This window comes from Nonomuraea sp. NPDC050022 (genome assembly GCF_044460705.1).
Lineage (GTDB): Bacteria > Actinomycetota > Actinomycetes > Streptosporangiales > Streptosporangiaceae > Nonomuraea.
The window spans coordinates 56609-112910 of the sequence record NZ_JBITKE010000005.1; the positions used below are offsets into that span (position 1 = coordinate 56609).

Genomic DNA, 56302 nt, shown 5'->3' on the forward strand with positions numbered 1-56302 from the left:
GGGCCCGGCGGTCACGCGGCCGCGCAACTCCTTGAGCTTGCCGTCGACACCGCTGTCGACCACGGCCACGGTGACGCCCTTGCCTTTGGTGACCGTCCACGCCTGCTCGACGTTGAGCGCGTCGAGCACCCACTGCTGCTGGTCCCGGACGGGGGCGGCCGCCGGGGCGTGCAGCATGACCAGGGCGGCGGTCAGCGCGCGTACGACGGTCAGCACACGTTCCCCTGAGTGCAGGGCGGAACCTTCGGCGGGTCCGCCAGGAAGTAGGCGATCTGGTTGCCGATCGACTTGCCCGCCGGCCACAGCTCACTGTGGAGGATCTCCTCGGGCGGGATGGCCGCCCGGGTCCTGCCGTCGGTGTAGCCCGCCGTCGAGAACACGATGTACGGACCGGCGCCCACCCAGCCCGTACGCTGGCGCTGGTCGGCCCCGAACCGCTCGGTCACCGTGCCGGGGAAGGCCACGGGCAGCACGCCGACCCGGTCGTCCTGGGTGAGCTGCTCGGTCGCCGAGAGCCTGGAGTCCTCGTCCTTGAGTACGGCCACGCCGACCGTGAAGACGAACATGGCCGTCTGATCCACGTAGGTGGCGCGGAGCATGGTCACGCATCCGTTGTCGTCGAGGACGCCCGCCACGGACGGGTCGACGCCCTTGCCGCACTCGGTCTCGGGGGCGATGCCGACGCGCCGGGCGTACTGCTGGGCCTTGTCGAGCCCGACGTACTTGACCTCTTCGGGGAAGACGTCGGTGGCGGGCCACGCCTGCCAGCGCCTGGCGATCTCCTCTTGTTTGTACTGGTTCTGCTCGGCGGCGGTCAGCGGGCGGGACCGGGTCTCCTCGAGCAGCCCGATCGTGCCGAGCAGCACGAGGACGGCAGAGGCGACCACGATGGTGCCGACCAGCGTCACGAACAGGCGGCGGAAGCGCACACCCTGCCGGAGCACGGCCTGCTCCACCCGCTCCTTGCTCGCCAGCCTGTCGCGGCCGGTGGCGGCCGGCCAGGAGCGCACGCGAGAGCGGCGGCCGGCTGGAGCACCGAGCGGGTTCCTTCGTCCCGATGTGGCTCCCCCGGCGCGCGGCAACCCTGAGGTGGACCTACGTGCCTTCACCACCGCCTCGTTCCCAGGCTCGGTTCGTGTCTATTTCGTCCCCCTTAGCGGGCGGATCATGCGTCTTGCCCATTCTGAGCGCGACGCACGCGTCTGACCAGGGCGAATATCGCCCACATGGAGGAGAGCGCGCCGAGGGCGGCCGCCAAGGCGATCGCCCCATAGACCTTTACGCGCGCTTGGTCCCTGTTGACGACCTCGATCCGGCCCGCCGATCCGCCGGCGAGCGGCCGGGCGGGGTCCTGCGCCTGCGCCCCCGCGGCCGTCTCGGTGTGCTTGGCGAGCCGGGCCGCCTCGGCGAGCGCCTTGGCGGCGTTGACCACGCCGAAGCCGGTGCCGGTGTCGTAGCCGCCCGGTGGCCGGTCGGTCGCGCTCGCTGTCATGGCCTGCGCGACCAGCGGCGGCGACATCGCCGGATATTTGGCCTTGATGAGGGCGGCCACCCCGGACACCAGCGCGGTGGCCTGCGAGGTGCCCCTGCCGACCCAGTACTCGTCGTCGGGGCCCGCTCCCATGATGTCGACGCCGGGCGCGGCCACCAGCACCGATGAGTTCCAGTTGGAGAATGTCGCCCGCCGCAGCCGCCGGTCCGTGGCGCCCACGGAGACGACGCCGGGGAAGGCGGCCGGATAGGAGAAGGGGGCGAATCCCGTCTCATCGGGCTTGCCCGCGCCGTCATTGCCCGCGGCGGCCACCAGCACGACGCCCTTGGAGATCGCGTAACGCACGGCCGCCCGCTCCTCCTCGGTCGCCAGATCCTTGGAGATCGACATGTTGATCACGCGCGCCCCCCGATCGACCGCGTAGCGAATGCCTCTGGCCACCACGTTCTCGAAGCGCACGGCGGTGTTGAACTCCCTGAACCCCGGCTCCTCGTCTTCCAGTATCACCCGGACCGACAGCAGCCGCGCCTTCGGAGCCACGCCGATCACGCCGAGCCTGCCCTCGTGTCCGTGGCCATGTCCGGCGATCAGCGAGGCCATGTACGTGCCGTGCAGGCGACGCGGCGGCACGTCCGGCGGGTTGGCGCCCTCGGTGAAGTCCTTGCCCACGGTCACGGAGCCGACTAGGTCGCGGTGGCCGGGATCGACGCCCGAGTCGAGCACGGCCACGGTGACGCCCGCGCCCTTGCTGATCCGCCACGCCTTCTTCAGCTCCAGCGTGCTGATCACCTGCTGCTGACCGCCGCGCACGTCGTCCGCCAGCGCGGGCGCGGCGTTGAAGAGCCCCGGCGTGGGCCCGGCGCTCAAGGCCCCCAGCGCGGACCCGGCGCTGAAAAGGAGCGTCGCCGTGATGAGCACGGCCGCGCGGGTCAGCACCGCCACTCCTGGGAGGCGCAGTCGGGCATCCGCGGCGTGCTCAGGTCGGCCAGGATCCGCTCGGAGATCTCGCCGGCGAAGGCGAAGATGGCCGGCCGCTGCTCACCGACCGTGCGCGCCGGCCGGCCGTCGACCTGGCCCGCCGTGGTCAGCACGAGGTACGGGCCGGCCTGGCGTACCGAGCCGGCCTGACGTACGGAAGGGGTGAAACGGTCGGAGACCGTGCCCTGGAAGGCCACGGGCCGCAGGCCGGGCACGGGAGCGCCGGCGGCGGGGAAGGCGGACTTGGCGCGTGCGGCCTTGGGCTCGTCGGGCAGGGCCACGACGCCGACGGTGACGAGCACGCCCCGCAGGGCGTCGATGTAGGTGGCGCGCAGCACCCCCAGGCAGCCCGCCTTGCGCAGCGCCTTGGCGGCTTTGGCGTCGACGGAGTCGGCGCAGGTGACGGCCGGTGAGATGCCGATCCGGCTGGCACGTTCGCGGCCGCCCTGCTCGGCGGAGTAGGGCAGGCTGGCGGGGAAGATGCGCCCGCTCGCCCAGGTGCGCCACCGCTCGGCGACCTCCCGCCTGGCCGCCGAGTGGAGTTCGGCCGGGCTCGGGCCGCGGGACAGCTCCGCGCCCGCCGCACTGGCCGCGACCCCGGCGGCGACCGCGCAGACCATGGTCAGCACGGAGGCCGCCACGAGAGCGGGCCAGGGGCGGGCGTCGTCCACGGCATCGACCTTAATGCGGGCGACCGGGCGCCATCCGCAGAAAGGCGACGCCGGTGGACGGACTCACGAAATGAGTATCAGTAGGAGGGCAGGCTGGGGTCGACCGTAGCGACCCAGCTGAGCACCCCACCGCCGACGTGCACCGCGTCGGAGAACCCGGCGTTCTTGACGATCGCCAGCGCCTCCGCCGAGCGCGCGCCCGACTTGCAGTGGAGCACGATGCGCTTGTCCTGCGGCAGCTTCTCCAGGGCCGAGCCGTTGAGGAACTCGCCCTTGGGGATCAGCGTGGCGCCGGGGATGGAGACGATCTCGTACTCGTTGATCTCGCGGACGTCGACGAGGAAGATGTCGTCGCCGTTGTCCTGCATGGCCTTGAGCTCGCGGGCGGTGATCGTCGAGCCCGTCGCGGCCTCGGCGGCCTCGTCGGAGATCGCGCCGCAGAACGCCTCGTAGTCGTCGAGCAGCTCGGTGACCGTCGGGTTCTTGCCGCACAGCACGCACTCGGGGTCCTTGCGGACCTTGACGTCGCGGTACTTCATCTCCAGGGCGTCATAGATCATCAGCCGCCCGACCAGCGGGTCGCCGATGCCGGTGAGCAGCTTGATGGCCTCGTTGACCTGGATGGAGCCGATCGAGGCGCACAGCACGCCCAGCACGCCGCCCTCGGCACACGAGGGCACCATGCCGGGAGGCGGGGGCTCGGGGTAGAGGCAGCGGTAGCAGGGGCCGTGCTCGGCCCAGAACACGCTGGCCTGGCCGTCGAAGCGGTAGATCGAGCCCCAGACGTACGGCTTGCCGAGCAGCACAGCGGCGTCGTTCACCATGTAGCGCGTGGCGAAGTTGTCGGTGCCGTCGACGATGAGGTCGTAGCCGGAGAAGATCTCCATCACGTTGTCGTTGGTCAGCGCCGTGTTGTGGACGACGACGTTGACCAGCGGGTTGATCTCGCGGACCGTGGCCGCGGCGCTCTCGGCCTTCGGCCGGCCCACGTCGGACTGACCGTGGATGATCTGGCGCTGCAGGTTGGACTCGTCGACGACGTCGAAGTCGATGACCCCCAACGTGCCCACACCCGCCGCCGCCAGATACATCAGCGCGGGCGAGCCCAGGCCACCGGCGCCCACACAGAGCACCTTGGCGTTCTTCAGCCGCTTCTGCCCGGCCATCCCCACGTCGGGAATGATCAGGTGGCGCGAGTAGCGGCGCACTTCGTCGACGGTCAGCTCTGCGGCCGGCTCGACCAGCGGTGGCAACGACACTTTCTACGCTCCCGTTCGAGGGGGACTATCCCATCCACCTGTGAAACCTAGTTGGCGAGTGGGGCATTCCCCAAGCGTGTCTCACCGATCAGACTGCGGGCCTCCGCGGCGACCACGCGGGGCGTCTCCATCATCGCCACGTGCCCGGCGCGCGGCAGGAGGACCAGTCTGACCTGCCGGAACGTACGGGCCGCCTTGGCGGCCATGGCGGGGCGCACCAGGCGGTCGTGTCTGCCGTGGATGATCAGGGTGGGCGCCTCGATCAGGGCGGCCTGGCGCCACAGGTTCGCCTCGCCGCGGCGGAAGTACTCGGCCACGATGCCCCTGGCCGAGCCGATCATGGCGGCGGCGGCGTGGGGCAGCCCGTCGCGCCTGCGCTGCTCCTCGATCGCGTCGCGCAGCCGTAGCGGATGGACCGCGGCGACGTCCGCCCAGACCATGGCGAAGGAGGACCTGATCCGCTGCTCGGCGGGGATCAGCTGGAGCTTGCCCGCCACCCACTCGCCCAGCCGGGGCAGTGCCGCGGCGGCGATGCGCATCGGGCCGTACCTGGGCAGCAGGTCGGGCAGCGCCGGCGAGATGAGGACGAGCGAGCGCACCAGGTCGGGGCGGGTGGCGGCCACCCTGACGGCGACCGCGCCACCCATCGAGTTGCCGAACAGGTGGGCGGGACCGGTCTCCTCCAGCAGGCCGATCACCGCGCGGGCGTGCGCGGCGATGGTGTAGTCGCCGTTCGTGGGTTCGGGCGAGAATCCCGCGCCGGGCAGGTCGATGGCGTAGCCGGTGACGAGGTCTTTCAGCTCGTCCATCAGGTCGGTCCAATTGGTGGCCGCGCCGGCCAGGCCGTGCACGAAGACCGCCTTCTCTGGGGCGCCTTCGGGGGTCTTCCTCACGTGCACCGACCCGAACATCCGTCCTGGCCAGTGCGGGATCGGTGCTGCTGTCATGCGTCCTCCTCGCCTCCTCCAACGATAACCGCCCTCGCCCTCCAGCCTACATTTCGGATAAATGCTCCTTTATTGGCATTTATCGGTACGCGATTCGCGGCCTTTAGCCGGATTTCTCGGCGGCGCCTCGCTTCCAGACCATCGCCGCGAGCCGGAGTCGGGGCGGCCGCATCGCGGACCACCCGCCCCCATAAAACGGACAAATCATTTCATTTCATTTCATAAATGCTTAATGAGAGCAATGAGAGAGTTAGCGTATAGCAAAACACAACTACGGCCGTTTATCCCGCCGGAACGTCGGAAATAAATCAGCACGGATGACGCATTCAATGTCATCCCAGATATTTACCATTCACTCCGGCAAATATCTGGAACAGGGCAACCGATCCTTTAGGGGGGAATTCAATGCCCAAGTTCAAGAGTGTCATCGCAGGGCTTGTGATCAGCACGGGTATGTCCGGCGGCCTCATCAGCCTCGGCGCCCTGACCACCGCCACCTCCGCCAGCGCTACGACCGCCTCCGCGAGCACCAGCGCCTCCACCTTCTCGTGGGGCTGTGGCCGTCGCTGCGGCGGCTGGGGCGGCTGGGGCGGCTGGGGCCGTCGCCACCACGGCCGCAGTGGCCGGGTCAAGGTCCACATCCACCTGCACAACAACAACCAGAACACCGTGCGCACGGACTCTGACGCCGACGCCAACGCTCGCTCGTTCAACTTCGAGCGTGAGGAAGAGGAGCGCGCTCGTCGCGAGGCTCTTCAGTAACAACTCGGAGACGGCCGATCCGGTCGTCGAGGAGATAGCCATGCAACCCGTTACGCGGTTGAGGTGAGCTCCGGACGCACCACCGGGTGCCTGTGTTCTCGACAAAGGACACAGGCACTCGGGAAAAGTCGCCACGCCAACGCGTCCGGGCTCGGCGAGAATTGATTCCCATGGCATTTCAGGGGAGCAGTGAAGCGGAATTCCTCCGGCTAAGCCTCCCCCTCCGATAAATGCGGGGCGCCTTCGGCATTTGATGCCGAAGGCGCCTTTGCATTTTGTGCGCACCGCTCGGTATTTGTGCCCACCGCCGGGTGTTTGTGCGCACTTCCCGAACAGCCCGCGTGCGTACGCCGCCGGAGTGCGGTGTCGGTGGAGTGCGGTGTCGGTGGAGTGCGGTGTCGGTGGAGTGCGGTGTCGGATCAGGCGGACTTGCGGGCCTTGCGCTTGGGAGCGGCCTTCTCCCCCGTGTCCTTGTCTCCCGCGTCCTTCGACGCCTTGGTGGCCCGTTTGGGCTTGGCGGCCTCGCCGGAACGCTCGCGCTTGGCCGCGTCGACGCTGGCCCGCAGCGCGGCCATGAGGTCGACGGCGGGACCCGCCTCCTCCTCGCCCTCCGGCGGCGCGATGACCTCCTTGCCCTCCACCTTGGCCTCGATCACCTGCTGCAGGGCCTCGCGGTAGGCGTCGTGGTGCTCGGTCGCGTCGAAGTCCGCCTTCATCGTGGTGATGAGCGACTCGGCCATCTTGAGCTCCTGGGCCCGTACCTCGATGTCCTCTTCGAGGAACCCGAAGTCGGGCACCCGGATCTCGTCCGGCCAGTACATGGTCTCCAGCACGAACACCCCGTCGCGCACCCTGAGCGTGGCCAGCGACTCCCGCTGCCGCAGCGCCACCTTGACGACGGCGACCTGCCCCGAGCTCTCCAGGGCGTTGCGCAGCAGCACGTACGGCTTGTCGCCCTGGCCGTCCGGTTCCAGGTAGTACGACTTGGCGAAGTAGATCGGGTCGATCTGGTCGGCCGGCGTGAACTGGAGGACGTCGATCCTGCGTGAGGTGCTGAGCGGCAGATCCTCGAAGTCCTCGTCCGTCAGCACCACGATCTCTCCGGTGGCCAGCTCGTAGCCCTTGGCGATGTCGGAGTAGGGGACCTCTTCGCCGTCGACCGTGCACACGCGCTTGTAGCGGATCCTGCCGCCGTCCTCGCGGTGTACCTGGTGGAAGGTCACGTCCTTCTGCTCGGTCGCGGAGTAGAGCTTCACCGGGATCGTGACGAGGCCGAAGGAGATCGCCCCTTTCCAGATGCTGCGCATGGGCACTCCTCAGCTCTAGCGGGCTCGCCCTATGGGCACATACCCGTCATGGTGCAACCAATGCCATACCCCATCGAACCAATGCTCGCCGTACCCGGACGACTACCGGAAGATCGCGAGCGGTATGGCTTGGAGGTCAAGTGGGATGGCATCCGCGCCATCCTCCACCTGGACCGTGAACTGAAGGTGACGGGAAGGCACGGAGTCGAGTACACCCGCCGGTATCCCGAAATTTCGAGGTTCGGGGTGAAGAATGCGGTGATCGATGGCGAGGTGGTCGCGCTCGATCCGCGCGGGCGGCCCAGTTTCGTCCGGCTGCAGCACCGCATGCACCTCACCGACCCGGAGGAGGTGATGCTGGAGCTGTACCCGGTCACGTACCTTCCGTTCGACCTGCTCTACCTCGACGGCACAACGCTGCTGGACCTGCCGTACCGCGACCGGCGCAGCCTCCTCGACGAGCTGGACATCGGCGCCCCGCCGTACTTCCCGGGAGATTCCGACCTGCTCGCCGCCACCCAGGAGCAGGGCCTGGAAGGCGTCGTCGCCAAGCGGCTCGACTCGCCGTACCGGCCGGGCACGCGCTCGCCGTCGTGGATCAAGGTGAAGCACCTCAGCACGAGGGACGTCGTGATCGGCGGCTGGAAGCCCGGCAAAGGCCGCAGGTCGGGCGGGATCGGCTCGCTGATCATGGGCGTGTTCACCGAGCAGGGCCTGACGTACGTCGGTCACGTCGGCACCGGCTTCACCGAGGCCGTGCTCGACCAGCTCTACGCGTTCCTGAGCCCGCTGGAGATCCCCCGCAGCCCCTTCCAGAACGTCGTCCCGTGGCGCAACCGCTGGGTTAGACCCGAGCTCGTCGGGGAGGTGGCCTACACGATGTGGACCGACGATCTGCGGCTGCGCCACCCGGTGTGGCGCGGCCTGCGCCCGGACAAGCTCCCTTCGGAGGTGACGCTGTGAGCCCAGCGAAGGTCCCGGTGCGGGTCGACGGGCGGCAGCTGGTGCTGACCAACCTGGACAAGGTGCTCTATCCCGAGGTCGGCTTCACCAAGGCCGAGGTGATCGACTACTACAGCCGCGTCGCCCCCGCGCTCCTGCCGCACCTGGAGGGCCGGCCGCTCACCGTCAAGCGCTACCCGAACGGCGTGACCGGCCAGTCCTTCTTCGAGAAGAACGCCCCCGACCACACCCCGGACTGGGTCAGGAGGGCCACCCTGCCGGTGCCGGGCAGCACCAAGAACCGCGACGAGATCGACTTCGCCGTGATCGACGGCCTGCCGTCGCTCGTCTACTACGCCAACCTGGCGGCCCTGGAACTGCACGTGCCCCAGTGGCGGGTGTCCGACGACGGCGCGGCGCTGCCGCCCGACACGCTCGTGTTCGACCTCGACCCCGGGGCTCCGGCGACCATCGTCGAGTGCTGCCGGGTGGCCCTCATGCTGCGCGAGGTGCTGCGCGCCGACGGCCTCACCGCCCGCCCGAAGACGAGCGGGAACAAGGGCATGCAGCTGTACGCGGAGTGGGACGGCCGCGAGGAGCCCTCGGCGTACGCCAAGAGGCTGGCCCAGGTGCTGGAGAAGGCCCACCGCGACCAGGTGGTCAGCGTGATGGCCAAGAAGGCGCGCCCCGGCAAGGTGTTCATCGACTGGAGCCAGAACAACCCGGCCAAGACCACCGTGGCCCCCTATTCACTGCGCGCCGGGCCACAGCCCACGGTCTCGACGCCGCTGCTGTGGAAGGAGGTCGAGGGCTGTGAGCACCCGGAGGAACTGGTGTTCACGACACACGCCGTACTGGCCAGAGTCGAGGAGCACGGCGACCTTTTCGGTCAGGCGTAGTCTGGTTCCGTCCGCACCTAGAAGGGGACTGCAATGTCGGAGATGGACGTACGTGGGGACGACCTCCCCTTCGACGAAATGGAAGAGCTGTCGATCGAGGCCCCCGAGGCCGACGCCGCCGAGCAGCACCGTGACGTGCGCGACGCGGAGGGTGAGACCCCGCTGGAGGTCGATCCGGCCGACGCCGCCGAGCAGTATCGCGAGGTGGACCTCGATGACGACGACTATCGCTGATGACGACTATCGCTGATGAGTCGTTGAGTCGCACGTAGGATGTCCGAACAGCCGACTCGGAGCCCCATGGAGACCAGCGTGACCGCAACCCCGGACGCCAAGCCCCGGGGCACTCGGCTGCCCCGACTAGCCCGCCGCCGGCAGCTGCTCAGCGCCGCGCAGGAAGTGTTCGTGGAGAACGGCTACCACGCGGCCGCCATGGACGAGATCGCCGATCGGGCCGGAGTCAGCAAACCCGTCCTGTACCAGCACTTCCCCGGCAAGCTGGAGCTCTACCTGGCGCTGCTCGACCTGCACGTGGACGACATGGTCAACCGCTGCCGTGAGGCGCTGGCCTCCACGCACGAGAACAAACTCCGTGTCCAGGCCACGTTCAGCGCGTTCTACTCCTTCGTCTCCACCCAGGGCGAGGCGTTCCGGCTCGTCTTCGAGTCCGACCTGCGCAACGTGGCGCCGGTGCGCCAGCGGGTGGAGCGCTCCCTGCGCGAATGCGCCGAGATGGTCAGCGCGGTGATCCAGGAGGACACCGGCTGCACCAGCGACGAGGCCCACCTGCTCGGCGTCGGACTGGTCGGCATGGCCGAGGTGAGCGCCCGCTACTGGGTGACCACGCAGGGCTCCATCCCGAAGGACGCCGCCGAGCAGCTCATGGCCCGGCTGGCCTGGCGCGGCATCAGCGGTTTTCCGCGTACGGCTTAAACCCGTTCGCTGGGCGCGATCATCGGCGTTTCCTGGCCCACCAGCGGCGACGATGGGAGGAGCCAGCCCCGTCGAAAGGGAGCATGATGGAAGTCAAGATCGGCGTACGCTCCGTACACCGCGAACTCGTTGTCGAGACCGAGCTGTCCTCCGAGCAGGTCGAAGAGGAGATCAGAAAGGCGCTGGCCGCCGATCGCGGCGTCTTCTCCATCACCGACGCGAAGGGGCGGCGCGTGATCGTGCCGGTCGCGTCGATCGGCTTCATCGAGATCGGCGAGGACGAGTCGAGGCCGGTCGGCTTCGGCGGCACTCTCTAACGGCTCATATGGGGTGCGGCGACGCCCTCCAGCGGCTTGAGCGAGGGTGCGGCGGCACACGCCGTACCCTCGCTGGAGCGACGCGCAGGGCGCGGGGGCGGTTCAGAGGCCGAGGGCGGCCATCCGCTTGCCGTGCTCCTCGGTCAGCTTGGCGAACAGGCGGGAGATCTGCGTAGGGTCGTCGGCCGCCGGGCCGACCACCAGCAGCGCCAGTTCCGGCCGGGCCGCCGCGACCTGCTGCCCCTGGCTGAGCGCCTCGCCGACGAGCCGGCGCGCCCACAGCGCCAGGCGGCCGCTCACCGCCGGGTCGGCGGCGACCCCGGCCCTGACCCGCTCCACCGCGAACTCCGAGCGGCCCTCGTCCACGAGCACCTCGTCGACCAGCTTCGCGATCGACGGTTCGAGGTGCCTGGCCGCCTCCCGGTAGAAGTCGAGCGCGATCCCCACGCCCACGTACGCCTTGACCAACGCCTGCAACCAGTCGGCCGGGGCCGTCTGGGTGTGCCAGGCGTCCAGCGCCTCGACGAACGGCGACATCGACTGCTCGGGATCGGCGCCGAGTTCCGTCAGCCTGTCGTGCAGGAGACGAAAGTGGGCATATTCGGCTACGGCCAGCTCGCTGAGCGCGGCCTGATCGGCCAAGGAGGGGGCCAGGGAGGCCGCGTCCTCGGTCATCCGCGCGAAGGCGCTGAGCTCGGCATAGGCCAGCACACCGAGCAGATCGACGACTCCTGGAGACTCGTTCATGGAAGGCAGCGTACTTCGGGAACATTCGGAAACTCGGCCAACGTTGTGGTATCGAGTACACTGCTCTGTGAAAGTGCGACCGCACTGTGTTAATTCGGGGGATTTCCCCGTTAACCCCCCGCTTCCGGGTCTGCGGTCGCGATGACGCGAGAGGGCTGGCTCTACCGCGAGGACCCAGGCACGGGGTTTGTTTTCCGCCCGTCGGTCCCGGCAGGCCCGCCTTCATTTGAGACTGAGGCAGGCCACGCTGACGACTTTCCGAGACCTCGGAGTCACACCAGAGATCGCTGATGCCCTCGAGACCGAGGGCATCACCACACCGTTCCCCATCCAAGAGATGGCACTCCCGCTCGCGCTGAGCGGCCAGGACCTGATCGGTCAGGCACGCACAGGCACGGGAAAGACCTACGCGTTCGGCATCGCGATGCTCCAGGGCATCGGCAAACCGCGTAAGAACCGTAAGAAGCCACGCGGGCTGGTCGTCGTGCCCACCCGCGAGCTGGCCGTACAGGTCAGCGAAGACCTGGTCACCGCGGCCGGCAAGCTCGGCTCGCGGGTCCTGACCGTCTACGGCGGCCGGGCGTACGAGCCGCAGGTCGAAGCGCTCAAGGCCGGCGTCGACGTCATCGTCGGCACCCCCGGCCGCCTGCTCGACCTGGTCAAGCAGAAGCACCTCGACCTCAGCCAGATCACCTCGCTGGTGCTCGACGAGGCCGACCGCATGCTCGACCTGGGCTTCCTGCCCGACATCGAGCGGATCTTCAAGCTGATCCCCGAAGAGCGGCAGACCATGCTGTTCTCGGCGACCATGCCCGGTGAGATCGTCGCGCTGTCCCGCAAATACCTCAACCGGCCCACGCACGTACGGGCCGAGCACGAGAACGGCGAGGGCGGCGAGGGCATCCCGCACCCGCAGGTACGCCAGATCGTCTGGCGCGTCCACCGCATGGACAAGATCGAGATCGTCGCCCGGCTGCTCCAGGCCGAGGGCCGCGGGCTCACCATGGTCTTCTGTGAGACCAAGCGGGCCTGCGACATGGTCGCGGAGCAGCTCGAGACGCGCGGCTTCGCGGTCGCGGCCGTCCACGGCGACCTCGGCCAGGGCCAGCGCGAGCAGGCCCTGCGGGCGTTCCGCAGTGGCAAGATCGACGTGCTGGTCGCCACCGACGTGGCGGCGCGCGGCATCGACATCGACGACGTCACCCACGTGGTCAACTACGACTGCCCCACCGAGGACAAGACGTACGTGCACCGCACCGGCCGCACCGGCCGGGCCGGGCGCACGGGCATCGCGGTCACGTTCGTGGAGTGGGAGGAGCTGACCCGCTGGAAGATGATCAACCAGATGCTCGGGCTCGACTTCGCCGAACCCGAGGAGACCTACTCCACCTCGCCGCACGTCTTCACCGAGCTCAACATCCCTGAGGGCACCAAGGGCGTCCTGCCGCACGCCAGCCGTTCGCGGGCGGGACTGTCGGCGGAGCGCATCGAGGACCTCGGCGAGACCGGCAGGACCCGCACGCGCAACGGCGGCCGTCGCCGTGACGAGCGGGAGGGTCGCCGTGACGAGCGGGAGGAGCGTCCGGCGCGCGCGCCGCGCCAGCGCCGCCGCACCCGCGGCGGCATGCCCACGGAAGAGGGCACCGCACCCGTCGAGACGCCGGAGGTCGAGCCTGTGCCCAGTCGCTCCAGCAAGGCGAGCGCCCGAAAGACGGAGGAGACACCCGCCATCATCTCAGCGGACGAGATCGAGGCGGCCGCCGAGCCGCGGCGCGGTCGCACTCGCAGGGGGGCCGCGTCGGCCGCCATCGAGAACGCCCTCGCCGACGCCCCGGAGGCCCCGCTCACCGAGCGCGAGCCGGTCACCGAGCAGAAGCCGGCCCGCAGGTCGGCCCGTACCTCGACCCGTGAACCGGTCGCCGAGCAGGCCGCTGAGCAGGTTCAGGTCAGCGAGCGCAGGCCGGCCCGTACGCGCAAGCCCGCCGCCGAGCGCGGTCAGGTCGTTGAGCAGGCTCCCATCGTGGAGCGGATTGTGGAGGAGCAGATCGCGAAGGAGCAGGTCGTGGAGGAGCGGGTCATGGAGCGTGCACCGATCGCCGAGCCGAGCTTCCTGTCCACGCCGCAGCCCGCGGCGCGCCAGGAGCCGGAGCGGATCGTGCCGGCCAGCCCGTTCATGGTGATCTTCCAGTCACCCGACCTGGCCACGGACGACGACGACATCGCCCCGTCCGCGGCCACCGAGCGCAAGCAGCAGCGCCGCCAGCCGCGTGGCGGCGGCAACAACGGCGGCGGTGGCAACCGCCGCCGCGCCGGCTAGACCGCTCGGCCTCTGGCCGACGCAAGCACGTCGGCCAGACTCCTGGCAGACGCAGGCACCTGATAGACGCAGGCGCGCACCGCATCCCGCGGTGCGCGCCTGCGCCGTTTCGCACCAGCGTGGGGAGTATGCCGGTGTCGAGGCGCTGACCTCTGGGTATTGTTGCCTCACGTGAGTACGCCGCGCTTCCTCGACCTGCCTCCTGGCGTTGCACCACAAAAGATAGAAACGTCCCAGGGCACCTTCGCGGCCCTTGAGGCGCTTCCGGTCAGTGGTGTGGTGGAGCGCTGGCCCGCGCTCCTCGTTCCCGGTCTGACCGGCAGCAAGGAAGACTTCATCGCGATCCTGCAGACCCTGGCCCAGTCGGGCCGCCGGGTGGTGGCCGTCGACCTGCGCGGGCAGTATGAGACGCCCGGTCCCGACGACCCCGCCGCCTACTCCTTCGCCGCGCTCGGCGCCGACGTCGACCTGCTGGCCCAGACGCTCAGCGGCGACGAGCCGATGCACCTGGTCGGGCACTCCTTCGGCGGCCTGGTCGCACGCGAGGCGGTCATCGACGGCCGGACGAAGTTCGCCTCGTTCACGCTGATGAGCTCAGGGCCCTCCGGCATCGTGGGTGAGCGGGCGCGCAGCGGCAAGACGATCATGAAGGAGCTCCCCACCCTGGGGCTCGAACACCTCTGGTCCACCAGGTTCGAGCCCGAGGCGCTGGCCAACGGCGTGCCCGACGAGATCATCGCCTTCCTGCACAAGCGCCTGCTGGCCAACTCCCCCACCGCGCTGTCGCGCATGGCCGAGCAGGTGCTGGCCGCGCCGGACCGTACCGACGAGCTCAGGCAGATCGAGGTGCCCACTCTGGTCCTCTACGGCGAGCGCGACGACGGCTGGCCGGCCGAGCTGCAGTCGGAGATGGCGGCCCGGCTGGAGGCGGAGTGCGTGGTGCTGCCCGGCGCGGCCCACTCACCGGCCGTGGAGGCTCCGGAGACCACGGCCACGGCGCTGGTCCGGTTCTGGAACGCCGCAGAGCATCAGCAATTGGACATTCGATCCAATGATCTGTAACCATGTACTTACTATGACGAGCATCGAAGAGATCGTCGTCCAGCCGCCGCACAGCGCGACCTGGCTGGTGCACCTCGACCGCGCCATGTGGGTCGGCGGCGTGCGCGGCCTGATGCTCCAGGCGCTGCATCCCCTCGCTATGCGCGGCGTCTGGCAGAACTCCAACTTCCAGGAGGACCCGTTCGGCCGCCTGCGCCGCACCGCCGACTTCGTGGGGCGCGTGACGTTCGGCAGTCCGGCCGAGGCCGACGAGATCGGCCGGCGGGTGCGCGGCATCCACAAGAGCCTGCGCATCAGCGACCCCGACACCGGCCGGACGCACCGGGTGGACGAGCCCGAGCTGCTGCTCTGGGTGCACTGCGCGGAGGTCTCGTCGTACCTGGAGGTGGCCAGGCGCGGCGGGCTGGGGCTCACCGAGCGCCAGGCCGACGCCTACCTGCGGGAGCAGCGAAAGAGCGCCTCCTACGTCGGCCTGCACCCCGAGGACGTGCCCGGCTCGTGCGCGGAGATGGACGCCTACTTCAAGCGGGTACGTCCCGCGCTGCGCGTCACCGAGGAGGCCGCCGCGACCGTGCGGTTCCTGCTGTGGCCGAGGCTGCCGCAGGAGTTGCGGGCGCTCACACCGGGCAAACCCGCCTATTTCCCGTTCGGCGCGCTGTGCTACTACTCGCTGCCGGAATGGGCCAGGCGGATGTACGGGGTGCTGCCGGCGGTGCCGCGGGCCACGGTGACGGCCGGGCTGAGAGCGTTCCGGCTGGCCATGAACTCGTTGCCCGAGCCGCTGCACGACCACGCGTTCATGCCGGCGACCAGGGAGATGCTGCGGGCCGCCCGCGAGCGACTCGCAGCCGCCGGCTACGACACCGGCAAGGGGCTCAGGGGGTTGACCGATCCGCGCCGCCACCCGAAGGCGCTGGCCGCCTGAAGGTCCAGGTGCCGCCGCTCGCCAGGTCGTCGAGGAGATGGTGGTCGGGTGACAGGCGGCATGCCGGGTCGGTGCGGCCGGCGTCGCCGGTGAGCGCGTACGCCTGGCAGCGGCAGCCGCCGAAGTCGAGCTCCTTGCGCGGGCAGCTCGCGCAGGGCTCGCCCATCCAGTCGGTGCCCCGGTAGGCGTTGAAGGCGGGCGAGTGCTCCCAGATCCAGCCGATCGAGTGGTCACGGGCGTTCGGCGGCTCCAGGGGCAGAGCGTAGGCCGCCGGGCACGGCAGCACCCGGCCGTCGGGCGCGACGGTGATCGAGATCGCGCCCCAGCCGCCCATGCAGGGCTTCGGCACGCCGTCGAAGTAATCGGGGACCACCCAGATCAGCTCAACATCCGTCTTTTCCCGATATTTCGTGACTGTAGCCTCGGCGCGGGCGAGTTGCTCCCTGGTGGGCAGCAGCGCGGTCCTGTTGAGCAGCCCCCACCCGTAGAACTGGGTGTTGGCCAGCTCGATGCGCTCCACGCCCCACGACAGCCCGAGCTCGATGATCTCGCCGACGGCGTCGAGATTCTCCCGGTGCAGCACCACGTTGAGCCCGAACGGCAGCCCGCTCGCCGCCACGGCGTCGGCGGCCCGCTCCTTCCACGCGAACGAGGCGACTCCGGCGATCCGGTCCGACTCCGCGCTCGTCGCCGACTGGACCGAGAGCTGCACGCTGCGCAGTCCCGCCGCGGCGAGTTCGCCGAGCCGTCGTTCCGTGAGCCCGACGCCGCTGGTGACGAGCTGGGTGTAGACGCCCTCCCCCGCGGCCGCCGCCACGATCGCCGCCAGATCCGGCCTGAGCAGCGGCTCGCCACCGGACAGATGGGCGTGCACGACGCCGAGCGCCGCCGACTCGGCGAACACCCGCTGCCACTCGCCGGTGCTCAGTTCACTCGACCTGGCCGCCAGCTCGGTCGGGTTGGAGCAGTACGGGCAGCGCAACGGGCACGCGTGCGTGAGCTCGGCCAGCATGGCCCAAGGAGCGCTCATCGCACCCAACCCTCGGCGCGCACCCGGTCGAGGAACTCCACCACGTCGGCCTCCGCGCCCTCGGGAAGCTCGGCAACGATGTCGGCCACGGTCCGCTCGCCGTCGCAGAGGCCGACGATGGCCGCCGCCTCCTCGTTCAGCACGACGATCCGCTCGGGCACGATCAGCAGGTCGGCCTGCCGTACCGGATCGTGGCGGAGCATGGCCGCGCGGGACAGCACGGGGCGCCAGGTGGTCGCCCCTGTCGTCGGCTCGGCCGTCGAGCCCGTCGTCGGCCCGGTCGTCGGCTCGGTCATCGGTACGCCCCGTCCACCGCGTCGAGCAGCGCCCACAGCACGTCGCACTTGTAGCCGAGCGCCGCAATGGCCCTCTCCTGGTCCGTACGGGACCGGGCCCACTCCATGACCAGGGCCAGTGCTTCGCCGCTGTCCTGGCGGCCCTGAGAGACGCGTACGCGGAAGTAGCGCAGCCCCTCGGGGTCGATCCACGGGTAGTGCCGCTCGAAGGCGGCGATCCGGGTGCGCATCAGGTCCGGCGCGAACAGCTCCGTCAGCGAGGCGGCCACGGCTTCGAGCACGGAGCCGTGGCGGCACAGGTTCACGTAGCCGTCGACGGCCAGCCGCACGCCCGGCAGCACGCCCTCGCCCGACAGCAGCAGGGCCCGGTCCAGTCCGGCCGCCTCGCCGAGCCGCAGCCACCGCTCGATGCCGCCCTCGCCCGGCGCGGTGCCGTCGTGGTCCTGGATCCGGCGCAGCCACGTTCTGCGCAGGTCGGGCGTGGCCAGCTTGGCGAGGATGAACGCGTCCTTGATCGGGATGTGCCGCTGGTAGTGGAAGCGGTTGAGTATCCAGCCCCGCAGCTCGTCACGGGTCAGCTCACCGGCGTGCATGCGCTGGTTGAAGGGGTGCAGGTGGTGGTAGCGCTTCTCCGGTACGGCACGCAGCTCGGCCTCGAAGCCGTTCACAGGTCGATCACCATCCCGTCGGCGGCCACCTCGATGCCCAGCTCGGCGAGCACCTTGTGCTGCTCGGCCGCCGGGTCCACGAGGGGGTTGGTGTTGTTGAGGTGGGTGTACAGGCGACGGCCCGGTAAGCGGGACAGGCGCTCCATGGTCGCCTCTATCGGGAGGTGGCCCATCTGGGTGGCGGTCTTCGCCGAGATCCCGGTGCGGCGGGGCTCCTCGTCGTCCCAGAACGTGCCGTCGATGATGACGCACTCGGCCTCGTCCAGCGCTGCGGGCCACACGCCCATGGCGGGCGCGTACACCACGGCTCCTCCCATCAGGCGCAGCGCGGAGACCCAGTCCGTAGCCTCCGGGGAGTCGGCGTACCGGGGTCGCTTCGCCGATATCGGGATGAGGTCGGCGTCGGCCCAGGAGATCCGCACGTACGGGCGGAGGATGTCGGCGAAGGAGCGCAGCGCCTGCCGTACCACTGGGGTACAGCGGACCTCCAGATCGTCTGCCTCCCTGAGCCTGAGCAGGCCGATCGTGTGGTCCAGCTCGGCGTCTGTGAGGATCACGCCCTTCAGCGGCGACTCGCGCGGCCCCGGCCCCGGCCGCAGCCACGCGCACGCCTCGATCTGCTCGGCGATGTCGGGCGTGGCGTTGACGACGTAACACCCGTCGTCCTGTTGTACGGCCAGGCTGGCGTGGCGTCTGCGGCGGCCCGGATGAGCGCGTGCCCCGGAGCAGCCAGGGCACGCGCAGTTCCACTGGGGCACGCCGCCACCGGCCGCGGTGCCGAGCACCTGCAGTCGCATGGCGGTGCCCAGTTACCTGGTGGCCAGGAAGTACGCGGTCATTTCCATCGACGCCTCGACGACCTGGTAGTCGGGCTTGTGCCAGGTCATCTCCTCGCCGCGGGCCCTGACCTTCTTCTCATGGATCCTGCGTGGTTGCTTCTTGCCCTGTTCCTTCGGCTGGGACATGCGCACCTGCCTTCCATAGGGGTTACACCAGATATGACCGCTCTGGAAGCTTGGCGTCAATGGCTGAGATCGGAGCTATGCCCTGAGATTTCTCCCTATTGCTGGTTTTTAGCTCTTTTGACGAGATTCTTCATCCGATGTCTCGACGGGGATGATAAATCCGGCGAGCAGGATGAGCGTCGAGGCCGTGACCATGACCCAGCCGCTGGGGGCCATGGTCTCGGGGGCGTACAGCACGCCCGTGATCGAGGCGGCGGTGGCGGCTCCGATGTACCGCGACGCCTGGAAGAGGCCCACGGCCAAGCCGGTCTCGTTCCGGTCGGCGTGTACGAACACCAGCGAGTTCAACCCGAACTGGCTGAACGCGGACGCCAGGCCGATCAGCGACGTGATCACCAGCACCACCCCGACGGGCCCGACAAAGAACATGACACAGGACCCCGCCAGCAGCAGCCCCGCGCTCACCAGCAGCACGGCCCGCATCCCCACACGCGCGGCCACCGCCACCGCCACCGGCGTCATGAGGAGAGCCGACACGGCCATGGGCAGGACCAGCAGCCCCGCGAGGTGCGGCGGCAGCCCGGCCGAGCGCTGCGCCCAGAGCGGCACCATGATGAACGCCAGATAGAACACCACGTTGACCATCGCGAACACCCCGTAGGTGGCCATCAACGCCGGCTTCGGCCTGGGCAGCCACGCCTGCCGCCGCCGTACGGGGGCCACCTTGGGTAGCCAGTGCAGCGCCGGTACGAGCGCCACCGCCGCGAGCGGGACGTTGACCAGGAAGATCGCCCGCCACCCCCACAGGCTGACCAGGAACCCCGCCAGCACCGGCCCGGCGGCGGCGCTGGCCGTCAGCACCATCGAGATCAGCGCGATGACGCGAGGCGCCGGCCGCCCCTTCTCCGCAGTCGCCGTGATGATCGCCATCCCGGCCGGGAGCGTCGCGCAACTCCCGAACGCCTGCAGCAGCCGGGCCACCACCAGAACGGGATAGGAGGGGGCCAAGGCGGCCAGGGCGCCGGTCAGGCCAACCATCACCAGCCCGCCGCAGAACACCCGCCTGGGACCGAACCGATCGGCCATCGCGCCCATCAGGGGTGGCACGGCGACGGCGGTCAGGTAGAAGCCCGCGGCCAGCCAGGTGACGGCGACGACGCCGACGCGGAACTCCGTCTCGATGCGGGCCAGGGCTATGGCGATCATGGAGGAGTTCAGCGGGTTGAACAGGGCACCGAGCGCCACCGCCACCGGCAAACGCCCCACCCGACCCACTATCCGACCATAACCGGATGTCTCACCATGGTCACCTGACCACCCGGCCGGAGGCGTCGTACGACCTCCGACCGGGTGTCAGGTGTAGGTGTTATTCGGCCAGGCCGTCCCAGGGGCGGTGCTCGGGTGCGGCGGCCAACCCTTCGGGGCAGTGGCGCCGGAAGTCGCACCAGCCGCAGATCGGGCCGGGGCTGGGGGCGAACATCGTGTCCAGCTCGGACGACACCGCCGGAGGCCCGACGTGCGGCCGCTCCCTGGAACCGCTCGCCGCCTCCGGGACGGTCCCGCCGCTCTTGCCATCGGCCGTCTCAGCGGACGCGGCACGGGAGGAGCGGGCGCGTACGGGGCCCGGTGCGCCCATCACCTCGCGGTAGCGTTCGTCGGCGGTGGCGGCCTCGACCGCGACCTCCTCCGCCCGCCCCAGGTGACGGCCGAGGGACTCGTCCGTGTGGCGCCATTCGACGATCTCGCCGGTCGGCAGGTGGTGCAGCTCGACCGAGTGGCACGGCGTGCGCATCATTCTGGAGGCCGCGATCGCGTAGATGGCCAGCGCGAGCGAGGACCGCGCGTCGTCCTGGGTGAGGGGCCGCCGCCCGGTCTTGTAGTCGACCACGACCAGCTCGTCGCCCCGCCGGTCGAGCCGGTCGATGCGGCCGGACACGGCGATGACCTTGGTGCGCGTGGCCACCGTACGCTCGACGCCGACCGGATCATCCGACGGATCCAGTGTGCCGACATATCCGGATACGAGGTCGCGGGCGCGCCCGAGCCACTGCGCCGACTGGTCGGCGTCCCTGAACCCCTCGGTGATCCACCCGTTGCTCAGCAGGATGGCCGCCGTCAGCGGCGTCCGCCGCTCATAGGGCTCGCGCCACCAGGCCGCCAGCGCGTTGTGCACGCTGGCTCCGACGCTGTTGTGCGCCCACCCCGGCCCCTTGGACGGCTGCGGCCGGTCGAGGTAGGTGAACCGGTAGCGGCGGCGGCAGTCGAGCCAGGCGTTCAGCCGCGACGGCGTACACGAATAGAGCCGTCGCGGCATCCCTTCCAGCGGCAGCTGGTCATACACCCCGGTCGTCATCCGGATCGAGCCTGATCCCGGCGGCCTTCGTGCCGTCCGTCAGCGGGCCCTCGTCCGCGTCGTCCGACTCGCTGATGCGCCACTCGCCGAAGTGCGGCTCCAGGTCGCCGACCGTCACCTCGTCGCCGTGCGCGGCCAGCACCCGCGTCTCGGGAGGCAGCGTGAACAGCCGCGCCCCGATCGCGTTGAGCTGGAAGTTGAGGTCGGGGTATTCGCCGCCGATCTTGCCGGGCCCGTCGGCCTGCAGCGTCTCACCGCTGAACACCACCCCGAGCGCCTCGCAGTAGAGCGAGACCCCGCCGGGCGTGACGCCTGGCGTATCCATGACGTCGAGCCGGACGTCGGCCACCTCGAAGATGCCGTCGTCCTCCATGTCGATGTCGGGCCAGGTCTGCGACCAGGTCTCCCGCCAGAGCGGCTTGTCCTTGGGGTGGAGGGCGATCACCGCCTCGTCCCTGCTGGCCACCTCGATGGCCGCGCCGACGTGGTCAGGCAGACCGTGGGTGCAGATCACGGCGAGCACCTCTCGCTCGCCGACCTTCTCCAGGATCTTGTCGGCGTCACGCGCCGGGTCGATCACGATCACCTCTTCGTCGTCGCCGACGATCCAGATGTTGTTCTCGACCTTGTGCTCGGTGCCGTCGACGTCGACGACACCCTCGCTCACCACTCGCTCGATACGCGCTGTCACGCCTCCGCACTCTAGTCCGTCTGAGTGACAGAGCGAATCGCGTTGACCGTGCCGCGGTCGAGAGGCGTCCGTACGGACTACTCCAACCTCGGCGAGAAAGCGCCGAAAGGCAGGTCCAGCTCAAGGTCACGCAGGTCGTGCAGGCTCAGCTCGGCCAGCGCGATGAGGCACCCGGCCTCGGCGGGCCAGGCGATCGTCCACAGCCAGTTTCCCATCGCCTCGCCGGCGTAGACGGCCCGATCGGCGCCCGCGCCCACGCACCACAGCGCGGTCGGATGCCCGAGCACCACGATCTTCGCGTTCGGCGGCCCGGAGTCGAACCCCTCACCGGGATCGGGCCCGTCCAGCCCCGCGAACGCGGCCCCCAGCCCGACACCGGGCTCCTCCGCGATGACCAGCAGGTCGGCGGGCCCCCGCGTCAGCGAAGGGCCGCACAGCGCGACCACGCTGGCCCGGCCCCCCGTACGCTCGTCGCCCGCCTCCGCGAACCCGGTGACGAGCCAGCCGGGCGGCAAGGGCCATGGCAGCCAGACGGGCACCATCGAGCTCTTCCGCATCGTCTCGACCGCCCTGGCGGTCGGGGGCCAAGGTGGCTGGTAGGGCAGGACATCACCGTGCGCGTCACATCGCCAGGCGCTCGACCACGCACTTGGCCCGTGAAGTGAACCAAAACACCGTGGGCAGGTTGGAACCGCTCTCACAGCTACTCACGCTGCGTCCTCGGGCACCACCCCGTCAAGGCCGCATGCTGTTGTCCAGCCGTAATCTTGACCATGTGCGCGTAAATTGCGTGGGCGCCATCATCGGCGACGCCTCGGGCCGGCTCCTGCTGATCAAGCGCGGTCACCCGCCGGGCGCGGGCCTGTGGTCGATCCCGGGCGGGCGGGTGGAGGCCGCCGAGACGGACGCCGCCGCCCTGCGCCGCGAGGTCCTGGAGGAGACCGGTCTGGTCGTCACGGTCGGCCCTCTCGTGGGCACCGTGGACCGTCCGGGGCCGGGCGGCGTGACGTACGAGATCCGCGACTACCGCGCCACGGTCACGGACGGCACGCTCGCGGCGGGCGACGACGCCGCCGACGCCCGCTGGTGCTCACGGGAGGACCTGGTACGGCTACCGCTCACGGACGGTCTGCTGGAGGCGCTGACGTCCTGGGACGCGCTGCCGGGACAGGCGTCCAGAGCCGATCCATCGGCATGACGTAGAGCCGGTCGTCGTGGCGGAACGACTGCTGGCCGAGATTGAGCAGCACTCCCGCGACGAAGCTCGACCCGAGCCGCTCCCTGAGCAGTCGCAACCCCTGGAAATCCTTCTCCTCGATCGACGACTTGGCCTTCACCTCCACGCCGACGACTGATCCCTCCTGCGACTCGATGACGAGATCGACCTCCCGCTGATCCCGCGTGCGGAAGTGGCTGAACTCGACCAGTTCCTCCGACCAGCCCGCCTGCTTCATCAACTCGTTCACGGCGAAGGTCTCCACGACTCGGCCGAACTCAGTGAGGGTGGCAGGATCGCGCCGGTCCAGCTTCCTGCGCGTGATGCCCAGGAGGTGCGCGGCCAAGCCGCTGTCGATCAGGTGGATCTTCGGTGACCGGGCGACCTTGCTGGCGAGCGTACGGCCGAACGCCTCCAGTCGGTGGGTGAGGAAGACCGCTTCGAGCAGGGCGACATAGTCACCCACGAGCCGTTGTTCAAGCCCGACGGCTGCAGCGATGTCTGCCATGTTCACGGTGCTGGAGGTACGGGCGGCCAACTGGCGCAGGATGACGGGCAGCACGTGGCGCTGCCGTACCTTGCGGATCTCCAGCACGTCCCGCTCGATCACCATCGAGAGGAAGTCGCGGAACCAGGATCCGCGTTCGCTTTCCGGCATACCCAAGGCGACCGGGAAACCACCGGCGAGCATCGCGGCCTCGTACTCGGCGCGCGACGTACGCGACGGCACAGACGTCAGGAGGCTCTCCGGATCGGTGAGCACGGCATCCAAGAAGGTCTCCCGATGACCGCTGAGCTCGCCTTGGGACAGCGGCCAGATGGTCATGACATGCGCGCGACCCGTCAACGCCTGCCCGAGACGGGGTAGCGCGCTATAGCGCGTGGAGCCCGTGAGGATGAACCGGCCCGGTCGCAAGTCGCGGTTGAGCTCAGCCTTGATCGCCGAAAGGATCTCGGGCACATGCTGGAACTCGTCGATGCATACCGGTTCGAGCGGGATGGTCGCGAAATGACCTGGGTCGGCGTCCGCGGCACGCCTGACCGAGACGTCGTCGAGATCGATGACCGGGACGTCTTGCAGGCGCGCGCAGGCGATCAGCAGCGTGCTCTTTCCGACGGTGCGCGGCCCTGTCAGTACGACGACGGGCCGACTGGCAAGCCGCCGACAGATCACCTCCTTCAGATGTCTTTCTACGAGGGCGTCCGGATCCATCGATCTACCCTCCCGACCTGGTACAACTCTGGATTGTCCCTTGTTTTATATCAGGATCGTCCCCACTTTTATGCGCGATCTGTCCCCGGTTTTATGCGGGATCTGTCCCCTGCCCCGTCAGCCGCGCAGTTCCTCTCGGTGGTCGTTCCCGCGCAGACTGGCCAGTGCCACGGCGCTGACGACGCAGGCCGCCACAACGTAGTAGGCCGGGATGTCGACGTCCTTGGTCGTCTTGATCAGCTCGGTGATGATCAGCCCCGCCGACCCGGAGAAGACCGCGTTCGACAGCGAATACGCCAGCCCCAACCCCGTGTAGCGGACCGTGGTCGGGAACATCTCCGCCAGCATCGCGGGCCCCGGCCCCGCCATCAGGCCGACCGCCACCCCGGCCACCAGGACGGCCAGCCCCTTGGCCCAGCTGGGAGCACCGGGGTCCTGGAGCAGGTTCAGCAGGGGGAAGGCGAGCACGATGACCGAGATCGCCCCCGCCAGCATGACCGGCCGTCTGCCGACCCGGTCGCTCAGCATGCCCGCCGGGATGATCGCCAGCGCGAAGCCCAGGTTGGCCAGCACCGTGGCGATCAGCGCCTGCTGGAAGGTGGCGTTCAGCGTGGTCTGAAGGTAGGAGGGCATGACGACCAGGAACGTGTACCCGGCGGCCGACCAGCCCATGAGCCGCCCGATACCCAGCACGATCGCCTTGGTCACCTCACCGGCCCTCGGCTTCGTGAGCGGTCCCGCGGTACGCGCCCGCTCGAACGACGGCGTCTCCTCAAGCCGCAGCCGCAGCCAGAGCGCCACGAGACCGAGCGGGAGGGCCAGCAGGAACGGCACCCGCCATCCCCAGTCCGCCAAGTCGTGCTCCGATAGCGCGGTCGCGAGCACGGCCGCCGCGCCTGCTCCCCCGAGCAGCCCCAGCGCCACGGTGAACGACTGCCACGACCCGTACAGCCCACGCCTGCCACGCGGCGCGAATTCCGTCATGACCGAAACCGCGCCCCCGAACTCCCCGCCGGCCGACAGCCCTTGCACGATCCGGACGAGCGTCAGCAGCCACGGGGCCGCCGCGCCGATCGTGGCGTAAGTCGGGAGTACGCCGATGAGCGTCGTGGCGCCAGACATGAGCAGGACGACCAGGATGAGCAGGGGTTTACGGCCGATCCGGTCACCGAGCCGGCCGAAGAGCGCGGCGCCGAGCGGGCGGAAGAAGAACGCCAGGGCGAAGGAGGCGTACGTCTTGACCAGCGCTTCCATGTCGCTCGCGCCGTCGGGGGTGAAGAAGTTGGCGGCGATGATGGTGGCGAAATAGCCGTAGACGCCGAACTCATACCACTCGATGAAGTTGCCGACCGAGCCGGCGATCAGGGCCCGGCGGGAGCGGGCGGGGTCTGTGTGCTGGGGGTCGGGGGCCGTCGCCGTCATGTGGTGCCCTTTCGGCTGTCCGGTATGACGACAAGCTTCATAGATGCCCACGAGTGTGTCAATTACCTTCAGGAGGCCGCCTAAGCGGTTGCGATCAGGACGTTCGGGGCGACAGGCTGCCCGGATGATCGAATTGCAGGAGCTGTCGGCCGATGACTGGGCCCTCTGGCGAGAGCTCAGGCTCGTCGCGCTGGAGGAGGCGCCGTACGCGTTCGGAGTCCCGCTCTCGGACTGGCAGGGCGACGGCGACCGGGAGGAGCGGTGGCGGGACCGCCTGGGCATTCCCGGCTCGCGGAACCTGATCGCCCTGCTCGACGGCAAGCCCGCGGGGATGGCCAGCGGTATCCCGGGCGAGCGGGACGGCGTGACCGAACTGATCTCGATGTGGGTCGTTCCGGAGGCGCGGGGGCGTGGGGTCGGCGATCACCTGATACGCGCCGTGGCGGCGTGGGCCGTGGAGGTGGGGGCCGAGGTGCTGGAGCTGGCGGTCGCGCCGGGCAACGAGAAGGCGATCGCACTATATCGGCGGCACGGGTTCGAGGACACTTCGCAGCTCGGTGACGAGCTGCCGAACGGGCTGCGGGAGCTGGTTATGGCGAAGAAGCTGGCCGTCTGAGGCGGCGCTGACGACTGAACAGCTCCAGCCCCTCTCCACGCCGAGTGCCGAAAGCGCGCTCGCTTCGACACTCGGCGCGGAGACTGTTACCGCTGCGGTAGGTCCGCCGTCATAGCGCGGTATCGGGCTGTCTCCGGCTCAGTGCTCCACCGCTCGAAACCGGCCTTTTCCAGCACTCGGATCGAGGGCGGGTTCGACAGCTCCACATTGGCGTACACGGTGTGCACACCTGGTGCGGTGAGGGCGTGCGCCGTCATGGCCCGGGTGGCCTCGGGGGCGTAGCCGCGGCCGCGCCGGGAGGCCACGATGCCGTACCCGAGCTCAAGGGTGCCGTCGCTGGGCGGCCAGAACAGGCCGATCGAGCCGACCACAAGGCCGCTTTCGCGCTCGATGACCTGCCGGTGGCCGTACTCGCCCAGCCACGCGGGATGCTCGGCGAAGAGGCCGACGATGACGCCGTCGCCCTCGGCGGGGAAGTCCTCGGCCCAGTGCGCCTGCCGGGTGCCGTCAAGGACGGCGGCGGCCTCGCCGTCGGTCCATGCCCGCAGGATGAGGCGGGCAGTGGTCAGATCGGGGTGGGTCGGTGAAGGGGAAGATGACACGTGTGACTCCTGGTCGTTTTCGTACGACCCGGACCGCGCTAGCTTCGCGCGGGCCGGACAAGGGCATGCTGATGAGAGCTGTTCGCAGCCATATTCATCAACCTCCCTCGTCACACGGCGATCACGCGCCTCTCGCGCTGGCGTGATGCTATCGACGGGTCGACGGGCCGGGCAAATCGTTGTTTCGCCAGAATTCGTCCGCTCACGATGTCGAACCGGGTCGCTCGGCCTCGACGTCCCTGACATATGGAGGCCGTGATGAGCTTTCGCTCTCCATATGTGCTCCTCGTCCTCATAGACGTCGCGAAGGGAGACTTCGATGTCTGAACTGCGTACCTGGCTCACCGGCCTCGGACTGCTGGAGGCGCCGCGTTGGCACGACGGCCGCCTGTACTTCTCCGACTGGACCGCGCACGAGGTGATCGCGCTGGACCTCGACGGCAAGCATGAGGTCGTGGCCCGGGTGGAGTCGATACCCCTCTGCACGGCCTGGCAGCCTGACGGGCGGCTGGTGATCGTCGACTCGGCGCGGGCCCTGCTGCTGCGCATGGAACCCGACGGTTCACTGGTGACCCACGCCGACCTGAGCGGCATCGGGCAGGGCTGGAACGACATCGTCATCGACGGCCGCGGCAACATCTACGTCGACCGCGCGGGCTTCGACATGCTCAGCGGTGCACAGTTCGCTCCCGGGGCGGTCACACACGTCGGTCCCGACGGCTTGGCACGTGACGTGGCCGACGGCATCTCCTTCCCCAATGGGCTGGCCGTGACGCCGGACAACTCAACGCTGATCGTCGCCGACTCGTACGGCAAAAGGCTCATGGGGTACGACATCGGACCCGACGGCAGCCTCGCGAACGGCCGGGTGTGGGCCGACCTCGGAGACGGCGTCCCCGACGGGATCTGCGTCGACGCCGAGCACGCCGTCTGGTACGCCGACGTGCCCAACCGGCAGTGCGTACGCGTCCGCGAAGGCGGAGAGAAGGTGCGGACCATCCAGCTCGACCGCGGCGCCTTCGCCTGCGAACTCGGCGGCGCGAACCGCTCGACGCTCTTCATCGTGGCCGCGGAGTGGCGCGGCATGCCCGAGATGGTGCCGCCCGGAACCGGCCAAGTCCTCTCCACCGAGGCCGAGGTCCCCGGTGCCGGCTGGCCGTAAAGCAGGGTCCGGTGCTGGTCGGCCGTAGTGCAGTACGCACAGCGTTGGATCGCCGCGCACGCCCTCAGTTACCTGCCTTGCCGCCGGAACAGGGCGGCCAGCAGGAAGGGAACGCCGAAGACGGGCGCGTCGGGCGCCTGCTCCTCCATGAGCCGCAACTCGACCTCGGTGTAGTCCGAGAAGATCCAGCGCAGCGCCTCAGGCGCATAGGCCAGCCCGCCGTGCAGCCGACCCTGGCGATAGAACTCCTCGTCCGGCAGCTCGGACCCCATGACGCCGGCGGCGAAACAGGTGAGGCCAAGATGACCGCCGGGGGCGAGCAGACGGTCCAGCAGGCTCAGATAACTCACCCGGCGATGCGGCGGCAGATGGTGAAGGCAGCCGGAGTCATAGACCAGGTCATAGTGCCCGGGCGGCAGGTCGACGGAGAAGATGTCGCCGCAGTGGAAGCGGACCTCGACGCCCGCCTCACGGGCCCGCTCCTGCCCCCAGGTCACGGCGGCCGGAGAAAGATCGACGGCGTCCACCTCGAACCCGAGCGAGGCGAGGTGAACGGCGTTGCGCCCTGGCCCGCAGCCGAGGTCCAGGGCTCGGCCGGGGGTGAGCAGGCCGCGATCGAGGTAGGACACCAGGCTCTCGTCCGGCTTGTCGACGAAGAAGGGGATGGGCGTGGAGCGGTCGGAGTAGAACTCGTCCCACCAGGAGGAGGCGTTCGGCGTCCATCGGTCGGCGTCCGCGGCGAAAAGGCGGTCCAACATGGACAGCACGTCTTCCACGGTGCGGATATCGCGGTTCACTCACGGCCTCCTCAGACCCCGGCCGCCCACGCGATCGGGTCCTTGAATTTTAGCCGCGACAGGCCACGTTTGCCCACGTCAGCAGCCGTTTTCGAGATCATCCAGAAGGGCCTCAAAGGGCGGCAGAGCGACGTGGGGAACTCGCCGCGCCTCTCCCTTGGAGAGGGCTGTCCGTGCCCGGCGACGACCGCGTCAGGGGCGCCCATCGGGCTTCTGAGCGTCACCCCAAGCCTCGTTCTACGGCACCGGTCGAATTTCTTTCCAACAGACCGCAGGCGCGGTGTCCTTACCGGTCGCACGCGGTGTCCAAGGCATACCTCAGGGGAGAAGTCCGTGCTTCGCGGCGATGGCCTCGGTAGTGGTGGCGTCGGGGATTTCCAGGCCCAAGTGGGCGAAGGCTGTGGTCAAGACGGTGGCGAGTTCGTCGGCGACCAGGGTGCGGTGACGAAGCCGCTGCGGCGGCGGCCGGCACACTCCCGAGTGCGGCATCGGGCGGGGGGGGGAAGGGCGCACGGTCCGCCCTTCCCCCGCGCTCGTAGGAGCCGGCAGTTCCAGTGACGCCCGTGCGGTTCCGGTGATCAGATGGCTTTGCCGCGGGCGATGTAGAGGTTCATGTCGGTGAAGTCGACGGTGATGTTGTAGGGCTTCCAGAAGCAGTGGGAAAACCAGCCCATCGTGTCGAACCCTGTCCCGAAGGGGAAGGGCACGTTGACCTGCTGGTTGGGGTTGGTGTAGCAGTAGACCTCCTTGGCGGTGGCAATGCCGAGGCGGATCTCCTTGGGATAGCTGGGGTAGACGACGGCCGGGTGGCTGCTGCCGAAGGTGCCGATCTCGCGGTCGTAGTCGCTGCGGACCCCCAACTGCTCGGCTGTCGGCCCGCGCAGGCCCGCGGCGATCTCGCTGGTTCCGCCTAGGTTCACGCCCACCACTCCTGTGCGGGAGCCGGTGGCGCCGGTGAAGCTGCCCGTGCTGTGCAGGTATTGCTCGCGGGCCAGCCACAGCGGCAGCGGCTGGGTGGCCGCCGCTCGTGCCTTCCTGGCCGCCTCGGGGGTTCTGCGGCGCAGGATCAGTTGCCGGCCCGCGTAGTCGAAGGTGGTCAGCAGGTGGTAGAAGACCCACGTGCCGATCAGACCATCGCTGTCGGTGCCGACATCTTCGCCCGACTCCGTCGACGACCAGCCCACCGGGACGTTGCGCAGCTCGATGCCGCCCAGCTTGATGGAGTCCAGTATCCCGTAGTACGCCCAGATGACGCTGTCCTCGTAGTCGATCTTCTGACTGGCCACAGGGCTCAGCCCGGCCTCCTTGGCCACCGACGCGCGCAGGCTCAGGTTCGGGGCGCCGGTGTAGAACATGAAGCGCTTGGTCGGTCCTCCGTTGACCGAGGCCTCCACCAGCGGAATCGGGTCCATCTGCTTGATCGGCAGCTGTGCGAGGTCGCCGTGGATCTGATACCCCTCGCCGTGGACTGCCGCGAACCACTTGGCGTAGCTGTCTTCGCCGGCCGCTTGCCAGCATGGTGCGGACAGGGCGAACTTGTCCTGCCGGATATAGCAGTCGCCCAGGTAGGCGTTGGTCTCCTTGTCGTCGGGCGCCAGGGTGAGGGCCATCTTGAGGTACTTCTCGGCGTCGGGGAACCGGTTGGCCAGCAGGCCGACATAGCCGCGCTGGCGGGCCGCGTGCAGGTTCTTGGGGTCCTTCTTGAGGATCTCCTCGTACGCGCGGCCGGCCTGCTCGAACTTGCCGGCTTTGAACAGCGCGTCCGCGTCACCGCTGCCGGCTAACGCCGTGGCCGCCCCGCCCAGCAGCGGTGCGGCCGCTGCGGCACCGGCCAGCACGGCGGCGCCCCGAAACAGCGAACGCCGGTCCCATTTCCCGTCATCAGCCACGCCTGCTCCTTTTCGTGATCACCTTCGCCATGACTTTCTGTCCGACGGACGGGCACAACAGCTCCGGCCGCTTCGTCTCGCCCTGCTTGATGAGGGCGACACCGGTGGTGCCGGGGCCACCCAGGCCATACAGCGTCCGTCCCGATGCGGGCGGTCGGATCGCCTCGCAGCGCGCTCCGTAACTCGCCCGCCGGGCCGACCCCGTCCACTGTCGGCCAGCCGTGTCCCCGCCTCGTCCGCGCCGTGTCATGGTCGTGTCACGGCCGGGACCGACGGTGGCAGCCGTCGACAAACCGAGACATGCGGCAGACAACGCGCGCACATTCGGCACCAATGGCAGTTCGTGATGAGCTGGGGAGATGTACCCGGCCTGGGACAAGGTCGGCGACGACCTGGACGGCGATGAGGGCAGAATCGTCATCGCCGAGGGCCCCGGTCCGTGTGTGGGCACCCGACCTGGACGATCTCATTCGCATCGCCCGGTCGAGCGGAGCAGCTCCGACGGCGCAGCAAGCTTGACCCGGCGCACGTGGCTGAACGCGCCGGTCTCAGCCAGTCCGCGGCCTCCCAGTAACTCTCCGTGCTGCGCCGCGGTGGCTCCCCGTCAAGGCCCGAAGGTCTCCGGCTCGCCGTAAACCGCCCCAGTGCCGCCCCGTACTTCGCCGCCGGCGGCGGCCTCGATGCCGTCGAGCAGCCAGGCGAGACCCAGTGTGAAGGCCGAGTCCCAGTCGTCGCCCGCCACCATCGGGCCGTGCTCCGCGAGGCTCGGGTAACTGTCCCTGCTGGTGCGCAAGTGTTCGCGAGCGGCCTGCCGGATGTCCGGGTCGGCGTTCGTCTGCCAGGTCGCCTGCATCAGGGCGGAGCCGACGATGTAGTTGGACAGGCCGTACGCCGCAGCGGTGAGGGATGGCCCGCCGACCCCCGCCTTGATCAGCGTGGCGTACAAGAACTCGCTGCGTGCCAACACGTTGGGGCCTAGCATCGGCCGGCCCAGCAGCACGGCCGACCAGGGATGCTTCAGCAGGACGGAACGCCACCGGCCGGCCAGTGTGGTGACGGCGGCCCTCCAGTCCGCGTCCTCTTCGGGGATCTCGACTTCCCCAAAGATCATGTCGAGGGTCAGATCCAGGACGTCTTCCTTGGTCTTGACGTGCCAGTAGAGGGTGGTGGAGCCGGTGCCGAGGCGCTGGGCGAGCCTGCGCATGGTCAGCCGGTCGACGCCTTCCCCGTCCAGCAGGGCCATGGCCTCGGCGGCGATGCGCTCCCGGGTGAGCGGTGGCCCTTCGCGGCCCGCCCGCGTGGCCGGCCGCAGCCACACGCCTCCGGCCGCTCCCTTGGTCGTTGGTCCCGCCTTGCTCATGTCCACGGACGCAAGTCTAATATTACTGGATCATTGATCCTGTTCCTCGACCAATGATCGAGTACCCTGAGGAGGCGCGACCGTGGCGGGACATGTGGAGGTGGACGGGCTGACCTACGTGCTGCCCGACGGGCGGCTGCTCCTGCACGAGGTCTCGTTCCGTGTCGGTGACGGGGCCAAGGCCGGTCTCGTCGGGCCCAACGGCGCGGGCAAAACCACGCTGCTGCGCCTGATCGCCGGTGACCTCCAGCCGGAGGCCGGTCGCGTGGTCTCCTCGGGCGGCCTGGGGGTGATGCGGCAGTTCATCGGCAGCATCCGCGATGACCGTACGGTGCACGACCTGCTGTTGTCCGTCGCGCCGGAGCGGATCCGCGCCGGGGCGGCGGCTCTGGCGCGGGCGGAAGCGGCGATGGCCGCGCACGACGACGAGGCGGTCCAACTCGCCTACGCACAGGCCGCCGCGGACTACGCCGAACTCGGCGGCTACGACATGGAGGTCGTCTGGGACGTCTGCGTCACCGAGTCCATGGGCCTGACCTACGACGCGATCCGCTACCGTCCGGTGACCACCCTGTCGGGCGGAGAGCAGAAACGCCTGGTTCTGGAGGCGCTGCTACGGGGCCCCGACGAGGTCCTGCTGCTGGACGAGCCCGACAACTACCTAGACGTGGCCGGCAAGCAGTGGCTGGAGAGCCGGTTGCGGGCCGCGTCCAAGACCGTGCTGCTGGTCTCCCACGACCGCCAGCTCCTGGCCAACGCCGCCGACCGGATCGTCACTGTGGAGGACCGCGGCGTCTGGGCGCACGGTGGCGGGTTCGCCACGTACGCCAAGGCCCGCGAGGAGCGCGTCAACCGACTGGAGGAGCGGCGCCGCCGCTGGAACGAAGAGCACTCCAGGCTGCGGCAGATGGTCAACACTCTGCGGCAGACCGCGGCCAACAACGACGCGCTGGCCTCGTCCTACCGGGCCGCCCGCACTCGGCTGGTCCGCTTCGAGGAGGCCGGCCCGCCGCAGCGCCCGCCCAAGCGGCAGAACGTGCGGATACGGCTACGCGGCGGCCGTACCGGCAAACGCGCCGTCATCTGCGCGGACCTGGAGATCACCGGCCTGACTCGGCCGTTCGGCACCGAGATCTGGTACGGCGAACGCGTCGGCGTGCTCGGCTCCAACGGCACGGGCAAGTCCCACTTCCTGCGGATACTGGAACAGGCCGCGGACGGCGCGGTGCCCGCGATGAGCCACAGCGGTACGGTGCGGCTGGGCGCGCGGGTGGTGCCCGGCCGGTTCGTGCAGACCCACGCCCGTCCGGACCTGCACGGCCGCACCCCGATCGAGCTGATCATGAGCGACCACCCCCTCATCCTGAACGAGTCGATGGCGGCGCTGGCCCGCTATGAGCTCGCTCCCGCCGCGAACCAGAGATTCGAGACTCTCTCCGGCGGCCAGCAGGCCCGGCTGCAGATCCTGTTGCTGGAGCTGTCCGGCGCCACCCTGCTGTTGCTGGACGAGCCCACCGACAACCTCGACCTGGCGAGCGCGGAGGCCCTACAACAGGGACTCGATAATTTTTCCGGCACGGTGCTGGCGGTCACCCACGACCGGTGGTTCGCCGCCGACTTCGACCGGTTCCTCATATTCGGCGCCGACGGCACGATCCAGGAGAGCGACGAGCCCGTCTGGCACGAAGGCCGCGGCTCCGACCATGACCCCATGTGAAGACCCAGTGCTCACCCCTCAGCGCGGCCCGCACCCGCAAAGCCCCCCGCGCCCGAGGAATGAAGATGAACGGCTCATCACGCTGTGGCCACTGCACCGCCAGCGCCACCCCGAGCCGAGACAGGTCCCAAGTCAGTCGCACTAAGTGAATGAATCTTTCCTCTTCGTAATCGAAGTGCCGCATAAAGGACCCTTTCGACGAACCGAAGCTTCACAGATCGCGCGTTGATCACATTGGGCGAATATCGCGTTGATCCTCTTTCGGGAGAGCCCTGACCCGCCATCGCGGATCGCGGCCCTACCCATTCCGCCGATCCCTGTCGTTGTGGCAGGTCCCACATCAGCCACGCCCGATTGAGAACTGCTCGCACTCTCGGCCAATACCGCAAAGAGTGCAATTCCGACGGGATTTGGCGACCCTTGCTGGCACCCTGCCGATGCCATAGTGCCTTTGGCATGCAACTTCTGGCAAGATGCCACTAGATAGATTCTGAGTTGCTGGAGTCCACCCGGTGCGGGACTCTCATCAGGTTCGGGATATGCGCTCTGAGTGTCGAGGTGACGTACGGTATGACCGCCGGCAGTAGCCCCACCGTGAGACGCCGACGCCTTGCAAGCGAGCTTCGCCGCCTTCGCAAAGAGTCCGGGATAACCGCGGAAACAGTCGCCGAGCGACTTGAATTCGATCAGTCATGGGTAAGTCGCATCGAATCGGGACGCCGAGGAATCCGCGCCAACGATCTTCGTGCGCTTCTCGACGTGTACGACGTCCACGGGCCCGCCCGCGAGGAACTCCTCCTGCTGGCTCGTCAAGCCCGCCAGCGAGGATGGTGGCACTCCTATGGCGACGTCATTCCGGAGTGGTTCCAAGTCTTCGTTGGCCTGGAGGCGGAGGCATCAGAGCTGCGGAGCTACGACCCAGAACTGGTACCCGGTTTGCTTCAAACGCCCGACTACTACCGGGCCTACCTCAGCGTCGCCCCCCTGTCGGAAAGCACAGAGGAGATCGATCGCAAGATCGAGTTCCGCCAAGCCCGGCAGGACCGGGTCACGGGGAGCGACCCATTGCAGCTATGGGCGATCATGAACGAGGCCGCCATTCGCCGCCTGATCGGCAGCCACGAAACCATGAAGGAGCAGGTTAGCCACCTGATCACGATGTCGCACAGAGCCAACGTCACCATCCAGATACTGCCCTTCTCTGCTGGGCCGCATCCCGCGATGGACGGCGGCTTTGTGGTCATGGGATTCCCACAGGCACCAGATCCCGACGTGATCTATTTGGAGAGCCAGGTCGGTAGCCTCTATCTAGAAGAACCATCCGCCGTAGACCGGTATAACCTGGTCTTTAACCACCTGCGAGCCAAGGCGTTCGACCCAGATCGAAGCCGCAGCCTACTCGCATCGGCGTTGAAGGAAGTGTGATGATCACTAACTCGGATGGCGCGGAGATGGGGTTGGAAGCTGAGCTTGCGCGTGCGTCATGGCGCAAGAGCAGTCGCAGCAACAACGGCGGCAACTGCGTGGAGATAGCCGTAGTTTCGGCAGGTACAGGGCCGAAAGTGGGGAGCCGCTTGTTCGCGGTCCGAGACTCCAAGGACCCGAATGGCCCCGCGCTGATCTTCACCCCAGGCGAGTGGGACGCCTTCGTGTCGGGGGTTAAAGACGGCGAGTTCGACGCGACCAACGAGAGCTAAAAGCGCCTCCGGCGTGCCCCCTCTCATCGGGATGGGGGCCGTCAAGCTGTTGCCTCATCCTTGGCGATATCGGTCGCCCAGACTGGAATCCTGTTAAATGCGCTCAACTGCATGGCGTCCTCTTCTCGCTCGGCACTCGACTCGCGAGGCCGCCTGCCCAGCGTCGAAACAATCACGTTCCTCTGCCTGATCGCTTGAGCGATGCGGGTTCCGTCCCGGCGAAGCGGGGCGCGGGCGGAGCCCGCGCTGGGAAGGCGTCCGAGCGGAGCGAGGTCCTCCAGGGGCCGGGGCTCCGGCCCGGCTGGGAGGAAGCGCCTGAGCCCTTACGCGCGGAGCGCCCATGGCGAAGCCCGTTGTGCGCCGGAGGCGCCCCCAGAAGAGCGTCCGGAGCGTAGCGGAGGCCCTTTGGCTCTCAGCGGTCAGACGAGAGGGAAGACGTCCACAGGATCATGTGATCGGCGTTGTAGGTCGTCGAACGGCCCAATGCCACCACCTCCGATCCCATCACCGTCACCGCCGCCAGCCACTGCATCCCCGGCCCCGCCAGCCGTCCCTTCGTCAGGTCCACTCGGTTCCACGTCAAACCATCCTCAGACAGCCAGACCGCGCTGTCCCCCTCCCCCGGCGTGCCGTGCCAGCCGACCGCCACCAGCCCCTGGTCGGCCGCCGCGAGGTCGTACACGGCCGCCGCCTGGTCGGCAGGCAGCCAGGCCGTACGCCAGGTCGTACCGTCGTCTTCCGAGACCGCGGCGAAGGCGCGGCGCGAGCCGGGTGTCTGGGCCGTTCCGATGGCGACGAGCTTGTCCTGGTAGGCCACCACCTCCCGCAGTCCGGCGGAGCCGGCCTCCGGTGGCGAGACGCGGTCGCGGGACTTCCAGTTGACGCCGTCCTCCGAGAACCAGACCACGGCGCTCTCCCGGTCGCCGGTGCCCGAGCCGCCTATGGCGACATATCCGGATTGTGTGGCGGCCACGTCGTACACGCGCACACCGGAGCCCCCCTGCGGCAGCTTCTTCGACCGGGTGAACTTGCGCAGGTCCGGCGTGAACCAGAGCGCGGCGCCCGGTATGCCGGCCGCGTTCCGGTCCTCGCCGGCGAGCACATAGCCCGACTCGCCGGCGGCCACGACGTGGAGGGCCAGGTACGGATGGTCCTGGGTACGGGCCAGGTCACCGGAGGCCGTCACCTTCTTCCAGGTGCGGCCGTCCTCGGAGGACACCAGGAGCGGGTCGGTGACCGACGTGTCCGCCTGGGTGCTGCCGACGGCCAGCCAGCCGCGGCGGCCGTGGGCGACGTCGTCGAGGGTCTGCTGGTTCGTCCCGCCGAGGCTCATGGAGGTCCAGGATTGCCAGTTCAGGCTGGTCCAGATGCCGGCGTCGCCGGAGGCCGAGCCGACCGCGACGTAGCGGCCGTCGAAACCGGCCAGGCGGTTGGTCTGGCGGGCGATCCGTGACAGGCCGTCGACGCCGGCCAGCCGTACGCGCGTCGCGTCGCCGCGCGGGGGCGCGGTCATGAGGACGAGCTGGTTCTCGACGTCCGCCGTGGCCTGGTCGCCGCCCGCGAACAGGGTGCCCGAGTCGGAGATCGTGAAGCCGCGCAGCGTGGCGCCCGGCAGGTTGGCGAGGTCGGTCCGCTTGGCCCAGCCGCGCCCGTCGGCGCTGGTCAGGATGGAGTACTTGCCGAGGTCCGCCTGGCTGACCGCGGCGATCCCCGACGGGTAGCTGATCAGCGAGTCGATGCCGGGGCTCGTACCACTCAGGCCGCGGATCGAGCCGCACTGCGCCCACTGCGCGCCGGTCGGTGAACAGTAGACACGTACGTCGCCGGTGATCGTTCGCTGCCTGGTGGGGACGAGGACGAACTGCTTGGGCAGTACGGCCAGCGACGACCCAGTCCGCGCCTCGGGCAACTGGAACCCGGTGGCCTGGTAGGTGGCGCCGCCGTCGCTCGACCGGACGACCCTTGAGCCGTCGCCCGGAGCGGACTCGGCGATGGCCACGACGGTGTTCCCCTTGGCCACGACCGCCTTGAGCTCGCGTACGTCCAGCCCGCCCGTGTTCACGCGCTCCCATGCGCGCCCGTCCGGCGACTGCCAGGCCGCGGGTCCCGTCGCGCCGCCGGTGAGCGTCGTACGGCCGACCGCCACGAACCCCGACGACGTCCTGGCGATATCGGAGATCAGGTCACCGGTCCTGAACGCGGACAGACCGCTCTGCTCCACAGCCGCCCAGGTGAACCCGTCGGTGCTCGTCCAGAGGCCGCGCTCGGCGCCCACCCCGTCGCCGCCGCTGGCCAGCCAGCGCCCGTCGCCGCCCACGACCCGCTGGACCGTCGCGGTGGTCGACCCGTTGACCTGGCCGAGCTGCCACGTCTTCCCGCTGTCCGGCGAGAACAGGAACAGCGGCCGCGGCGTCGGACTCGTCGTGTCGCTGCCGACGGCCACGACCGCACGGCCCACCGAGGTCATGTCGTTGAGCTTCTGATCGGAGCCGTCACCGGCCGACGGCACCGTGAACAGCTCGTCGCCCGAACGTTCCGTGCCCTCGGACAGCGCCAGTCCGGGCTTGTCGGAGGAGCGCCACTGCCACACGAGCACGCCGCCCGCCACGAGCAGTACCAGCGCCAGGAGTATGGCCGTCGGCACGGCCAGGCTGCGCCTGCGTACCGGACTCGACCGGCGGACCGCCGACGGGGCGGGGCCGCGGTGGTGCCTGCCGCTGGAGCCGCCGGGACGCGGCGGGCCCGACGCGACGAGGCGGTCCGGTCTGGTGGGGCGGCCGGCGGGCGGGCGTCCGACGCGCCGCACCTCGGGCTCGTCATCCTCGGGTTCGTCATCCTCGGGTTCGTCATCCTCGCGTTCGTCGTCCGGGACGTCCGGCGTGCTGTACGGGGCCTCGTGCTGGGGCTGATCCTCGTCCTGCGGCTGGTCCTCTGTCTCGAACCAGGAGCGGGGTGTGACGTCAGGGGGCTCATCCCCGGTCCGGGGCTCGGGCTCAGTCCGGGGTGGGCCGCCGGCCACGAGCTTGTCGGGGTGGTTCACGACCCGGCGGAGGCGCGGCTCCGTCTCGGGTTCCGCGGTCGGGGAGCTGTACGGCCGGCGCCCCTTCGGCGGGTCCGGAGGCTCGTCTCCAGGGACGGGGGAGGAGAACGGCGGCATACCCCACGGTGAGGCCGCAGGCAGGCCACGAGCCCGATCATCGGTGGGGCCCGGTGGAGAGTGCCGGATCCGGGGCTCGTTGGCGGCATGGGGGTCGGCGGCTTCCTCGGGCCGCGGGTCGTCATCACCCGGCGGTCGCCGTGGCGGGTCGCTGGGGCCGGAGGCCACGCGTCGCACCTCCTAGTACGTACTGATCGAACTGAGCGAACGACCCGGTAGAGAGAGGTATGCCGAATCGTTCCAGGGCAGCCTGTCCACGTTTATGCGCTTATTTCGTTTTTTATGTCACTGCGGCGTGAAATATCGCACATGAGTGCTAGTTACCCTGTCTCGCCGAGATGATCACCTCCGGAATCCTCGCCCACCCACTGGATCCAGAGCAACACGACTGAGCCCGAATGGCGAGACCTCTCTAGCGAGATTCCTGGCACCAGCTAGCTATTTATCCCGAAAGATCGCTAACTGACCGTTTTTTCGCCAGGTACAGCACCCCAACCGTGTACGCCCCCAACTGCACCACGGTCCCCACCAGCGCCTGCCAGGGCACGTCCCCCTGCTGCAGCGCCTTGTCCAGATGCCCGGCGGCCGCGCTGATCCCGAACGCCAGCATGTTGTTCGCCACGTGCAGGGCGATCGGGGCCTCCAGCCCTCCGGTCCGCACCGCCAGCCACGCCATGAGGGCACCGAAGCTGAAGACGTCGATGAGCCCGATCCACGAGTACCCGTGCAGGGACGCGAACAGCGCCGAACCCAGCACGATCCCCCATATCGGGCTCCGCAGATGGGCGCCGAACGCCTGCATGACCCAGCCGCGGAAGATGTACTCCTCGGTGGCGGCCTGGAACGGCACGAGCAGCACGATCGCGATCAGCGCGGGAAGGAACGCGCTCCACCCGGCCCAGCCGAACAGGTCCGTAACCGGTTCCCTGGTCACCGTCATCATGGCGACCTGAGCCACCTGCCCCAGCGCCAGAGATATGACCGCCACTCCCAGGCAGCGCAGCAGCCACCCCCACCGCAACCGCCCGGCGACCGAGGAGAGCGACCCGGGCCGGCGCCGCTGGATGAGCGCGACCGTACCGAACACCGCCGGGAGCACGGCCGCGATCGAGAGCAGCAGCACCACCAGCGAGAACACCGGATCGCTGAACAACTCCCCGGCCGTCAGCGAGGAGCTGATGCCGAGGATCCTCGCCACCACCATGCCGACGCCTATGACCACCGCACCGACGACGAAGAACGCGACGCCCACCAGGATCGTCCCGACGATCTCCCGCCAGACACCGCGGTCACCCACTCGGGCCAGGTAGTCGTACCGCGCGCCCCTGGGCATCGGCCGGAACCACGGCTCTCGCACGGGCATGGGCGGCGGCTGGTAAGGGTAGGCCGGCCGGCCCGGCGGCTGCGTCCCGTACGGAAGCTGGGGTCCAGGATTTTCCTGCATCTCTACATTCTGTCTGGGAGATGAGCATTAGTTCACAGACGATCCGTTAGTTTGAGCGGATGCTCGGTGGAGTAAGCATTTCGACCCTGGGAGCAGTTCATGTCAAGGCTGGGACCTGTCATCACCCTGACAGCGGGCGCCGCGCTCGCCGTCGGGCTGGGTGTCGCCAGCATCACCGCGACACCGGCGGCGAACACAACGGCTGCCGCCACCTCCAACGAACCCCCCGCGACCGAGACCGCCGCCGCGGCTGAACCTTCGGCGGAACCCGCCGCCACCGCCGCCACCATTACCCCCGAACCCACCGAAACCGCCGAAGCCGCCCCGAAGACCATCGACAAAGCGGACTACGGAGGCTACGTACGCGGCAACGGCGGCTTGATCGCCATCTCCACCCGCGACGGCAAAACCATCGGCTACTTCTGTGACGGCAAGTCCGAGGCCTGGTTCAAGGGCAACGAGAAAGACGGAAAGATCACCCTGAAGGGCTTCGGCGCCGCGGCCGTCGGCGGAACGCTCGGCGGTGGCAAGGCCACCGGCTGGCTGAAGATCGGCGGCAAGAAGTGGACCTTCGCCGCCAACACCGTCGTCAAGCCCTCCGGCCTCTATCGGGCGACCGCCCAGGTAAGGGGCGCCAAGCTACGAGCCGGCTGGATCGTACTGAAGCGCCCGCAAGGCGGCTTCACGCAGGTCGGTGCCGCGTTCGCGGACGAGAAGCAGCTGCAGATCCCGCAGCTGAACGCCTACCAGCCGACCAAGCCGGTGCCGCTCGACGACGACACCACCCTCTACCCGAAGGACGTCGACGGCTTCATTCAGGAGATGCAATGAGCGTCACCTCGCACCGGCCGACCAGCTTCCACCCCCTGTCAGTCCCGCTGCTGATCGGCGGAATGGTGGCGATCGCCCTCGGCGTCTTCGGGCGCATCCACGCCCCCACCGGCTTCGCGGTCGGCCCCGCCGGCTTCTCCGCCGCGCTGCCGATGAAGGCGTGGCTGACGACGGGCGCGTTCGTGCTCGCCGCCGTCCAGGTCATCTCCGCCCTGTCGATGTGGGGCAAGCTCGGGGTCTCCATTCCGCCGGCCGTACATCGCTGGTCGGGCCGGCTGGCCTTCCTGCTGACCATCCCCGTCGCCTTCCACTGCCTGTACGCCCTGGGGCTGCAGTACGACGTGCCCAGGGTGCTCGCGCACTCGCTGCTCGGCTGCTTCTTCTACGGGTTGTTCACGGCCAAGATGCTGGCCCTGCCGAAGCGGGGCACACCAGGCTGGACGCTGCCCGTGATCGGCGGGCTCGCGTTCACCGCGCTGGTCGGGCTCTGGCTCACGTCGTCGTTCTGGTTCTTCACCACGATCGGCTTCAAGGTCTGACGGCTTCAAGGCCTTGACGGCTTCAAGGCCTTGAAGCCGTCAGACCTTGACGGCTTGAAGGCCTTGACGGTCATGACGCTGGACGGCTTCAGGGCCGTCCGGACGGCTCTAGCTCTCCGGGCTGAACGTCTTCGTACGGCTCAGCCCGGCAGCCCGCCCCTTGGCCACCACGACGAGCGCCATCTTGCGCGAGGCCTCGTCGATCATCTCGTCCCCCAGCATGACCGCGCCGCGCTTCTCCACGGTCGTGTAGTAGTCGTACGCCTCCAGGATGAGCTCGGCATGGTCGTAGTCCTCCTGCGTCGGCGAGAACACCTCATTGGCCGCCTCCACCTGCGACGGATGGAGCACCCACTTCCCGTCGAACCCGAGCGCCGCGGCCCGCCTGGCCACCCGCTTGAACCCCTCGACGTCCCTGATCTGCAGGTACGGCCCATCGACCACCTGCAGATCGTGCATCCGCGCGGCCATCAGCAGGCGCATCAGGATGTAGTGGTACGCATCGCCCTCGGTATAACCCGGCGGCTGCTCCCCCACGACCATCGTGCGCATGTTCACCGACGCCATGAAGTCGGCCGGCCCGAACACCAGCGCCTCCAGCCGCCTGGACGCCCCCGCGATGGCGTCCACGTTGACCAGCCCGCGCGCGTTCTCGATCTGCGCCTCGATCCCGATCCGCCCGACCCCCAGCCCCATCGTCTTCTCGATCTGGGTGAGCAGCGTGTCGAGCCAGACGACCTCGGTCGAGTCCTGCACCTTGGGCAGGATCAGGCAGTCGAGGTTGTCCCCCGCACCCTCCACCACCTCGATCACGTCACGGTAGGTCCACTGCGTCGACAGATCATTCACGCGTACGACCCGCGTCTTCCCCGTCCAGTCCCCCTCCCGCAACGCGGTCACGACGTTCTTACGAGCCTCATCCTTGACCAGGGGCGCAACCGAATCCTCCAGATCGAGGAACACCTCGTCGACCGGCAGCGTCTGGGCCTTTTCGAGGAACCTCGGGTTACTACCGGGGACGGCGAGAACAGATCGACGTGAGCGCATGCGCACACGCTAGCCCCCTCGCCCCCACCCTTTCGCACCCCCCACTCACCGCGCCCCCACCCGTTACCCACTTACCGGCTTGACCGTCTGATGCCCGCCCCTCAACAAAGGACTTCGCGGGTGGGCGCTTCGCGCTTCGGGGCAGGCGTTACTTCCAGTCGGGCCAAGCCCCGACCCCTGCAGGCCCTCGCTCCGCTCGGACGCCATATTGGCGGGCTCCACCCGCGCACGCTCCGGAGCCCGCCGTGTCCCCGGAAAGGCGGCATGCGCGTGCAGCGGGTGGACGAACCCGAAGCCGTGTCCAGTGGAGGTCGTATAGGGACTTCTGCTGCGGCATGGCGCAAGTGGCGATGGCACTCTGTCGCCAAGAGGCTCCCCGTTACGGCCGACCGGGAAATCAACACGCTCCGAGAAGGAGGCGCCTAGACTGCGGGTATGACCGCTGAGCCGCTGCATGAGATCGGGGATGACCCTGCGGAGATCTTGCGTCTCCTGCCGGAGAGGTGGCACGAGCAGTTCCTCAGCGACTATCACACCGCCTTGGACGCAGCCCACGAGGTGTGGCGCTTCAAGCAGCTTCAAGAGCTTTTGCATGTCTGGCGGTTGCATGCGATCGCGGTCTCCAACCCTGATTTCGACCACGCCGAACGGGCGGTGCGTGAGGGACGGACCGATGAGTTCGTTTCGATGGACATGGCGTTCCCGGGCTGGGCCGACCGTCGGTGAACTATCGCGTGGAGCAGCACGTGGCAGCACTGGCCCAGATGAAAGGGTTGCCGAGCAAGGCGTTCGACGCGCTCCTCGCCAGAACCGTGGATCTGGTCGAGAAGCCGTGGGATGCCCGCATGCTGTACGCGGATCAGCCCGAGTATCGACAGACGACCTTCGGTGACTTCGGCATCATGTATTTCAAGGTCGACGAGGCCGCCGAGTTGATCTTGATCTTCAACGTGACCTGGACGGGCTGATGGCGGCAGCAATGTACGTCATCTAGATTTCGTAGATGACGTCCTGAAGACCAGATGGTGCTCGTGGGTTTTCGAGACGGATGCCTTACGGATCACACCCGCCCCCTCGAAACCCCCAGACTGCTCTCCGAGCTCGGGACCGACTCCTGTCGTACCAGGCTCGGCGTGATGAGGCGACCGCCGAACCCACTGTCTGTGACGATCAGTTGAGGGTAGGAGATGGCGGGGCGGGTGAGATCCGATGACCAGGCCGCGCTTGATGATAAAGATCAATTCCAGTAGATCCAGGTAGCGGCGCGGCGTTCAAGCTTGCCGGCTCTTGCCCACTTGCCGGGCGCCGTTCACGACAACGACCCGCGTCCCCCGCCAGCGCTTCGAGCGCCGTTGCCTCGCCGCCTCGCGGAACAGAGACGGATCCATCACTCGCCGCACATTACCGCAGTTGAATGGGGCCGTGTGGGCGGTCTGCCGGTAGATCGGTGGGCGTTCTGCCGGAGGGTCCGTGGACGTTCTGCCGCCAGGCCCGTGGGCGTTCTGCCGGAGGGTCCGTGGACTCCCTGAGCGAGCTAGCGGCTCGCGCCACCGGCATCCCGCCCCGGCCAGTCGGGAGGTGAAAGTTCCCTTCGGGGCCTTCGCGAGCGCTGACACAAACCAGATGATTCTCCGACCCCGGAGCCGCCACAATCTCCGCATGACGATCACCCGCCTCAACCCCGACGAACTGCACAAGACTCCCGGCTACAGCCACATCACCGTGGTCGAGGCCGGGCGGACAGCGTTCCTGGCCGGACAGTGTCCGCTGGATGTGACCGGCGCCCTGGTCGGCGAAGGAGATCAGGACGCCCAGGTGGACCAGGTCGTCGCCAACGCCCTGACCGCGCTCGCGGCCGTGAACGCCCGCCCGGAGCAGGTGGTGCGCTCGGTCATCTACGTGGTGAGCCAGGACCGCGCTGCGCTCGGGGGAGTATGGCAGCGCCTGCTCGACTCGCCCCTCGCCGCCGCCTTCACCACCGCGAGCACCTTGCTGGGGGTTACCCAGCTCGGCTTCACCGGTCAACTCGTCGAGCTCGACCTGACCGCCGCCCTCGGCGATTGAAGCCCCGGTACAGTCGAGGCGTGAGCGACATATCCGCGGCCATCGAAGAGGGCGCGAAGAAGTCAGGCGTCCTCTGGCTCACCCTCGACCGCCCGCGCCTGGCCTGGCATGCCTGGCACGAGGGTGCCATCTACCTCGTCACGGGTGGCGGCGAGCAGCAGTTGCCGGGCATCGAGGGGCTCGACACCGTCCAGGTCATCCTGCGCAGCAAGGACAACGGCGCCAGGCTGGCCGACTTCGAGGCCGAGGTCCGGGTGGTGGATCAGGCGGCGGAGCCTGAGGCCGTCGCCGCGCTGGCCAAGGAGCGGCTCAACGCTCCCGACAGCGAGCACCTGACCGACCGCTGGGCGCGGGAGTCGACCGTACTCAAGCTCACACGCCGCTAACGCCCGCACGGCGCTAAAGCTCACGCCGCGCCAAAACCAAAACTCACACGGCGCTGTCCGACCGAAACTCACACCACGCCGACCGGCTGCTCAAGGTCGTCCGGGCTGGGCTTCGTACTCGGTTCCGGTCGTTGTTCGGTGGCGGTTTGGGCGAGGAGGGCGCCGGTGAGGACGATCAGGCCGCCCACGATCTGGAACACGCCCAGAGTCTCCCCCACCAGCGCCCACGCCACCACCGCGCCGCCGATGACCTCCAGTGAGGCCACCGTGGCGCCCACCGCCGCCGTCAGTCGGCGGACCGCGTTCACGCCCAGGATGTACGCGACGACCGTGGCGATCAGGACCATCAACAGGTACGCCCCGAGCACCGGCAGCGTGTGCGCGCCCGCCGAGGGGGTGACGGTACGGGTGAAGGCGTCCCACGGGATGTCCCACGGGCGGGCGAAGGGCACCAGGATCACGGCCGACCCGATCAGGCCCCAGCCGATCAGGCCGAGGGGGTCGACGTCGTCGCCGAAGCTGTCGCTCATCAGGAAGTAGCCCGCGCAGCAGGCTCCGGCGAGCAGGCCGAGGAGCAGGCCCAGGGCGTCGAGTCGCAGGCCCTGCCAGGCCTCCACGACGATAGCGAGGCCGGCCACGGCGGTTATGGCGCCGACGAAGGCCGCGCGGGCCAGCCGTACCCGGCGGACGAAACGTACCCAGAGCACCACCATCACCGGCGCCATGAACTCCAGCAGCAACGCGATCCCCACCGGCAACCGCGTGATGGCCACGAAGTACAGTGACTGAACCGCGGCCACCGCCACGATCGCGTACATGGCGAAGAACGGCAGCCGCGACCGCGGGATCCGCAGAGCACGCGGCTTGACCAGGGCCAACACGACCACCATGAGCACGCCGGCGCCCGCCATGCGCGTCCAGACCGCCTCGATCGGGGCCAGCCCGGCGGCGATCAGGTACTTGGCCATCGGGCCCGAGAACGCGAAACAGCACGAGGACACGAAAGCCAGCGCGAGCCCTGGGTACTTCACGATCGACCTCAACTTCGTAATCACCGTAATGTACTTTTGATACTGACACGCCGGGCGTCCGGAGCGCAATGGAGGGGCACTGTTAGCCTGCTGACGTGAAGATCTTCGTGGCCCGCCTGGCGGGGACCCCGGTCTTCGACCCAGCGGGCGATCAGATCGGCCGCATCAGAGACGTCGTGGTCGGGCCGCACGACGGCAATCCGCCGAGCGTGCACGGCATGGTGGTCGAGATCCAGCCGCGGCGCCGGGTCTTCCTGCCCATCACCAGGGTGCGCGGCATCGAAGCGGGCGCGGTGATCTTCACGGGCCGGCTGAACATGCGCAGGTTCGAGCAGCGCGACACCGAGACGCTGGTCATCGCCCAGATGCTCGACCTCACCGTGCGACTCGACGGCGAGCCGGTCACCGTCTACGACGTGGCGATGGAGGAGACCAAGCCGTCGTTCTGGCAGATCACCAAGGTGGCCGTCTACCGGGGCAGGCGGCGGCGCGAGACGAGGATCGTCGACTGGAGCGAGGTGTCGGGGTTCGGCGTCCTGCAGAAGGACCAGGGAGCCGCCGGGTTGATCGCCGCCTTCGAGTCGATGCGGGCCGCCGACCTGGCCAGTGCCCTGCACGACCTGCCGGACAAGCGCCGGATCGAGATCGCCCGCGCCCTGGACGACGACCGGCTCGCCGACACCCTGCAGGAGCTGCCGCCCAACGACCAGATCGCCATCGTGCGGTCACTGGAGGTGGAGCGGGCGGCCGACGTACTGGAGGCGATGGACCCCGATGACGCCGCCGACCTGCTGCACGACCTGCCGAGCGAGCAGGCCACCCAGTTGCTCGCGCTGATGGAGCCGCAGGAGGCGGCGCCCGTACGGCGGCTGCTCACCTACGCCGACGACACCGCGGGCGGCATGATGACCAGCGAGCCGGTGATCCTGCCGCCCACCGCCTCGGTCGCCGAGGCGCTGGCCCACCTGCGGCAGAAGGATCTGGCGCCCGCCGTCGCGGCGCAGGTCTACGTGACCAGGCCGCCCACAGAGACACCGACGGGCGCCTACCTGGGGATGGCCCACTTCCAGCGGCTGCTGCGCGAACCGCCCTCCACGCTGCTCGGCTCGGCCATCGACCCTTCGGTCGACCCGATCAGGCCGGAGCTGACCGTGCACGAGGTCGCCTCCTACCTGGCGAACTACAACCTGCTGGCGGCGCCGGTCGTGAACGAGCTGGGCAGGCTAGTCGGCGCGGTGACGGTCGACGACGTACTCGACCACATGCTTCCCAAGGACTGGCGCGAGAGGGCACACCGTGACGACTGAACGCCTCGACCAGCCACGCGCGCTGCGCCGCTCGCTGCGCCCGCACTACGACCCCGAGGCGTTCGGCCGCCTGTCGGAGCAGATCGCCCGCTTCCTCGGTACGGCCAGGTTCCTCGTCTACATGACGGCGTTCGTCGCGGTCTGGGTGACCTGGAACGTCCTGGCGCCCACCGACCTGCGGTTCGACCCCTATCCGTTCATCTTCCTCACGCTCATTCTGTCCCTGCAGGCGTCGTACGCCGCGCCGCTGATCCTGCTGGCCCAGAACCGGCAGGACGACAGGGACCGCGTCCAGTACGAGCAGGACCGGGCGGCGGCCGACCGCAACCAGGCCGACGTCGAATATCTGACCCGCGAGATCGCCGGGCTCCGGCTGGCGATCAGCGAGGTGGCCACCCGGGACTATCTCCGCTCGGAGCTGCAGCGATTGGCGGAGGAGCTCAATTCAAGAAACGGCAGTGAGCGCGGCGGCGCTTAAGGAGCGGTGGCCCTTAAGGAGCAGTGGCCCTTAAGGAGCGGTGGCCCTTGAGGAACGGCAGGGCTCAGGGAGCGGCGGTGATGGGCAGTTTGGCGAGCATCTCGCGGACCAGGCGGATCTCGCCGGGCCCCAGCAGGTCGAGGAACTCGGATCTTATTCCGCGCAGGTAAGTGGGGGTGGCCTCGCTCAGCCGGGCCGCGCCGCGGTCCGTCAGCACCGCGAACAGCCCCCGCGCGTCGCTCGCGCACGCCTCGCGCGCCACCAGGCCGTCACGCTGGAGCCGGTCGATGAGCCTGGTCAGGCCGCTGCGGGAGAGCAGCACCCGGCCGGCCAGGTCGTTCATCCGCAGTCGCCGGTCCGGTGCCTCGGCCAGCTGCGTCAGCACGTCGTAGGAGGCCAGCGGCAGGCCGTGGGCCACGAGCAGCTCGGCCTCCAGGTGGCGGGTGATGTGCACCTGAGCTCGCTGCAGCATCCGCCAGACCGCCAGCTCCTCGGCGGTGAGGCCGGTGGGGCCGGTGAGGCCGGTGGGGCGGTCGGTGGTGAGGCCCTCGTCGCGCAGAAGAGTCACGGAGTAACCTTAGAACGTTGCACGGACACCTAAACAGCGCGGATTATCCGCAGGGGGTCCCTGGTTCATACGATGGAGGGGCATCCTCACCGGCGTGCAGCGCCAGGTCACACATATACGACTAAGGAGGGACGGCACTCCCTCGTGCCGAGACTTAGATGGCACCAACACAGGAACTGGTGACGGCCGCTCTAGCCACCGTCATCGACCCCGAGATCCGTCGCCCGATCACCGATCTCGGAATGGTCAAGAGCATCGACATCGGTGCCGACGGTGTCGTTCGCGTGGGTGTCTACCTCACCGTGGCCGGATGTCCGATGAAGGACACGATCCGCCGCGACGTCGCCACTTCGGTGACCAAACTCGAGGGTGTCACTGGCGTCGAGATCGAGCTCGATGTGATGAGCACCGAGCAGCGCAAGAAGCTCCAGACCACGTTGCGCGGCGATCGGGGCCCCGAGAAGGAGATCCCCTTCAACCAGCCGGGCTCGCTGACCCGCGTCTTCGCGGTGGCCAGCGGCAAGGGCGGGGTCGGCAAGTCGTCCGTCACCGTCAACCTGGCCGCCTCCATGGCCGCCGGCGGGCTCAAGGTCGGCATCGTCGACGCCGACATCTACGGCCACAGCGTCCCGCGCATGCTCGGCGCCTCGGAGCGCCCCACCAAGGTCGAAGACATGATCATGCCGCCGGTGGCGCATGACATCAAGGTCATCTCGGTGGGCATGTTCAAGCCCGAGGGCAACAGCGCGGTGGTCTGGCGCGGGCCGATGCTCGACCGCGCGCTCCACCAGTTCCTCGCCGACGTCTACTGGGGCGACCTCGACGTCCTGCTGCTCGACCTGCCGCCGGGCACCGGTGACATCGCCATCTCGGTGGCGCAGCGGCTGCCGTCGGCCGAGCTTCTCGTGGTCACCACCCCGCAGATGGCCGCCGCCGAGGTGGCCGAGCGGGCGGGCTCGATCGCCGCGCAGACGCACCAGCAGATCGCCGGCGTCATCGAGAACATGGCCTGGCTGCCGTGCCCGCACTGCGACGAGCGCATCTCGGTCTTCGGCGAGGGTGGCGGCCAGACGGTGGCCGACGCTCTGACCCGGACACTGGGGACTCGGGTCCCCCTTCTGGGCCAGGTGCCCATCGACCTGCGCCTCCGCGAGGGCGGGGACGAGGGCAAGCCGCTGGTCCTGACCGACCCCGACTCTCCGGCCGCGGCCGAGCTCCGCACGATCGCCGCCGGGCTGAGCAAGCGTTCCAGCAGCCTGAAGGGCCTCCAGCTGGGCCTGTCCCCCAACCGCTGACGTCCGGTCCGACGTCCATCGGTACGGGCCTACCCGGCCAACCGCCGACGTCCGGCCCAACGTCCGTATTGCCCACTCCTCCGACCGTGGAGGTCCAAAGGGGCCCGCTCCTCAGAGCGGGCCCCTTTGGCAACGGCTGATTTCGTAGAAGCCCCAACCGTTCATCCCCTCTCGGGCGTCTTGTCTATATGACGGATTCCGAGGCGTTCGAGGCCTTCGTCGCCGCCTGGCACCCGCGGCTGCTGCGTGCCGCCATCCTCATCAGCGGTGACAGGCATCTGGCCGAGGACGTACTCCAGGATGCCCTGATCAAACTGGCGCGCCGCTGGTCGAAAGTACATACCGACCCGGTCAATTACGTGCGTACCACCCTGTACAGGGACGTGGCGTCCACCTGGCGGCGGCGACGGGAATTCGCCTACGGAGAGCCGCCCGAGCAGACGGATCACGACACCTCGGAAGCGTCGGACCTGAAGGTGGTGTTCGCCCGCGCGCTGGCCAGGCTGCCGGTGAAGCAGCGGGCGGTGCTGGTGCTGCGCTTCTACGAAGACCTGCCGGTCGGGGAGGTCGCGGCGATCCTCCGAGTCTCGTCCGGGACGGTCAAGAGCCAGACGCACGCGGCCCTGAAGCGGTTACGCGAGGTCGCTCCCGAGCTGGAAGAGGTGTTGATATGACCGACCAGGGGCTGCGGGAGCTCTTCAATGATCTCGCCGAGACTCTGCCCGAGGGGTCGTCCCGCGCGGGCGAGCTGTGGCGGCAGGGCACGCGGAGCCGTACTCGCCGCCGGTGGACGGTGCTCGCGGCGGCCGCGACGGTCACCGTTCTCGTCGTGGTGGGGATCGTCGTGTCCCCGGAGCCGGTCGAGCGCGGCGTCACCGTGTATCCCAGCGTCACGCCCACACCCACGGCCACGATCCCGCCGACTCCCCCCATGGACACAGCTCCGCCGCCCAGCGGCGAGGCGGGACTGCCCACCCTGGCGACCGCGCTGCCGGAGAGGTGGGCCGACATCCCCGTCGTGACCACCGTTTCCGGGCCCGTCCTGGCGCTGGCCGAGTACGGCGACGGGCGGATCTACATCATGAAATCCGGCGGGCGCATCCCTCTCGATGTGAAGCTGGGTGATTCTGTGGATTCGGCCGGCAACGGCGGGACTCCGTTGAAGCCCAACTCGCTCGCCCCCGACGGGACGATGGCCGCCTTCCCGCAGAAGGACGAGGTGGTGGTCGTCGACCTCGTGATCGGCCAGGCCAGGCGCTACCCGGTGCCCGGGTTCAACGAGATGGTGCTCTGGCGCGGCGACCAACTCCTCGTCGAGCAGGAGGAGGCGAACTACCAGCTCGACCTGTCCACGGGGAAGGCGCGGCGGCAGCCGTACAAGGGATTCACGGGTGTCGCGGGCTACCGCGACCTCAGGATCGTCTCGCCCGCCAAAGGCGGCTGGACGGTCATCCAGGAGGGCGGGTCGGAGGTGGCACTGAACGTCCGGGACATCACCGACAAGGGCGGCATGCCCGTGGGCGTCCTGGGCAACCACGGATGGCAGCGCGGCGGCCTCGTCGCCAGGTCCGCGTTCGCCCGCCACGACCAGGCGAAGGAAGCCGACGTGGTCGTCGTGGCCGACATCGCCACGGGACGGGTGGCCAGGACGCTGCTCCTGCCCTGGGGAGATTCTTCCGGCAGGAGGTGCGGGAAGGGCGGGTGCCCCGTGCGCGGCTGGATCGGCCAGGACACGGTGATCGTCGAGAGCGGGGACAGGCTGCTCGGCTGGAACATCCACACCGGCGCCCTGTCACGCGTCGCCGACCTGCCCAAGAGTGTGACCGCCTACTCCCTGCGCAGTGGATGAGCCTGCCATGCGCGTGAGCGGCCGTGCCCCGGCAACGAGCGCGATTCTCGCCAAATGCCAGCGAAATAACCATGTCCCACCAGGGGATTTGTTGTGGCTGGAATTCCCCTGCAGTCAGATCGGAAATGTCATCAATTTGCGCATTATTATCACTGAATGCACACAGACAATCACATACCTTCCTTAACTCTCATAATGTGATTAAACTCACGTTGATGACGACGCATCCAGTCCATTACCTCACACCGATGGAAGACAGCTCCCGGTGGGACGCGTTCGAATTCCGGCCCGGCGATATTGTCATTAATTCGCCGGCCAAATGCGGCACCACCTGGACCCAGACGATCTGCGCGCTCCTGATTTTCCAGACGCCCCAGCTACCCGCGCCACTGTCGAGCCTCTCACCGTGGATCGACATGCTCGTGCGTCCGAAACAGGAGGTTTGGGACAACCTGGCCGCGCAGCAACACCGCCGTTTCATCAAAACCCACATTCCGCTCGACGGCATCCCGGTCGACCCGCAGGTCACCTACATCACGGTGGGGCGGGACCCGCGCGATGTCGCCATCTCCCTGCGCAGCCACGGCAAGAATCTCAAGCGTGACGTGATTCGTCGATTGATCCATCAGGCCGCCCACCCCGGAAACGCGGCGGCTGAAGTCCAGGTCGACGATCATGACGAGAGGGACTTCCTCGACGAACGAGAGTACTTATTACGCTGGGTGGACAACGACGACTCGCCGTACGACAATCTCGACTCGCTGCGTGCGCTGATCTGGACGCAGAGCCGCGCATGGGTTCGCCGCGCGGAGCCGAATGTCATTCTGCTCCACTACGCCGACCTCTCCAACGATCTCGCCGGCCAGATGCGACGGCTCGCCGAACGGCTCGGCATCGAGATCGACGAGAGCAAGTGGCCGGAACTGGTCGAGGCCGCCACGTTCCAGCAGATGCGCAATCGCGCCGATGAACTCGCACCCGACGAGCAGCTGGGCTACATCCGCGATCACAAACGCTTTTTCCGCAGTGGTAAGTCGGGCCAATGGCAGCAGTTCCTCACCGATGAGGATCGAGCACACTACGACCGTCGGATAGCCGAGCTCGCGGAGCCAGACCTGCGCGAATGGCTCCATCACGGGGCCAGGTGACGGTATGACTGCCGGGTTTCGATGAAGCATCAGGAAATTCCGGAGATGTCGCCAGAAGCGGCCGGGCTCGTGACGGTCGAGCGCGTCCCCTCGTTGGACGACGTCGCCGGGTGCGTGTGGGATGACGTCGCTGACCCGCGGGACATGTTCCAGAGTCGTGCGTGGCTGACGGCTCTTGAGCGATCCGGTGACGGGCCCGTCATGTACCTGATCGCCCGACAATCTGGGCATCCGCGAATCGTCGGTGCCCTTCCCCTCTATGACTCGCTCCCCAGTCGTGGTGACTACCTGTACTGGCCGGAGCTCCACTTCCAAGACCTGCTGCACGCCGCGAGTTCGCTCGACGGCCGGCTGGGATTGCTGGCCGGTTCCTGCGCGGGATTCAGTACGCGGCTCATCGTGGACCGCACCCTGCCGACTTCGACCAGGACAATGGTCCTGCACGCACTTCGGGATGCCGCCCGCGCCGTCGCGGTCGAGCGCGGGCTTCCGTACACCTTCTTCTTGTTCCTCGACGCCTCCGCGTGGAGAGACCTCGCTCCGGTCGTCGGCGACGGAGACCATCATCGATTGGCGAGCGTCGCGCAGACTGAACTGGAGCTCCCCGGTGGGGACTTCGAGGATTACCTGGCGACGCTGCCACGGAACACCCGCACCAGCGTCCGCAGGGAGGTCGGGCTCTTCGCCAAGGACTGTGCGGCCGAGACCGTACCTCTCGGTGAAGCCATCACGACCATCGCGCCGATGATCGTGAACGTGCGGGCCAAGCACGGGATGGCGTACAGCGTGGAGGCGGTCACGCGACGCCTGTCCGCGTACTCGGCCGCGCTGGGAGACGCCTCGTCGATGGCTGTGCTGTGCCGTGTGCGGGGTCGTCTCGTCGGTGCTGGAGTCATGTGCCGCTGGCATGACCGGCTATACGTTACGGACTTCGGGCGCCTCGATGACGAGGCGCCGGACCCGTTCGTGTACTTCAACGCGGCGGTCTACGAACCCATCAAGTACGCCTATTCGGTGGGGCTGTCGAGAGTCGTCACCGGCGCCGGGGCGGAGCTGGGCAAGGCCCGGCGTGGTTCGGCCGTGCTCCCGCTGGTGCACCTGGCGTGGGCGGCGGCCGGAGGCGGCCCCAACGGCCAGATCGACACCACGCCGGCGGAGAACCGCAGGCAGCACTGGCGCGAACTACGCAGCGCTCACCCCAGGTACTTTCACTCGGCGTGGGATGAGCTGCTGTGAACGCAACATCGATCCGACGGGCTGGATGTCATGCCCACGAGGGAGGTTAGCGTGAGCCGAGTGGACGAGCCGGCCGGCCCCGTCCGTGACACGACCAGAACGACGACCAGCACCACATCCAACACCGCGACCAACACCGCCACCAGCGCCGTCCCCCCAGGACTTCTCGGACGGGTGCCTCGTGACCTGAGCAGGGTCGCCCTGGTTCATGAAGATCGTGGCATCACCTTCGGCGACGTCGCCGCGCTCAGCGAGGACATCAGCGGCGTCGTGCGGGGTCACCACCTGACGCGCCGCGTGGTGGGCGTGCCGGCGGACCGGAGCCCGGAGTTCGTCGCGCGGATCGTGGGGCTCTGGAGCGCGGGAGCCGTCCCGGCGATCCTGGGAGACTGGGGTGCCGCGCGGGTGCGTGGAGCATTGACGGCCACTGGCGCCGTGGCGACCTTCGGACCATCGTCCGCCCCGGCCGGCCTGGAGCTGCTGGACGACGGTGTCCCGTCACCCTCGCGCCTCGATGGGGGCGATGGACTCGATGGGCTCCACGGACTCCGTGGGTTCGACGAAGAGGACGAAGAGGATGTGAGAGGAATCAGTCATATCCTCTTCACGTCCGGCACGACGGGCAGGCCCAAGGGGATCGTCGTCGGACGAGCGGCCTTCGAGGCCGCCAGTATGGCGTTCTTCAAGGAACTGCCCATGGACGAATCAGATCGGATCGCCTTTCTCAGCAGGCCCGGCCACGATCCGAGCCTGCGAGAGCTGATCGCGCCCTGGCTCACCGGTGCGACGTTGTTCATTCCCGACAGTCGCACGGCCGCGGATCCCCGGCTGCTGGCGGCCTGGCTCTCGAAGCATTCCATCACCGTGCTCCAGGGCTCGCCGGTCCTCCTCCAGCTCATGGCGGGCTCGTCGGGGCTCCCCGTCGACAGCCTGCGGGTGGTCTGCTCGGTGGGGGCCCGGCTCACGGCAGCGGCGCTGCGGTCGACGGCACGGTTCGCCCCACAGGCCACCATCGCCAACTGCTACGGCGCGTCGGAGACGCCGCAGGTCGTGTGCGTGCACCAGGTGCCGCCCGGTAAGGGGGTGGCGGGTGAGGACCCGGTTCCCATCGGGCGCGCGCTCGACCATGCCGTGGTCAAGATCGTGCCCATCGACACGGCCGGCGGCGAGAGTCCGGAAGGCCGGCTGCACGTGGAAGCCGCCGCCTGCGCACTCGGCTATACGGACGGGACCCCGCTGCTGACCACCGGCCCTGACGGCCGCTGGTACGACACCGGCGACATCGTCCGTCGGCTACCGGACGGCTCGATGTGCTTCGTACGCCGGGCGGACCGGCAGGTCCAGGTCAACGGCGCGCGGGTGGAGCTGGACGAGATCGAGGGCGCGGCCGCCCTGGTCGCCGGTGTCGCCGAAGCGGTGGCGACGTTCGTCGAAGACAGCAGCGGAGTCGGATCCGTACGCCTGACCATCGTACGGAACTCCACGACGGCGATCGACAGCGACGAGCTTCGTGCGGCGCTCCACGACCACCTGGACGCCGCGGTCGTGCCCTCAAGCATCGAGGTGCGCGACTCATTGCCAGACGAACCGGCGGTCGTGGACGCCGCACAGGCTGAGGACCCCGCGGCGACGCTGTGGGAGGTACTGCACGAGAGCGCGCGCTCCGCTCTCGGCCAAGGCCGCAGCGACGGCCGGATCGACCCTGACGACGGCTTCTTCGAGGCCGGCTTCACCTCGATGTCCCTCATGCGGTTCGTGTCGGAGGTCTCCGTACAGCTCGGCACGGAGATCTCTCCCCTGCTGGTCTTTCGCTACCCCACCCTGAATGCCTTTGCCAACTATCTGCGGGAGAACCTGGACGACGTGTCCTGACCCCGCGACGGCTCGCTCCCCGTACGGAGCGGCAGCAAGCGAATCGGAGGGCGGACGATATGGGCAACCTCGTTGAGCCGATCGCGATCATCGGGATCGCCGGTCGTTTCCCGGGAGCGGTCGACACCCAGCGGCTCTGGCGGAACCTCGTGGCCGGCGAGGAGGCGGTGCGCTTCCCGTCCGAGGACGAGCTCCGGTCGAGCGGCGTGTCGCGTGAAGCGCTGGACGACCAGGCTTACGTGCGGGCGGTGGCCGAGCCTGAGGGCATCGACCTGTTCGACGCCGGGTTCTTCGGCCTGAACCGGCGTGAGGCCGAGGTGTGCGACCCGCAGCTACGGCTGTACCTGGAGACCTCGCACGCCGCTGTCGAGAACGCCGGTTATGACGCCTTGAGGCTTGGTAAGGCAGGTGTGTTCTCGTCGGTCGCCGCGAACCGCTACGGGGTCGGCCGCATCCTCGGAAACCTTGAGGCGCTCCGGAGTGCCACCGGCATGGCGGCCGGCATGTGGAACAACCCTGACAGCGCGTCCACGCTGGTCTCGTACAAGCTGAACTTGCACGGCCCCAGCATGACCGTGCAGACCGCGTGTTCGAGCTCGCTCGTGGCCGTACATCTCGCCGTGAACGCGCTCCGACTCCACGAGTGCGACGTCGCTCTGGCCGGCGGTGCCGACGTCGAGTTCCCCGTCGGTCACGGGTACTGGTGGGCCCAGGACGGCCCGCTGAGCCGGGACGGCCACTGCCGCCCCTTCGACGCGGCGGCCACGGGCACGATCTTCGGCAGCGGCGTCGGCGTCG

At 68.7% G+C, this 56302-nt stretch carries 59 protein-coding genes (2 of these 59 cut by a window edge); 30 read left to right on the forward strand and 29 right to left on the reverse strand.

The window, feature by feature from the left end:
• The 6 genes from ACIBO2_RS21700 to ACIBO2_RS21725 all read right to left on the reverse strand — a co-directional run.
• Window positions 1–216, reverse strand: partial view of a S8 family serine peptidase gene (locus ACIBO2_RS21700; RefSeq protein ID WP_358551563.1) — the 5' portion only. 942 nt of this gene lie to the left of the window's left edge; 216 of the gene's 1158 nt are visible here — the first part of the coding sequence; the start codon lies at window positions 214–216; its stop codon lies off the left edge, out of view.
• Entirely contained in the window at window positions 210–1010 is an 801-nt protein-coding gene (locus ACIBO2_RS21705; RefSeq protein ID WP_357944410.1) for a hypothetical protein, read from the reverse strand. The genes ACIBO2_RS21700 and ACIBO2_RS21705 overlap by 7 nt, the downstream gene beginning before the upstream one ends.
• A gap of 155 nt (window positions 1011–1165) precedes the next feature.
• Window positions 1166–2428: a S8 family peptidase gene (locus ACIBO2_RS21710; protein ID WP_397298648.1), complete on the reverse strand. Its 1263-nt coding sequence runs from the start codon at window positions 2426–2428 to the stop codon at window positions 1166–1168.
• Window positions 2422–3141: a hypothetical protein gene (locus ACIBO2_RS21715; RefSeq protein WP_397298650.1), complete on the reverse strand. Its 720-nt coding sequence runs from the start codon at window positions 3139–3141 to the stop codon at window positions 2422–2424. The genes ACIBO2_RS21710 and ACIBO2_RS21715 overlap by 7 nt, the downstream gene beginning before the upstream one ends.
• Before the next feature lie 77 nt (window positions 3142–3218).
• Window positions 3219–4400 carry an adenylyltransferase/sulfurtransferase MoeZ gene (moeZ, locus tag ACIBO2_RS21720; protein ID WP_357944403.1) on the reverse strand — a complete coding sequence of 394 codons (1182 nt, stop codon included), beginning with the start codon at window positions 4398–4400 and terminating at the stop codon, window positions 3219–3221.
• Between the two features lie 47 nt (window positions 4401–4447).
• Window positions 4448–5347: an alpha/beta fold hydrolase gene (locus ACIBO2_RS21725; RefSeq protein WP_397298653.1), complete on the reverse strand. Its 900-nt coding sequence runs from the start codon at window positions 5345–5347 to the stop codon at window positions 4448–4450.
• A gap of 405 nt (window positions 5348–5752) precedes the next feature.
• Here ACIBO2_RS21725 and ACIBO2_RS21730 point away from each other — a divergent pair, with 405 nt between their 5' ends.
• Window positions 5753–6109 carry a hypothetical protein gene (locus tag ACIBO2_RS21730; RefSeq protein ID WP_358551571.1) on the forward strand — a complete coding sequence of 119 codons (357 nt, stop codon included), beginning with the start codon at window positions 5753–5755 and terminating at the stop codon, window positions 6107–6109.
• Between the two features lie 419 nt (window positions 6110–6528).
• Here the strand turns inward: ACIBO2_RS21730 and ACIBO2_RS21735 are convergent, their stop codons facing one another.
• Window positions 6529–7416, reverse strand: coding sequence for a Ku protein (locus ACIBO2_RS21735; RefSeq protein ID WP_358551573.1), 888 nt, complete (start codon window positions 7414–7416; stop codon window positions 6529–6531).
• Between the two features lie 60 nt (window positions 7417–7476).
• Here ACIBO2_RS21735 and ligD (ACIBO2_RS21740) point away from each other — a divergent pair, with 60 nt between their 5' ends.
• From ligD (ACIBO2_RS21740) to ACIBO2_RS21760, 5 genes are all read left to right on the forward strand, one after another.
• Entirely contained in the window at window positions 7477–8379 is a 903-nt protein-coding gene (ligD, locus tag ACIBO2_RS21740) for a non-homologous end-joining DNA ligase (protein ID WP_358551575.1), read from the forward strand.
• On the forward strand, window positions 8376–9257 hold the full coding sequence (gene ligD, locus ACIBO2_RS21745) for a non-homologous end-joining DNA ligase (protein WP_358551577.1): 882 nt from the start codon (window positions 8376–8378) through the stop codon (window positions 9255–9257). The genes ligD (ACIBO2_RS21740) and ligD (ACIBO2_RS21745) overlap by 4 nt, the downstream gene beginning before the upstream one ends.
• A gap of 33 nt (window positions 9258–9290) precedes the next feature.
• The gene (locus tag ACIBO2_RS21750) at window positions 9291–9491 is read left to right on the forward strand and encodes a hypothetical protein (RefSeq protein WP_358551579.1); all 201 of its coding nucleotides are present in this window, start codon (window positions 9291–9293) and stop codon (window positions 9489–9491) included.
• A gap of 78 nt (window positions 9492–9569) precedes the next feature.
• The gene (locus tag ACIBO2_RS21755; protein WP_225300629.1) at window positions 9570–10190 is read left to right on the forward strand and encodes a TetR/AcrR family transcriptional regulator; all 621 of its coding nucleotides are present in this window, start codon (window positions 9570–9572) and stop codon (window positions 10188–10190) included.
• 83 nt (window positions 10191–10273) lie between these two features.
• The gene (locus tag ACIBO2_RS21760; protein ID WP_357651993.1) at window positions 10274–10507 is read left to right on the forward strand and encodes a DUF3107 domain-containing protein; all 234 of its coding nucleotides are present in this window, start codon (window positions 10274–10276) and stop codon (window positions 10505–10507) included.
• 102 nt (window positions 10508–10609) lie between these two features.
• Here ACIBO2_RS21760 and ACIBO2_RS21765 read toward each other — a convergent pair whose 3' ends face one another.
• Complete coding sequence (locus tag ACIBO2_RS21765; protein WP_358551581.1) at window positions 10610–11254, reverse strand: ferritin-like fold-containing protein; 645 nt, start codon at window positions 11252–11254, stop codon at window positions 10610–10612.
• A 337-nt stretch (window positions 11255–11591) separates the two neighbouring features.
• Here ACIBO2_RS21765 and ACIBO2_RS21770 point away from each other — a divergent pair, with 337 nt between their 5' ends.
• From ACIBO2_RS21770 to ACIBO2_RS21780, 3 genes are all read left to right on the forward strand, one after another.
• Entirely contained in the window at window positions 11592–13571 is a 1980-nt protein-coding gene (locus ACIBO2_RS21770; protein WP_397298661.1) for a DEAD/DEAH box helicase, read from the forward strand.
• Between the two features lie 171 nt (window positions 13572–13742).
• Window positions 13743–14633 (forward strand): alpha/beta hydrolase, encoded by an 891-nt coding sequence (locus tag ACIBO2_RS21775; protein WP_358551585.1) that lies wholly within the window; start codon window positions 13743–13745, stop codon window positions 14631–14633.
• 13 nt (window positions 14634–14646) lie between these two features.
• Window positions 14647–15558 carry an oxygenase MpaB family protein gene (locus ACIBO2_RS21780; protein WP_397298665.1) on the forward strand — a complete coding sequence of 304 codons (912 nt, stop codon included), beginning with the start codon at window positions 14647–14649 and terminating at the stop codon, window positions 15556–15558.
• Here ACIBO2_RS21780 and pqqE read toward each other — a convergent pair.
• The 9 genes from pqqE to ACIBO2_RS21825 form a co-directional block, all read right to left on the reverse strand.
• Entirely contained in the window at window positions 15509–16588 is a 1080-nt protein-coding gene (gene pqqE / locus ACIBO2_RS21785) for a pyrroloquinoline quinone biosynthesis protein PqqE (protein WP_358551589.1), read from the reverse strand. The genes ACIBO2_RS21780 and pqqE overlap by 50 nt on opposite strands.
• A complete protein-coding gene (gene pqqD / locus ACIBO2_RS21790) occupies window positions 16585–16884 on the reverse strand; it encodes a pyrroloquinoline quinone biosynthesis peptide chaperone PqqD (protein ID WP_358551591.1) in 300 nt (99 codons plus the stop codon). Before pqqD ends, pqqE begins: the two co-directional genes overlap by 4 nt.
• The gene (pqqC, locus tag ACIBO2_RS21795; RefSeq protein WP_358551593.1) at window positions 16881–17552 is read right to left on the reverse strand and encodes a pyrroloquinoline-quinone synthase PqqC; all 672 of its coding nucleotides are present in this window, start codon (window positions 17550–17552) and stop codon (window positions 16881–16883) included. The genes pqqD and pqqC overlap by 4 nt, the downstream gene beginning before the upstream one ends.
• A complete protein-coding gene (gene pqqB / locus ACIBO2_RS21800) occupies window positions 17549–18349 on the reverse strand; it encodes a pyrroloquinoline quinone biosynthesis protein PqqB (RefSeq protein ID WP_358551595.1) in 801 nt (266 codons plus the stop codon). Before pqqB ends, pqqC begins: the two co-directional genes overlap by 4 nt.
• 12 nt (window positions 18350–18361) lie before the next feature.
• Window positions 18362–18517 carry a pyrroloquinoline quinone precursor peptide PqqA gene (gene pqqA / locus ACIBO2_RS21805; RefSeq protein WP_358551597.1) on the reverse strand — a complete coding sequence of 52 codons (156 nt, stop codon included), beginning with the start codon at window positions 18515–18517 and terminating at the stop codon, window positions 18362–18364.
• A gap of 108 nt (window positions 18518–18625) precedes the next feature.
• The gene (locus tag ACIBO2_RS21810) at window positions 18626–19783 is read right to left on the reverse strand and encodes an MFS transporter (RefSeq protein ID WP_397298671.1); all 1158 of its coding nucleotides are present in this window, start codon (window positions 19781–19783) and stop codon (window positions 18626–18628) included.
• A gap of 100 nt (window positions 19784–19883) precedes the next feature.
• On the reverse strand, window positions 19884–20870 hold the full coding sequence (locus ACIBO2_RS21815) for a PD-(D/E)XK nuclease family protein (RefSeq protein ID WP_358551601.1): 987 nt from the start codon (window positions 20868–20870) through the stop codon (window positions 19884–19886).
• A complete protein-coding gene (locus ACIBO2_RS21820) occupies window positions 20851–21561 on the reverse strand; it encodes an MBL fold metallo-hydrolase (RefSeq protein ID WP_358551603.1) in 711 nt (236 codons plus the stop codon). Before ACIBO2_RS21820 ends, ACIBO2_RS21815 begins: the two co-directional genes overlap by 20 nt.
• A 77-nt stretch (window positions 21562–21638) precedes the next feature.
• Window positions 21639–22262, reverse strand: a complete 624-nt coding sequence (locus ACIBO2_RS21825; RefSeq protein ID WP_358551605.1) for a DUF6758 family protein — start codon at window positions 22260–22262, stop codon at window positions 21639–21641.
• Between the two features lie 74 nt (window positions 22263–22336).
• Between ACIBO2_RS21825 and ACIBO2_RS21830 the strand changes: the two genes are divergently transcribed.
• Window positions 22337–22759, forward strand: a complete 423-nt coding sequence (locus tag ACIBO2_RS21830; RefSeq protein ID WP_358551607.1) for an NUDIX domain-containing protein — start codon at window positions 22337–22339, stop codon at window positions 22757–22759.
• Here ACIBO2_RS21830 and ACIBO2_RS21835 read toward each other — a convergent pair.
• On the reverse strand, window positions 22680–23951 hold the full coding sequence (locus tag ACIBO2_RS21835) for an ATP-binding protein (protein ID WP_397298676.1): 1272 nt from the start codon (window positions 23949–23951) through the stop codon (window positions 22680–22682). The genes ACIBO2_RS21830 and ACIBO2_RS21835 overlap by 80 nt on opposite strands.
• Before the next feature lie 156 nt (window positions 23952–24107).
• Entirely contained in the window at window positions 24108–25412 is a 1305-nt protein-coding gene (locus ACIBO2_RS21840; protein WP_358551611.1) for an MFS transporter, read from the reverse strand.
• A gap of 124 nt (window positions 25413–25536) precedes the next feature.
• On the opposite strand from ACIBO2_RS21840, the gene ACIBO2_RS21845 reads away from it, so the two are divergent.
• A complete protein-coding gene (locus ACIBO2_RS21845) occupies window positions 25537–26028 on the forward strand; it encodes a GNAT family N-acetyltransferase (protein ID WP_358551613.1) in 492 nt (163 codons plus the stop codon).
• A gap of 86 nt (window positions 26029–26114) precedes the next feature.
• Here the strand turns inward: ACIBO2_RS21845 and ACIBO2_RS21850 are convergent, their stop codons facing one another.
• Entirely contained in the window at window positions 26115–26630 is a 516-nt protein-coding gene (locus ACIBO2_RS21850; RefSeq protein ID WP_397298681.1) for a GNAT family N-acetyltransferase, read from the reverse strand.
• Between the two features lie 319 nt (window positions 26631–26949).
• Between ACIBO2_RS21850 and ACIBO2_RS21855 the strand changes: the two genes are divergently transcribed.
• A complete protein-coding gene (locus ACIBO2_RS21855; protein WP_397298683.1) occupies window positions 26950–27792 on the forward strand; it encodes an SMP-30/gluconolactonase/LRE family protein in 843 nt (280 codons plus the stop codon).
• A gap of 68 nt (window positions 27793–27860) precedes the next feature.
• On the opposite strand, the gene ACIBO2_RS21860 is transcribed toward ACIBO2_RS21855, so the two are convergent.
• From ACIBO2_RS21860 to ACIBO2_RS21875, 4 genes are all read right to left on the reverse strand, one after another.
• On the reverse strand, window positions 27861–28589 hold the full coding sequence (locus ACIBO2_RS21860; RefSeq protein WP_358551619.1) for a class I SAM-dependent methyltransferase: 729 nt from the start codon (window positions 28587–28589) through the stop codon (window positions 27861–27863).
• 318 nt (window positions 28590–28907) lie between these two features.
• Window positions 28908–29102, reverse strand: coding sequence for a hypothetical protein (locus ACIBO2_RS21865; protein ID WP_397298686.1), 195 nt, complete (start codon window positions 29100–29102; stop codon window positions 28908–28910).
• Between the two features lie 65 nt (window positions 29103–29167).
• Window positions 29168–30478 carry an aspartyl protease family protein gene (locus ACIBO2_RS21870; protein WP_397298689.1) on the reverse strand — a complete coding sequence of 437 codons (1311 nt, stop codon included), beginning with the start codon at window positions 30476–30478 and terminating at the stop codon, window positions 29168–29170.
• Between the two features lie 604 nt (window positions 30479–31082).
• Window positions 31083–31838 carry a TetR/AcrR family transcriptional regulator gene (locus ACIBO2_RS21875; protein WP_358551735.1) on the reverse strand — a complete coding sequence of 252 codons (756 nt, stop codon included), beginning with the start codon at window positions 31836–31838 and terminating at the stop codon, window positions 31083–31085.
• 82 nt (window positions 31839–31920) lie between these two features.
• Between ACIBO2_RS21875 and ACIBO2_RS21880 the strand changes: the two genes are divergently transcribed.
• From ACIBO2_RS21880 to ACIBO2_RS21890, 3 genes are all read left to right on the forward strand, one after another.
• On the forward strand, window positions 31921–33555 hold the full coding sequence (locus ACIBO2_RS21880; RefSeq protein ID WP_358551625.1) for an ATP-binding cassette domain-containing protein: 1635 nt from the start codon (window positions 31921–31923) through the stop codon (window positions 33553–33555).
• Window positions 33556–34125: 570 nt separating this feature from the next.
• Entirely contained in the window at window positions 34126–34980 is an 855-nt protein-coding gene (locus tag ACIBO2_RS21885; RefSeq protein ID WP_397298692.1) for a helix-turn-helix domain-containing protein, read from the forward strand.
• Window positions 34981–35006: 26 nt separating this feature from the next.
• Entirely contained in the window at window positions 35007–35252 is a 246-nt protein-coding gene (locus ACIBO2_RS21890; RefSeq protein WP_397299880.1) for a DUF397 domain-containing protein, read from the forward strand.
• 412 nt (window positions 35253–35664) lie between these two features.
• Here the strand turns inward: ACIBO2_RS21890 and ACIBO2_RS21895 are convergent, their stop codons facing one another.
• Both ACIBO2_RS21895 and ACIBO2_RS21900 read right to left on the reverse strand, forming a co-directional pair.
• Window positions 35665–38577, reverse strand: coding sequence for a hypothetical protein (locus ACIBO2_RS21895; RefSeq protein ID WP_397298695.1), 2913 nt, complete (start codon window positions 38575–38577; stop codon window positions 35665–35667).
• Window positions 38578–38851: 274 nt separating this feature from the next.
• Window positions 38852–39772 (reverse strand): lysostaphin resistance A-like protein, encoded by a 921-nt coding sequence (locus ACIBO2_RS21900; protein ID WP_397298698.1) that lies wholly within the window; start codon window positions 39770–39772, stop codon window positions 38852–38854.
• Between the two features lie 180 nt (window positions 39773–39952).
• On the opposite strand from ACIBO2_RS21900, the gene ACIBO2_RS21905 reads away from it, so the two are divergent.
• Window positions 39953–40684 carry a hypothetical protein gene (locus ACIBO2_RS21905; protein ID WP_358551635.1) on the forward strand — a complete coding sequence of 244 codons (732 nt, stop codon included), beginning with the start codon at window positions 39953–39955 and terminating at the stop codon, window positions 40682–40684.
• Window positions 40681–41223: a DUF6529 family protein gene (locus ACIBO2_RS21910; protein ID WP_358551637.1), complete on the forward strand. Its 543-nt coding sequence runs from the start codon at window positions 40681–40683 to the stop codon at window positions 41221–41223. Before ACIBO2_RS21905 ends, ACIBO2_RS21910 begins: the two co-directional genes overlap by 4 nt.
• Before the next feature lie 108 nt (window positions 41224–41331).
• On the opposite strand, the gene ACIBO2_RS21915 is transcribed toward ACIBO2_RS21910, so the two are convergent.
• The gene (locus ACIBO2_RS21915) at window positions 41332–42270 is read right to left on the reverse strand and encodes a CoA ester lyase (RefSeq protein ID WP_357944315.1); all 939 of its coding nucleotides are present in this window, start codon (window positions 42268–42270) and stop codon (window positions 41332–41334) included.
• Between the two features lie 435 nt (window positions 42271–42705).
• Here ACIBO2_RS21915 and ACIBO2_RS21920 point away from each other — a divergent pair, with 435 nt between their 5' ends.
• The 4 genes from ACIBO2_RS21920 (at window position 42706) to ACIBO2_RS21935 (ending at window position 44720) form a co-directional block, all read left to right on the forward strand.
• Window positions 42706–42996 (forward strand): DUF6247 family protein, encoded by a 291-nt coding sequence (locus ACIBO2_RS21920; RefSeq protein WP_357944311.1) that lies wholly within the window; start codon window positions 42706–42708, stop codon window positions 42994–42996.
• A 20-nt stretch (window positions 42997–43016) separates the two neighbouring features.
• Entirely contained in the window at window positions 43017–43238 is a 222-nt protein-coding gene (locus ACIBO2_RS21925; protein WP_358551641.1) for a hypothetical protein, read from the forward strand.
• 691 nt (window positions 43239–43929) lie between these two features.
• Window positions 43930–44334, forward strand: coding sequence for a RidA family protein (locus ACIBO2_RS21930; RefSeq protein ID WP_358551643.1), 405 nt, complete (start codon window positions 43930–43932; stop codon window positions 44332–44334).
• Between the two features lie 20 nt (window positions 44335–44354).
• Complete coding sequence (locus ACIBO2_RS21935) at window positions 44355–44720, forward strand: hypothetical protein (protein WP_358446035.1); 366 nt, start codon at window positions 44355–44357, stop codon at window positions 44718–44720.
• A 68-nt stretch (window positions 44721–44788) separates the two neighbouring features.
• Here the strand turns inward: ACIBO2_RS21935 and ACIBO2_RS21940 are convergent, their stop codons facing one another.
• Window positions 44789–45751: an EamA family transporter gene (locus ACIBO2_RS21940; protein ID WP_397298704.1), complete on the reverse strand. Its 963-nt coding sequence runs from the start codon at window positions 45749–45751 to the stop codon at window positions 44789–44791.
• Between the two features lie 95 nt (window positions 45752–45846).
• On the opposite strand from ACIBO2_RS21940, the gene ACIBO2_RS21945 reads away from it, so the two are divergent.
• Entirely contained in the window at window positions 45847–47058 is a 1212-nt protein-coding gene (locus ACIBO2_RS21945) for a magnesium transporter MgtE N-terminal domain-containing protein (RefSeq protein ID WP_358551647.1), read from the forward strand.
• Window positions 47048–47536, forward strand: a complete 489-nt coding sequence (locus ACIBO2_RS21950) for a DUF1003 domain-containing protein (protein ID WP_358551649.1) — start codon at window positions 47048–47050, stop codon at window positions 47534–47536. Before ACIBO2_RS21945 ends, ACIBO2_RS21950 begins: the two co-directional genes overlap by 11 nt.
• Before the next feature lie 64 nt (window positions 47537–47600).
• On the opposite strand, the gene ACIBO2_RS21955 is transcribed toward ACIBO2_RS21950, so the two are convergent.
• Window positions 47601–48104 carry a MarR family transcriptional regulator gene (locus ACIBO2_RS21955; RefSeq protein ID WP_358551651.1) on the reverse strand — a complete coding sequence of 168 codons (504 nt, stop codon included), beginning with the start codon at window positions 48102–48104 and terminating at the stop codon, window positions 47601–47603.
• A 158-nt stretch (window positions 48105–48262) separates the two neighbouring features.
• Between ACIBO2_RS21955 and ACIBO2_RS21960 the strand changes: the two genes are divergently transcribed.
• The 7 genes from ACIBO2_RS21960 to ACIBO2_RS21990 all read left to right on the forward strand — a co-directional run.
• Complete coding sequence (locus ACIBO2_RS21960; protein WP_358446048.1) at window positions 48263–49399, forward strand: Mrp/NBP35 family ATP-binding protein; 1137 nt, start codon at window positions 48263–48265, stop codon at window positions 49397–49399.
• A gap of 188 nt (window positions 49400–49587) precedes the next feature.
• Window positions 49588–50073: a SigE family RNA polymerase sigma factor gene (locus tag ACIBO2_RS21965; protein WP_397298709.1), complete on the forward strand. Its 486-nt coding sequence runs from the start codon at window positions 49588–49590 to the stop codon at window positions 50071–50073.
• On the forward strand, window positions 50070–51248 hold the full coding sequence (locus ACIBO2_RS21970; RefSeq protein ID WP_397298712.1) for a hypothetical protein: 1179 nt from the start codon (window positions 50070–50072) through the stop codon (window positions 51246–51248). Before ACIBO2_RS21965 ends, ACIBO2_RS21970 begins: the two co-directional genes overlap by 4 nt.
• Before the next feature lie 215 nt (window positions 51249–51463).
• A complete protein-coding gene (locus ACIBO2_RS21975) occupies window positions 51464–52396 on the forward strand; it encodes a sulfotransferase domain-containing protein (protein WP_397298715.1) in 933 nt (310 codons plus the stop codon).
• A gap of 45 nt (window positions 52397–52441) precedes the next feature.
• Window positions 52442–53632 (forward strand): peptidogalycan biosysnthesis protein, encoded by a 1191-nt coding sequence (locus ACIBO2_RS21980; RefSeq protein ID WP_397298718.1) that lies wholly within the window; start codon window positions 52442–52444, stop codon window positions 53630–53632.
• A gap of 51 nt (window positions 53633–53683) precedes the next feature.
• Window positions 53684–55504, forward strand: a complete 1821-nt coding sequence (locus ACIBO2_RS21985; RefSeq protein WP_397298721.1) for an AMP-binding protein — start codon at window positions 53684–53686, stop codon at window positions 55502–55504.
• A gap of 59 nt (window positions 55505–55563) precedes the next feature.
• Window positions 55564–56302: the start of an SDR family NAD(P)-dependent oxidoreductase gene (locus ACIBO2_RS21990; RefSeq protein WP_397298724.1), read on the forward strand. 4295 nt of this gene lie beyond the right edge of the window; the window shows 739 of its 5034 coding nt (coding positions 1–739); its start codon is at window positions 55564–55566; the stop codon falls past the right edge of the window.

What these genes read in the sequence shown, in the direction of transcription:
- ACIBO2_RS21725 (WP_397298653.1), bottom strand. Translation starts at nt 5,347, where the DNA reads ATGACAGCAGCACCGATCCCGCACTGGCCAGGACGGATGTTCGGGTCG.
- ACIBO2_RS21730 (WP_358551571.1), top strand. Translation starts at nt 5,753, where the DNA reads ATGCCCAAGTTCAAGAGTGTCATCGCAGGGCTTGTGATCAGCACGGGT.
- ACIBO2_RS21735 (WP_358551573.1), bottom strand. Translation starts at nt 7,416, where the DNA reads ATGCGCAGCATCTGGAAAGGGGCGATCTCCTTCGGCCTCGTCACGATC.
- ligD (WP_358551575.1), top strand. Translation starts at nt 7,477, where the DNA reads ATGCCATACCCCATCGAACCAATGCTCGCCGTACCCGGACGACTACCG.
- ACIBO2_RS21750 (WP_358551579.1), top strand. Translation starts at nt 9,291, where the DNA reads ATGTCGGAGATGGACGTACGTGGGGACGACCTCCCCTTCGACGAAATG.
- ACIBO2_RS21760 (WP_357651993.1), top strand. Translation starts at nt 10,274, where the DNA reads ATGATGGAAGTCAAGATCGGCGTACGCTCCGTACACCGCGAACTCGTT.
- ACIBO2_RS21765 (WP_358551581.1), bottom strand. Translation starts at nt 11,254, where the DNA reads ATGAACGAGTCTCCAGGAGTCGTCGATCTGCTCGGTGTGCTGGCCTAT.
- ACIBO2_RS21770 (WP_397298661.1), top strand. Translation starts at nt 11,592, where the DNA reads ATGGCACTCCCGCTCGCGCTGAGCGGCCAGGACCTGATCGGTCAGGCA.
- ACIBO2_RS21780 (WP_397298665.1), top strand. Translation starts at nt 14,647, where the DNA reads ATGACGAGCATCGAAGAGATCGTCGTCCAGCCGCCGCACAGCGCGACC.
- pqqE (WP_358551589.1), bottom strand. Translation starts at nt 16,588, where the DNA reads ATGAGCGCTCCTTGGGCCATGCTGGCCGAGCTCACGCACGCGTGCCCG.
- pqqD (WP_358551591.1), bottom strand. Translation starts at nt 16,884, where the DNA reads ATGACCGAGCCGACGACCGGGCCGACGACGGGCTCGACGGCCGAGCCG.
- pqqB (WP_358551595.1), bottom strand. Translation starts at nt 18,349, where the DNA reads ATGCGACTGCAGGTGCTCGGCACCGCGGCCGGTGGCGGCGTGCCCCAG.
- pqqA (WP_358551597.1), bottom strand. Translation starts at nt 18,517, where the DNA reads ATGTCCCAGCCGAAGGAACAGGGCAAGAAGCAACCACGCAGGATCCAT.
- ACIBO2_RS21815 (WP_358551601.1), bottom strand. Translation starts at nt 20,870, where the DNA reads ATGACGACCGGGGTGTATGACCAGCTGCCGCTGGAAGGGATGCCGCGA.
- ACIBO2_RS21840 (WP_358551611.1), bottom strand. Translation starts at nt 25,412, where the DNA reads ATGACGGCGACGGCCCCCGACCCCCAGCACACAGACCCCGCCCGCTCC.
- ACIBO2_RS21845 (WP_358551613.1), top strand. Translation starts at nt 25,537, where the DNA reads ATGATCGAATTGCAGGAGCTGTCGGCCGATGACTGGGCCCTCTGGCGA.
- ACIBO2_RS21855 (WP_397298683.1), top strand. Translation starts at nt 26,950, where the DNA reads ATGTCTGAACTGCGTACCTGGCTCACCGGCCTCGGACTGCTGGAGGCG.
- ACIBO2_RS21875 (WP_358551735.1), bottom strand. Translation starts at nt 31,838, where the DNA reads ATGAGCAAGGCGGGACCAACGACCAAGGGAGCGGCCGGAGGCGTGTGG.
- ACIBO2_RS21885 (WP_397298692.1), top strand. Translation starts at nt 34,126, where the DNA reads ATGACCGCCGGCAGTAGCCCCACCGTGAGACGCCGACGCCTTGCAAGC.
- ACIBO2_RS21890 (WP_397299880.1), top strand. Translation starts at nt 35,007, where the DNA reads ATGGGGTTGGAAGCTGAGCTTGCGCGTGCGTCATGGCGCAAGAGCAGT.
- ACIBO2_RS21900 (WP_397298698.1), bottom strand. Translation starts at nt 39,772, where the DNA reads ATGCCCGTGCGAGAGCCGTGGTTCCGGCCGATGCCCAGGGGCGCGCGG.
- ACIBO2_RS21905 (WP_358551635.1), top strand. Translation starts at nt 39,953, where the DNA reads ATGTCAAGGCTGGGACCTGTCATCACCCTGACAGCGGGCGCCGCGCTC.
- ACIBO2_RS21910 (WP_358551637.1), top strand. Translation starts at nt 40,681, where the DNA reads ATGAGCGTCACCTCGCACCGGCCGACCAGCTTCCACCCCCTGTCAGTC.
- ACIBO2_RS21915 (WP_357944315.1), bottom strand. Translation starts at nt 42,270, where the DNA reads ATGCGCTCACGTCGATCTGTTCTCGCCGTCCCCGGTAGTAACCCGAGG.
- ACIBO2_RS21920 (WP_357944311.1), top strand. Translation starts at nt 42,706, where the DNA reads ATGACCGCTGAGCCGCTGCATGAGATCGGGGATGACCCTGCGGAGATC.
- ACIBO2_RS21930 (WP_358551643.1), top strand. Translation starts at nt 43,930, where the DNA reads ATGACGATCACCCGCCTCAACCCCGACGAACTGCACAAGACTCCCGGC.
- ACIBO2_RS21960 (WP_358446048.1), top strand. Translation starts at nt 48,263, where the DNA reads ATGGCACCAACACAGGAACTGGTGACGGCCGCTCTAGCCACCGTCATC.
- ACIBO2_RS21965 (WP_397298709.1), top strand. Translation starts at nt 49,588, where the DNA reads ATGACGGATTCCGAGGCGTTCGAGGCCTTCGTCGCCGCCTGGCACCCG.
- ACIBO2_RS21970 (WP_397298712.1), top strand. Translation starts at nt 50,070, where the DNA reads ATGACCGACCAGGGGCTGCGGGAGCTCTTCAATGATCTCGCCGAGACT.
- ACIBO2_RS21975 (WP_397298715.1), top strand. Translation starts at nt 51,464, where the DNA reads ATGACGACGCATCCAGTCCATTACCTCACACCGATGGAAGACAGCTCC.
- ACIBO2_RS21980 (WP_397298718.1), top strand. Translation starts at nt 52,442, where the DNA reads ATGTCGCCAGAAGCGGCCGGGCTCGTGACGGTCGAGCGCGTCCCCTCG.